The sequence below is a fragment of the Methylocystis suflitae genome, assembly GCF_024448135.1.
In the GTDB taxonomy this organism is placed as follows: Bacteria; Pseudomonadota; Alphaproteobacteria; order Rhizobiales; family Beijerinckiaceae; genus Methylocystis; species Methylocystis suflitae.
The window spans coordinates 1-55,258 of sequence record NZ_JAMRYX010000080.1; the positions used below are offsets into that span (position 1 = coordinate 1).

General features: G+C 62.9%; 55 protein-coding genes, 1 pseudogene and 1 riboswitch (1 of these 57 cut by a window edge). Of the genes and pseudogenes, 35 read left to right on the forward strand and 21 right to left on the reverse strand.

The window, feature by feature from the left end; genetic code table 11:
* The coding region (gene tuf, locus NEI07_RS06370) for an elongation factor Tu (protein WP_256033463.1) at positions 1–1,166 on the forward strand (1,166 nt) is incomplete at its 5' end.
* Positions 1,167–1,274: 108 nt separating this feature from the next.
* Positions 1,275–1,844 (forward strand): NUDIX domain-containing protein, encoded by a 570-nt coding sequence (locus NEI07_RS06375; protein ID WP_256033464.1) that lies wholly within the window; start codon positions 1,275–1,277, stop codon positions 1,842–1,844.
* Between the two features lie 55 nt (positions 1,845–1,899).
* Here the strand turns inward: NEI07_RS06375 and NEI07_RS06380 are convergent, their stop codons facing one another.
* Positions 1,900–2,208 (reverse strand): TonB-dependent receptor plug domain-containing protein, encoded by a 309-nt coding sequence (locus tag NEI07_RS06380; protein WP_256033467.1) that lies wholly within the window; start codon positions 2,206–2,208, stop codon positions 1,900–1,902.
* A gap of 108 nt (positions 2,209–2,316) precedes the next feature.
* Positions 2,317–2,529, reverse strand: coding sequence for a hypothetical protein (locus tag NEI07_RS06385; RefSeq protein WP_256033469.1), 213 nt, complete (start codon positions 2,527–2,529; stop codon positions 2,317–2,319).
* Positions 2,530–2,736: 207 nt separating this feature from the next.
* Here NEI07_RS06385 and NEI07_RS06390 point away from each other — a divergent pair, with 207 nt between their 5' ends.
* From NEI07_RS06390 to NEI07_RS06400, 3 genes are all read left to right on the forward strand, one after another.
* Positions 2,737–3,513, forward strand: a complete 777-nt coding sequence (locus NEI07_RS06390) for a DUF1499 domain-containing protein (RefSeq protein WP_256033471.1) — start codon at positions 2,737–2,739, stop codon at positions 3,511–3,513.
* A gap of 94 nt (positions 3,514–3,607) precedes the next feature.
* The gene (gene pdhA / locus NEI07_RS06395; RefSeq protein WP_256033473.1) at positions 3,608–4,612 is read left to right on the forward strand and encodes a pyruvate dehydrogenase (acetyl-transferring) E1 component subunit alpha; all 1,005 of its coding nucleotides are present in this window, start codon (positions 3,608–3,610) and stop codon (positions 4,610–4,612) included.
* Positions 4,613–4,624: 12 nt separating this feature from the next.
* Positions 4,625–6,094: a pyruvate dehydrogenase complex E1 component subunit beta gene (locus NEI07_RS06400; RefSeq protein WP_256033474.1), complete on the forward strand. Its 1,470-nt coding sequence runs from the start codon at positions 4,625–4,627 to the stop codon at positions 6,092–6,094.
* Between the two features lie 356 nt (positions 6,095–6,450).
* Here the strand turns inward: NEI07_RS06400 and NEI07_RS06405 are convergent, their stop codons facing one another.
* Positions 6,451–7,431 (reverse strand): toll/interleukin-1 receptor domain-containing protein, encoded by a 981-nt coding sequence (locus NEI07_RS06405; RefSeq protein WP_256033476.1) that lies wholly within the window; start codon positions 7,429–7,431, stop codon positions 6,451–6,453.
* Between the two features lie 369 nt (positions 7,432–7,800).
* Positions 7,801–8,283, reverse strand: coding sequence for a DUF29 domain-containing protein (locus NEI07_RS06410; RefSeq protein ID WP_256033478.1), 483 nt, complete (start codon positions 8,281–8,283; stop codon positions 7,801–7,803).
* 65 nt (positions 8,284–8,348) lie between these two features.
* Here NEI07_RS06410 and NEI07_RS06415 point away from each other — a divergent pair, with 65 nt between their 5' ends.
* From NEI07_RS06415 to NEI07_RS06435, 5 genes are all read left to right on the forward strand, one after another.
* Positions 8,349–9,284 (forward strand): 2-oxo acid dehydrogenase subunit E2, encoded by a 936-nt coding sequence (locus NEI07_RS06415; protein WP_256033479.1) that lies wholly within the window; start codon positions 8,349–8,351, stop codon positions 9,282–9,284.
* 46 nt (positions 9,285–9,330) lie between these two features.
* Entirely contained in the window at positions 9,331–9,711 is a 381-nt protein-coding gene (locus NEI07_RS06420; protein WP_256033480.1) for a VOC family protein, read from the forward strand.
* Between the two features lie 33 nt (positions 9,712–9,744).
* Positions 9,745–9,960: a DUF3141 domain-containing protein gene (locus NEI07_RS06425; protein WP_256033481.1), complete on the forward strand. Its 216-nt coding sequence runs from the start codon at positions 9,745–9,747 to the stop codon at positions 9,958–9,960.
* Complete coding sequence (locus tag NEI07_RS06430; protein ID WP_256033482.1) at positions 9,957–10,670, forward strand: hypothetical protein; 714 nt, start codon at positions 9,957–9,959, stop codon at positions 10,668–10,670. The genes NEI07_RS06425 and NEI07_RS06430 overlap by 4 nt, the downstream gene beginning before the upstream one ends.
* Positions 10,671–10,749: 79 nt before the next feature.
* On the forward strand, positions 10,750–11,880 hold the full coding sequence (locus tag NEI07_RS06435; protein WP_256033483.1) for an Mrp/NBP35 family ATP-binding protein: 1,131 nt from the start codon (positions 10,750–10,752) through the stop codon (positions 11,878–11,880).
* A gap of 85 nt (positions 11,881–11,965) precedes the next feature.
* Here the strand turns inward: NEI07_RS06435 and NEI07_RS06440 are convergent, their stop codons facing one another.
* Together NEI07_RS06440 and NEI07_RS06445 are read right to left on the reverse strand one after the other, a co-directional pair.
* Complete coding sequence (locus NEI07_RS06440; protein ID WP_256033484.1) at positions 11,966–13,357, reverse strand: OmpP1/FadL family transporter; 1,392 nt, start codon at positions 13,355–13,357, stop codon at positions 11,966–11,968.
* 205 nt (positions 13,358–13,562) lie between these two features.
* Positions 13,563–16,100, reverse strand: a complete 2,538-nt coding sequence (locus tag NEI07_RS06445; protein WP_256033485.1) for a cation-translocating P-type ATPase — start codon at positions 16,098–16,100, stop codon at positions 13,563–13,565.
* Between the two features lie 85 nt (positions 16,101–16,185).
* Positions 16,186–16,279: riboswitch (TPP riboswitch) on the forward strand.
* Positions 16,280–16,377: 98 nt separating this feature from the next.
* On the opposite strand from NEI07_RS06445, the gene thiC reads away from it, so the two are divergent.
* Entirely contained in the window at positions 16,378–18,201 is a 1,824-nt protein-coding gene (thiC, locus tag NEI07_RS06450) for a phosphomethylpyrimidine synthase ThiC (RefSeq protein WP_256033486.1), read from the forward strand.
* 6 nt (positions 18,202–18,207) lie between these two features.
* On the opposite strand, the pseudogene NEI07_RS06455 reads toward thiC, so the two are convergent.
* Both NEI07_RS06455 and NEI07_RS06460 read right to left on the reverse strand, forming a co-directional pair.
* Positions 18,208–18,558: pseudogene (locus NEI07_RS06455) on the reverse strand (TA system VapC family ribonuclease toxin); the annotation flags it as partial.
* Positions 18,559–18,595: 37 nt separating this feature from the next.
* A complete protein-coding gene (locus tag NEI07_RS06460; RefSeq protein WP_256033487.1) occupies positions 18,596–19,021 on the reverse strand; it encodes a septal ring lytic transglycosylase RlpA family protein in 426 nt (141 codons plus the stop codon).
* 341 nt (positions 19,022–19,362) lie between these two features.
* Between NEI07_RS06460 and mog the strand changes: the two genes are divergently transcribed.
* From mog to NEI07_RS06500, 8 genes are all read left to right on the forward strand, one after another.
* A complete protein-coding gene (gene mog, locus NEI07_RS06465) occupies positions 19,363–19,908 on the forward strand; it encodes a molybdopterin adenylyltransferase (RefSeq protein WP_256033488.1) in 546 nt (181 codons plus the stop codon).
* A 137-nt stretch (positions 19,909–20,045) separates the two neighbouring features.
* Positions 20,046–20,852, forward strand: coding sequence for a 4-hydroxy-tetrahydrodipicolinate reductase (dapB, locus tag NEI07_RS06470; RefSeq protein ID WP_256033489.1), 807 nt, complete (start codon positions 20,046–20,048; stop codon positions 20,850–20,852).
* 15 nt (positions 20,853–20,867) lie between these two features.
* The gene (locus NEI07_RS06475; protein ID WP_154450582.1) at positions 20,868–21,491 is read left to right on the forward strand and encodes a 2,3-bisphosphoglycerate-dependent phosphoglycerate mutase; all 624 of its coding nucleotides are present in this window, start codon (positions 20,868–20,870) and stop codon (positions 21,489–21,491) included.
* 96 nt (positions 21,492–21,587) lie between these two features.
* Complete coding sequence (locus NEI07_RS06480) at positions 21,588–22,211, forward strand: alpha-ketoglutarate-dependent dioxygenase AlkB (protein ID WP_256033490.1); 624 nt, start codon at positions 21,588–21,590, stop codon at positions 22,209–22,211.
* A 190-nt stretch (positions 22,212–22,401) separates the two neighbouring features.
* Positions 22,402–22,800: a cytochrome c-554 gene (locus tag NEI07_RS06485; RefSeq protein ID WP_256033491.1), complete on the forward strand. Its 399-nt coding sequence runs from the start codon at positions 22,402–22,404 to the stop codon at positions 22,798–22,800.
* A 328-nt stretch (positions 22,801–23,128) separates the two neighbouring features.
* Positions 23,129–25,657, forward strand: a complete 2,529-nt coding sequence (locus NEI07_RS06490; RefSeq protein WP_256033492.1) for a TonB-dependent receptor — start codon at positions 23,129–23,131, stop codon at positions 25,655–25,657.
* Between the two features lie 144 nt (positions 25,658–25,801).
* Positions 25,802–27,211, forward strand: coding sequence for a siroheme synthase CysG (cysG, locus tag NEI07_RS06495; protein WP_256033493.1), 1,410 nt, complete (start codon positions 25,802–25,804; stop codon positions 27,209–27,211).
* A gap of 43 nt (positions 27,212–27,254) precedes the next feature.
* Complete coding sequence (locus NEI07_RS06500) at positions 27,255–28,805, forward strand: serine hydrolase (RefSeq protein ID WP_256033494.1); 1,551 nt, start codon at positions 27,255–27,257, stop codon at positions 28,803–28,805.
* On the opposite strand, the gene NEI07_RS06505 is transcribed toward NEI07_RS06500, so the two are convergent.
* The 3 genes from NEI07_RS06505 to NEI07_RS06515 all read right to left on the reverse strand — a co-directional run bounded on the left by NEI07_RS06505 (position 28,781) and on the right by NEI07_RS06515 (position 30,963).
* A complete protein-coding gene (locus tag NEI07_RS06505; RefSeq protein ID WP_256033495.1) occupies positions 28,781–29,497 on the reverse strand; it encodes a uroporphyrinogen-III synthase in 717 nt (238 codons plus the stop codon). The genes NEI07_RS06500 and NEI07_RS06505 overlap by 25 nt on opposite strands.
* Complete coding sequence (gene hemC / locus NEI07_RS06510) at positions 29,494–30,423, reverse strand: hydroxymethylbilane synthase (protein ID WP_256033498.1); 930 nt, start codon at positions 30,421–30,423, stop codon at positions 29,494–29,496. The genes NEI07_RS06505 and hemC overlap by 4 nt, the downstream gene beginning before the upstream one ends.
* A gap of 165 nt (positions 30,424–30,588) precedes the next feature.
* Positions 30,589–30,963: a hypothetical protein gene (locus tag NEI07_RS06515; protein WP_256033500.1), complete on the reverse strand. Its 375-nt coding sequence runs from the start codon at positions 30,961–30,963 to the stop codon at positions 30,589–30,591.
* Positions 30,964–31,321: 358 nt separating this feature from the next.
* On the opposite strand from NEI07_RS06515, the gene tsaD reads away from it, so the two are divergent.
* The 3 genes from tsaD to NEI07_RS06530 are packed head-to-tail and all read left to right on the forward strand — an operon-like array spanning position 31,322 to position 33,933.
* A complete protein-coding gene (gene tsaD / locus NEI07_RS06520) occupies positions 31,322–32,386 on the forward strand; it encodes a tRNA (adenosine(37)-N6)-threonylcarbamoyltransferase complex transferase subunit TsaD (protein ID WP_256033501.1) in 1,065 nt (354 codons plus the stop codon).
* A 42-nt stretch (positions 32,387–32,428) separates the two neighbouring features.
* The gene (locus NEI07_RS06525; protein ID WP_256033503.1) at positions 32,429–32,947 is read left to right on the forward strand and encodes a phospholipase D-like domain-containing protein; all 519 of its coding nucleotides are present in this window, start codon (positions 32,429–32,431) and stop codon (positions 32,945–32,947) included.
* The gene (locus tag NEI07_RS06530; RefSeq protein WP_256033505.1) at positions 32,944–33,933 is read left to right on the forward strand and encodes an NAD(P)H-dependent glycerol-3-phosphate dehydrogenase; all 990 of its coding nucleotides are present in this window, start codon (positions 32,944–32,946) and stop codon (positions 33,931–33,933) included. Before NEI07_RS06525 ends, NEI07_RS06530 begins: the two co-directional genes overlap by 4 nt.
* Positions 33,934–33,940: 7 nt before the next feature.
* Here the strand turns inward: NEI07_RS06530 and NEI07_RS06535 are convergent, their stop codons facing one another.
* The 3 genes from NEI07_RS06535 to NEI07_RS06545 form a co-directional block, all read right to left on the reverse strand.
* Positions 33,941–35,815, reverse strand: a complete 1,875-nt coding sequence (locus tag NEI07_RS06535; protein WP_256033507.1) for a CHASE3 domain-containing protein — start codon at positions 35,813–35,815, stop codon at positions 33,941–33,943.
* A 61-nt stretch (positions 35,816–35,876) separates the two neighbouring features.
* The gene (gene ilvD / locus NEI07_RS06540; RefSeq protein WP_256033509.1) at positions 35,877–37,709 is read right to left on the reverse strand and encodes a dihydroxy-acid dehydratase; all 1,833 of its coding nucleotides are present in this window, start codon (positions 37,707–37,709) and stop codon (positions 35,877–35,879) included.
* Between the two features lie 197 nt (positions 37,710–37,906).
* Positions 37,907–38,164, reverse strand: a complete 258-nt coding sequence (locus NEI07_RS06545) for an acyl carrier protein (RefSeq protein WP_256033511.1) — start codon at positions 38,162–38,164, stop codon at positions 37,907–37,909.
* Between the two features lie 211 nt (positions 38,165–38,375).
* Between NEI07_RS06545 and NEI07_RS06550 the strand changes: the two genes are divergently transcribed.
* From NEI07_RS06550 to NEI07_RS06575, 6 genes are all read left to right on the forward strand, one after another.
* Positions 38,376–39,146 (forward strand): tetratricopeptide repeat protein, encoded by a 771-nt coding sequence (locus NEI07_RS06550; RefSeq protein WP_256033512.1) that lies wholly within the window; start codon positions 38,376–38,378, stop codon positions 39,144–39,146.
* 17 nt (positions 39,147–39,163) lie between these two features.
* On the forward strand, positions 39,164–39,775 hold the full coding sequence (locus NEI07_RS06555; protein WP_256033514.1) for a malonic semialdehyde reductase: 612 nt from the start codon (positions 39,164–39,166) through the stop codon (positions 39,773–39,775).
* Between the two features lie 12 nt (positions 39,776–39,787).
* On the forward strand, positions 39,788–40,177 hold the full coding sequence (locus NEI07_RS06560; RefSeq protein ID WP_256033516.1) for a DoxX family protein: 390 nt from the start codon (positions 39,788–39,790) through the stop codon (positions 40,175–40,177).
* A gap of 79 nt (positions 40,178–40,256) precedes the next feature.
* Positions 40,257–40,865, forward strand: coding sequence for a CDP-diacylglycerol--glycerol-3-phosphate 3-phosphatidyltransferase (gene pgsA, locus NEI07_RS06565; RefSeq protein ID WP_256033518.1), 609 nt, complete (start codon positions 40,257–40,259; stop codon positions 40,863–40,865).
* Positions 40,862–41,113 carry a molybdopterin converting factor subunit 1 gene (gene moaD / locus NEI07_RS06570; RefSeq protein WP_256033519.1) on the forward strand — a complete coding sequence of 84 codons (252 nt, stop codon included), beginning with the start codon at positions 40,862–40,864 and terminating at the stop codon, positions 41,111–41,113. The genes pgsA and moaD overlap by 4 nt, the downstream gene beginning before the upstream one ends.
* Before the next feature lies 1 nt (position 41,114).
* Positions 41,115–41,582, forward strand: a complete 468-nt coding sequence (locus NEI07_RS06575; RefSeq protein ID WP_256033521.1) for a molybdenum cofactor biosynthesis protein MoaE — start codon at positions 41,115–41,117, stop codon at positions 41,580–41,582.
* Here NEI07_RS06575 and NEI07_RS06580 read toward each other — a convergent pair.
* Positions 41,579–42,157, reverse strand: a complete 579-nt coding sequence (locus NEI07_RS06580; protein ID WP_256033522.1) for a Yip1 family protein — start codon at positions 42,155–42,157, stop codon at positions 41,579–41,581. The genes NEI07_RS06575 and NEI07_RS06580 overlap by 4 nt on opposite strands.
* Before the next feature lie 147 nt (positions 42,158–42,304).
* Between NEI07_RS06580 and NEI07_RS06585 the strand changes: the two genes are divergently transcribed.
* Positions 42,305–43,288, forward strand: coding sequence for a putative bifunctional lysylphosphatidylglycerol flippase/synthetase (locus tag NEI07_RS06585; protein WP_256033524.1), 984 nt, complete (start codon positions 42,305–42,307; stop codon positions 43,286–43,288).
* 54 nt (positions 43,289–43,342) lie between these two features.
* Here NEI07_RS06585 and sciP read toward each other — a convergent pair whose 3' ends face one another.
* Positions 43,343–43,618 carry a CtrA inhibitor SciP gene (sciP, locus tag NEI07_RS06590; protein WP_123176124.1) on the reverse strand — a complete coding sequence of 92 codons (276 nt, stop codon included), beginning with the start codon at positions 43,616–43,618 and terminating at the stop codon, positions 43,343–43,345.
* 510 nt (positions 43,619–44,128) lie between these two features.
* On the opposite strand from sciP, the gene mobA reads away from it, so the two are divergent.
* Both mobA and NEI07_RS06600 read left to right on the forward strand, forming a co-directional pair.
* On the forward strand, positions 44,129–44,743 hold the full coding sequence (mobA, locus tag NEI07_RS06595) for a molybdenum cofactor guanylyltransferase MobA (RefSeq protein WP_256033527.1): 615 nt from the start codon (positions 44,129–44,131) through the stop codon (positions 44,741–44,743).
* A gap of 41 nt (positions 44,744–44,784) precedes the next feature.
* On the forward strand, positions 44,785–45,354 hold the full coding sequence (locus NEI07_RS06600; RefSeq protein ID WP_256033529.1) for a hypothetical protein: 570 nt from the start codon (positions 44,785–44,787) through the stop codon (positions 45,352–45,354).
* On the opposite strand, the gene NEI07_RS06605 is transcribed toward NEI07_RS06600, so the two are convergent.
* Both NEI07_RS06605 and NEI07_RS06610 read right to left on the reverse strand, forming a co-directional pair.
* The gene (locus NEI07_RS06605) at positions 45,351–46,382 is read right to left on the reverse strand and encodes a cysteine synthase A (protein WP_256033530.1); all 1,032 of its coding nucleotides are present in this window, start codon (positions 46,380–46,382) and stop codon (positions 45,351–45,353) included. The genes NEI07_RS06600 and NEI07_RS06605 overlap by 4 nt on opposite strands.
* A 30-nt stretch (positions 46,383–46,412) precedes the next feature.
* Positions 46,413–47,297 (reverse strand): aldose epimerase family protein, encoded by an 885-nt coding sequence (locus NEI07_RS06610; RefSeq protein WP_256033533.1) that lies wholly within the window; start codon positions 47,295–47,297, stop codon positions 46,413–46,415.
* Between the two features lie 165 nt (positions 47,298–47,462).
* Here NEI07_RS06610 and NEI07_RS06615 point away from each other — a divergent pair, with 165 nt between their 5' ends.
* Positions 47,463–48,152 carry a MarC family protein gene (locus NEI07_RS06615; RefSeq protein ID WP_256033534.1) on the forward strand — a complete coding sequence of 230 codons (690 nt, stop codon included), beginning with the start codon at positions 47,463–47,465 and terminating at the stop codon, positions 48,150–48,152.
* A 17-nt stretch (positions 48,153–48,169) separates the two neighbouring features.
* On the opposite strand, the gene NEI07_RS06620 is transcribed toward NEI07_RS06615, so the two are convergent.
* From NEI07_RS06620 to NEI07_RS06630, 3 genes are read right to left on the reverse strand one after another with little or no spacing between them, the layout of a single operon-like run.
* Positions 48,170–49,360, reverse strand: a complete 1,191-nt coding sequence (locus NEI07_RS06620) for a lipase-like domain-containing protein (RefSeq protein WP_256033535.1) — start codon at positions 49,358–49,360, stop codon at positions 48,170–48,172.
* Between the two features lie 41 nt (positions 49,361–49,401).
* Positions 49,402–50,367, reverse strand: coding sequence for a tyrosinase family protein (locus NEI07_RS06625; protein ID WP_256033537.1), 966 nt, complete (start codon positions 50,365–50,367; stop codon positions 49,402–49,404).
* An 18-nt stretch (positions 50,368–50,385) separates the two neighbouring features.
* A complete protein-coding gene (locus NEI07_RS06630; RefSeq protein WP_256033538.1) occupies positions 50,386–50,814 on the reverse strand; it encodes a hypothetical protein in 429 nt (142 codons plus the stop codon).
* Positions 50,815–51,106: 292 nt separating this feature from the next.
* On the opposite strand from NEI07_RS06630, the gene recJ reads away from it, so the two are divergent.
* From recJ to NEI07_RS06645, 3 genes are all read left to right on the forward strand, one after another.
* On the forward strand, positions 51,107–52,903 hold the full coding sequence (gene recJ, locus NEI07_RS06635) for a single-stranded-DNA-specific exonuclease RecJ (protein ID WP_256033539.1): 1,797 nt from the start codon (positions 51,107–51,109) through the stop codon (positions 52,901–52,903).
* 277 nt (positions 52,904–53,180) lie between these two features.
* Positions 53,181–54,191: a septal ring lytic transglycosylase RlpA family protein gene (locus NEI07_RS06640; protein WP_256033540.1), complete on the forward strand. Its 1,011-nt coding sequence runs from the start codon at positions 53,181–53,183 to the stop codon at positions 54,189–54,191.
* Positions 54,192–54,279: 88 nt separating this feature from the next.
* On the forward strand, positions 54,280–55,258 hold the 5' portion of the coding sequence (locus NEI07_RS06645; RefSeq protein WP_256033541.1) for a D-alanyl-D-alanine carboxypeptidase family protein. It continues 209 nt past the right edge of the window; only the first 979 of its 1,188 coding nucleotides appear in the window; the start codon lies at positions 54,280–54,282; its stop codon lies beyond the right edge, outside the window.

The following is a 55,258-nucleotide window of genomic DNA, read 5'->3' on the forward strand; positions in this document are numbered from 1 at the left end:
CGAAGCCGCACTGCAACATTGGGACGATTGGGCACGTCGACCATGGCAAGACGTCTTTGACGGCGGCGATCACCAAGGTTCTGGCGGAGACGGGCGGCGCGACCTTTACGGCCTATGATCAGATCGACAAGGCGCCGGAAGAGAAGGCGCGCGGCATCACCATTTCGACGGCGCATGTCGAATATGAGACGCAGAACCGCCATTACGCGCATGTCGACTGCCCCGGCCACGCCGACTATGTGAAGAACATGATCACCGGCGCGGCGCAGATGGACGGCGCGATCCTGGTGGTCTCGGCCGCCGACGGCCCGATGCCGCAGACCCGCGAGCACATTCTCTTGGCTCGCCAGGTCGGCGTGCCGGCGCTCGTCGTGTTCTTGAACAAGGTCGACATGGTCGACGACCCGGAGCTCTTGGAGCTCGTCGAGCTCGAAGTGCGCGAGCTGCTCAGCAAATATGAGTTCCCCGGCGACGACATTCCGATCGTCAAGGGTTCGGCGCTCTGCGCGCTCGAGGGCAAGAACCCCGAGATCGGCCATGACGCGATCCTGAAGCTGATGGCCGAGGTCGACAAATATATTCCGCAGCCTGAGCGGCCGAAGGATCAGCCGTTCCTGATGCCGGTCGAGGACGTGTTCTCGATTTCGGGCCGCGGCACGGTGGTGACGGGGCGCATCGAGCGCGGCGTGGTGAAGGTTGGCGAGGAAGTCGAGATCGTCGGCATCCGCCCGACGACCAAGACGACGGTGACCGGCGTCGAAATGTTCCGCAAACTGCTCGATCAGGGCGAGGCGGGCGACAATGTCGGCTGCCTGCTGCGCGGCACGAAGCGCGAGGACGTCGAGCGCGGCCAGGTGCTGTGCAAGCCGGGTTCGGTGAAGCCGCATACGAAGTTCAAGGCCGAGGCGTATATCCTCACCAAGGAAGAGGGCGGCCGCCATACGCCGTTCTTCACCAATTATCGTCCGCAATTCTACTTCCGCACGACGGACGTGACCGGCATCGTCACGCTTCCCGACGGCGTCGAGATGGTGATGCCGGGCGACAATGTGACGATGGACGTGGTGCTGATCGTGCCGATCGCCATGGAGGAGAAGCTGCGCTTCGCCATCCGCGAAGGCGGCCGCACCGTCGGCGCCGGCGTCGTCGCCAGCATTATCGAATGACCGCTGACGCGCGCTGAGAACATCAGTAGAGGGGCAGGAGCCGCGCTCCTGCCCCTTTGCTTTTGGGGTGACCCGATTTCAGATCGCGGCAAGAGATTAAGTTCCGCCATGATGCCTTCGATCGTCAAACTCGAACAAACGCACAAGCGCTGGGCGACGATGTCGATCGCGACCGTCCGCATGCCGGACGGAAAACTGATCCTGCGCGACGTGGAGGATCACGGCTGCGCGGCCGCCGTGCTGCCCTACGATCCCGAGCGCAAGACGGCGCTGCTCGTCGAGCAGCTGCGCGCGCCGCTACTTGTGGTGGTCGGCGCGGCGCATTCGCTCGAAGCAATCGCCGGCCTCGTCGAGGGCGAGGATGACGCGGTCGCCACGGCGAAGCGCGAGGCGCTCGAAGAAGGCGGATTGCGGCTCGGCGCGCTTGAGCATGTCGCGACCGCCTGGTCCATGCCAGGCGTTTCGACCGAGCGCATGACGCTTTATCTCGCCGAATACCGGGCCGAGGATCGCGTCGGCGACGGCGGCGGGGTCGCGCATGAAGACGAAGAGGTTCGCGTCGTCGAATTAGGCTTGAAGGAACTCGCCGCATTGATGTCGGCGGACGGCTTCGTCGACATGAAAACGCTCGCGCTGATTCAGGCGTTGCGTCTTCGCCGCCCTGAACTCTTCGACTGACGTATGTCGACTGAATGGCTGACGTAAGCCCACAAATGCGAAGTGGCGGTGGACTCTAGCAGCTTCCGCCGCTGACCCCCGGTGCGAGCCGCAGCGCGTCGCAGAGATTGCGCGCCTGGAAGTCGTCCATCATCTTTCGAGTGATGACGCTCGTTGAGCCCGGCACTTGCATGACGGGCGTTGGCGCGCCCGTCGGTCCGGTCACATAGTCGGCGAAATAGCCGTCGTTAGCATATGGCGGCGGCGGCGCGACGCGATGAACCCGGGCGTGTGCGCCGCGCACGCGCGGGTCAGCCGCCGCGGCGGTTGTCAGACCAACCGTGGCGAGGACGATGAGCAGAAATAGGGCGACAGCCTTGCGCATGGCCTTGTCCTCCTGCCCGAAACATATAGGGATCCGGTGTCACAAGGAAGCAGGCCGGCGAACGCCGGTAAAAGGCCGTGTAAGGCGGCCGCCTTGCCTGGCGTCAGCTCAGGCGGCGAGTTCCTCGCCCAGAAGCACCGCGGGCAGGCGGCGCTCGTCGAGGCGCTCGACCGTGGCCGTCGGCTGCTGAGCGAACTGCTCGACTTCCAGCGCCGCGGCGACGGCGGAAATGCCGATCTCGCGGTAAAGCCGCGCGAGAAGGTCATGGGGATGGCCGCCGGATTGGGGCTCGTTAAACTCGACGGAATACTTGTCGGACATGGGTGCGCTCGACGACAGGAGGGGAACACAAGGGACGTTTTCCTAGGATTGTCCTCGGCAAGTTAACGAGCCGCTAAGGAACCGGCGCGGAGGCGGCGTCCGCCCGACTTTTTTTCAAATGCGCGAGAGCCGTTGCATTCGCCGTGAAATTGCGAAAAATGCGGCTGAGCCGCCCCGTGGCGGCGGTCACGCGAGTCTCTTGAACTGATGCGACGTCATCTTCCGCCCGAACCCTGGTCGAAAGTCGCGCTTTGGAGCCGACGGTTCGCGATTTTCGCCGCGACTGTGGCGATTTTGGCCATCCTTCTGGGGCGACTTGGCGCCCTTGACCCGGCGTCGGCGCTCGCGTCGCTTGGCGGGGCCATGGCCTTGGCGCTGATCGCGCTGCTTTTGTTTTGCGCCGCTTGCAGCGTGATTTGGCGGACAGGACGGCGCGGGGCGGGCGCCGCGGCGACCGCGTTCGTCATCGCGGCGTTGACGCTGGGATACCCCGCATATCTCGCGTTCGAGGCGGTGCGTCTGCCGGTGCTTTCCGACATTTCGACGGACGTCGCCGATCCGCCCTTTTTCTCCTTCTCCAAAGCCGCCTTCGAGGCGCGCAGCGGCTTCCAGCCTCCTGGCCTCCCGTCCCGCGCGCGGGAGACGCAGCGGCCGGCCTATCCGGACGTCGAACCGATCGTCGTCGATCTGGACACGGACGAGGCCTTTGCTCTGGTGCTGAAAACGGCCAAAGCCCGCGGATGGACGCTTGTCGACAAGCGGCCGCCGGGCGGACGCAGCGGCGACGGTCATATCGACTTCATCGACAAAACGCTCGTCATGGGATTTGACGACGACATCACGGTCCGCTTCAAGCCGCTGCCCGGCCAGACGCGCATCGATCTACGCTCGGCGTCGCGTTACGGACGCCATGATTTTGGCGTGAACGCCAAAAGAATCACCGCTTTCGCCGAGGAACTACAGTCGCAACTCGACGCGCGCTAGCGCGCTCCCCAAATTGAAAGGCAGGCGAGACGCTCGTGTTCGGCGGCGTCTTGCATTACTCTGCACGGCAAAGCTTAGCGACGGGAGCGGTGAAATGGTCGAGGAAAGCGGCGGCGGCGCGGCAGCCGCGTCAACAGTCCCGCCTTTCACTCGCGAGCAAGAACTCACCGCCTTTCGCGACATGCTGCTCATCCGGCGGTTCGAGGAAAAAGCCGGACAGCTGTACGGCATGGGCGTCATCGGCGGATTCTGCCACCTCTACATCGGCCAGGAAGCCGTGGTCGTCGGCGTCAAGATGGCGGCCCGCAACGGCGACCAGTTCACCACGAGCTACCGCGACCACGGACATATGCTCGCCTCAGGAATGGAGCCCAGGCGCGTCATGGCGGAGCTCGCCGGAAAGCGCGGCGGCTATTCCAAGGGCAAGGGCGGCTCGATGCACATGTTTTCGCGCGAAGCGAATTTCTACGGCGGGCACGGCATCGTCGGCGCGCCGGCGCCGATCGGCGCGGGGGTGGCCTTCGCCAACGCCTATCGCGGCGACGGGCGCGTGTCCCTGACGTTTTTCGGCGAAGGCGCCTCCAACCAGGGCCAGGTCTATGAGGCCTTCAACATGGCGGCGCTCTGGAAGCTGCCGGTGGTCTTCATCGTCGAGAACAACCGCTATGCGATGGGCACGGAGATCTCCCGCGCCTCCGCGCAGATCGACTTTTCGAAGCGCGGCGCGGCGTTCGCAATCCCCGGCAAGCAGATCGATGGCATGGACGTGCGCATCGTCAAGGCGACAGCGGACGAAGCGATCGAATGGTGCCGCGCCGGCAAGGGCCCCTATCTCATAGAGGCGCAGACTTATCGCTATCGCGGCCACTCGATGTCCGATCCCGCGAAATATCGCTCCAAGGAAGAAGTCCAGAAGATGCGCGAGGAGCATGATCCGATCGAGCAAGTCCGCGCGCGGCTGATCGCCGACGGCGTCAGCGAGGACGAACTCAAGAAGATCGACGCCAATGCGCGCAAGATCGTCGCCGAAGCCGCCGATTTCGCCACTGCGGACAAGGAGCCGGATCCGAGCGAGTTGTGGACGGACGTTCTGGCGTGAGGGATTGAATCAATGACCGTCAATGTCCTCATGCCCGCGCTGTCTCCCACGATGGAGCAGGGCAAGCTCGCCAAATGGCTCAAAAGCGAAGGCGACTCGGTGAAAGCCGGCGACGTCATCGCCGAGATCGAGACCGACAAGGCCACGATGGAGGTCGAGGCGGTCGACGAGGGCGTGCTGGCGCGCATCCTCGTGCCCGGCGGCACCGAGAATGTCGCCGTCAACACGCCGATCGCGGTGATCGCCGAGGAGGGCGAGGAGGTCGCCGACACGGCTGACCACGCGCCGGCCGATCGCGTCGGCGAAGAGGACAAGGCGCAAAAGCAGGCTGAAGCCGCCCCACCGGTTCCAGGCCAGACCGCGCCGCAGGACGAACCCGGCGAAGCCAACAAGGCCGCGACCAAAGCCGCGGTCGAGGCTGCGACTCCCGCGCCCAAGGCGACGAGCGTCGCCGAGCAGCCGTCTCCGCGCGTCGCGCCGGAGGTGCCCGAAGGCACGACGATGGTGTCGATGACCATGCGCGAAGCCTTGCGCGACGCCATGGCCGAAGAGATGCGGCGCGATCCGAGCGTCTTCGTGATCGGCGAGGAGGTCGCCGAATATCAGGGCGCCTATAAGGTCACGCAAGGCCTTCTGCAGGAATTCGGCGCGAGGCGCGTCGTCGATACGCCCATCACCGAATATGGTTTCGCGGGCGTTGGCGTCGGCGCGGCCTTCGCCGGGCTGCGGCCGATCGTCGAATTCATGACCTTCAATTTTTCGATGCAGGCCATCGACCACATCGTCAATTCGGCCGCGAAGACGCTTTACATGTCCGGCGGACAGATCAACTGTCCGATCGTGTTCCGCGGACCGAACGGCGCCGCGGCGCGCGTCGCCGCGCAGCACAGCCAGGACTATTCCGCCTGGTATTCGCAGGTGCCGGGACTGATCGTGATTGCGCCGTCAAACGCCAGCGACGCGAAAGGCCTGCTGAAGGCCGCGATCCGCAACGACAATCCGGTCGTGTTTCTTGAAAATGAGATTCTCTACGGCAAGACGTCGGAAGTGCCGGCGCTCGAGGATTTCGTCCTGCCGATCGGCAAGGCGCGCATCGCCCGGCCCGGCAAGGACGTGACGCTCGTCTCCTTCTCGATCGGCATGACCTATGCGCTGCAGGCCGCCGAGCAACTCGCCAAAGAGGGGATCGACGCCGAGGTGATCGATTTGCGCACGCTGCGGCCGATGGATGCGGCGACGATCATCGAGTCGGTGAAGAAGACGGGCCGCTGCGTCGCGGTCGAGGAAGGCTGGCCGCAGTGTGGAATATCGGCCGAGATCGCGATGCGCGTGCAGCAGGAAGCCTTCGACTATCTCGACGCGCCGGTGCTGCGCGTCACCGGCAAGGACACGCCGATGCCTTACGCCGCTAATCTGGAAAAACTGGCTTTGCCGAGCGTGGCGGATGTCGTCGCGGCGGCGAAGGCGGTTATGTATCGGTGATTGATTGCGCAAAGACCGACGCATAGCAGACTGTCATTCCCGACGCGCGCAAAGCGCGCGATCGGGAATCCAGAGCAGAGCCAGTGTTTGTTGATTGGCTCTGGATTCCCGGTCGGACCTTCGGTCCGCCGGGAATGACAGGCCCAAGCGAACGGATCAGCCGGATGCCGTATTATTCTCTTGAAGGCGCGCCGGGGCTGCGCGGCGTCGCAAGTCAATTGTGCGTGATGACGCGACTGCCTCGGACTCCGCTCACCGTCATTCATTTCCTGCCTCGATCCGAGAAGGGATGGTAGCCCTTTAAGATTGTGCTTTTGCCATCCGCTCTGGCAGTATGCGTCGTCGGTGTCATTGCCCTATTTTTCGGGAGACTTCGGAGGACGCTGCTTCAAATGGAGCCGTGGTTCTCTGGGTTTTGAAGTAGGCGCCTCTTGTAATACGTGGACCATGTGCATCATTTCTTCGATTGCGTAATAGCTCTCTTTGTCGCCGACCATCTCCATGAATGGGCCACGTCGCACCATCTCCAATGCCGAGAGAAAGCGCCGTTGCGCCTCTTTCGCCTTTGCGGTGTTCGCTCCCGTTGACGCTCGATACGCATCAACGCCAAGTTCGTAAAGCCATGGAAGATCATCTCGCAGAATACTTGCGAGCAACAGGAAACGCGTCGGGTCTTGTTCTCCTAGGTCCATCCTGTGAAGCATTTCATTCATCATCATCGGATGGAAACGAGGCCTCCGGCGACGCACGCGGGACGCGTCTTCGACAGTTTCTCGAAATCGCACATCAAGTCCGCGTATGCTCGCAACAAGCTCTTCGAGGACTTCATGCTGAGGCCTGTTTTGCTTTGCTGGAGTCGGATTTTTTGGAATATCTCCAACTTTCTTTTCCAAAACGGGCCACAGGGTTTCGAACAGATTTGGCAGCCGAGTTTCTGGCACTTTAATTTCTGAAAATTGATTGATCGAGTTGATCACATCACATAGTCCGTCCCGTTCGACCTTTTTAGCTTGAAACTGAGCGAGCGGGCCGGTGATATCTTTGAATTCGACGTCAAGAAGGAGCGGTATGACCCGGCCCTCCTGCATGAATTTTGCGAGCGCACCGGCTTCAAAAAGAATCCAAGGCGAGGCAATGTTCTCGCGTGTTATGCAGATGACGCCGAACTTGCTGGCTTCGAGTTCTTTTGCGACTTCGTTGGCCCACCGGTCACCAGCTGCGATGTCGGAGTTTGAAAGCCATGGATCAACGTAGTGCAGCACCATCGGTAACCACTGGTGCACAGCCTGTGCGAATGCTTGGCTACGCTCGCCGCTCCAGCTAATAAACAGCTTCATTGACCTTCCTTAAAATATTAGCGCTGCCCGAATGAATCTTGCTTCATACGTTGATGCTGTTGCTTAGCAGCGGCCTGATCGCTATCCGAAGGCTCAATGATACAGGAGTAGAGAGTCGACTCAAAATGACCTCGCGATAATTAGAATTCGATTCCCCTGCTGAGACGTGGGAGGCGACATTCGCCCCAAGCCGACATGCTCTTGCGTGGGCGCTGACGGCGCTCGGTTAAGGCCGCCCACAAAGCGGGTCGCCTTGACGGAAGCGCCCCGGCCAGCGCCATAATCGGTCGGTCAGGTTGCCGGCTCGATGGATGAATGTGAGGAAGCGTCTCCGGCGGGCACCCCAATTGCGACCCTTCCGCCCCCGCGCTACCCCTCCGGCCAGAAATCCTCGGCCATCATCTCATCGAAGGTCCAGGGGCACTGGGCGGGGAAAACCGAGGCGTCGAGGTCTGTTTCGCGCTGCGCGCCGATCCGCGCCTGACGATAGGCGAGCGCCGTCGCTTCAGTGACGACAGTTTTGAGGCTGGGATTGTCCGCAAGATGCGCGTCAATCGCGATTCGCTGCTCGTCGACGCTCAGCTTCCAGCTGCGCCCGCGCAGGCTGGGCTGAAAGCGCCATTTCAGCAAATGCACCATCAGGACGATGAGGCGGCTGACGAGCTCGCGTTTTTCGGTCTTGCCCAAGCTCTCCACCTCTTCGGCGATATGCTCAATATCCGCCTCGCTGAGCTTTCCGGCGCGCAGCAGCGCCGCCTGCTCATTGGCCCAGGCGTAAAAATCTTGGTCGTAAAGCTGGCTCGCGGCCATTTTTCCCTTGGGGGATTTATTCGCTCGGCGCGGCGCGTTCATGGACTGCTCTCGGCAAGGCCTCTAATATATAGCGAACTTTCCGCCGCCAAAGGCGATTCCGCACGATGAACGCTCCCGCTCGCTTCGCCCCCGGCGACCGTATCTTCGCTTCGCCTCTCGCGCGCCGTCTGGCGAAGGAGGGCGGACTCGATCTTTCCGCGCTCCAGGGCTCTGGCCCGCACGGCCGGATCATCGAGCGCGACGTGAAAACGGCGCTCGCGCGCGGAGAGACGTCGAAGGCGGCGCCGCTCGCCGCAGCGCCCTCGGCCGACGCGACTCGCAAATTCTTCGAGGCCGGGACTTTCGAGGAAATCCCGCACGACAATGTGCGCAAGGCGATCGCGCGGCGGCTGACGGAATCGATCCAGACCATTCCGCATTTCTATCTCAACGTCGACTGCGAGATCGACGCGCTGCTGCGCCTGCGCGAGGATTATAACGCCGCCGCGCCGCTCGGGTCGGACGGCAAACCGACATGGAAAACGTCGGTCAATGATTACGTCGTGAAGGCGCTCGCCATCGCGCTTCAACGCAAGCCCGAGGCGAATGTCACCTATACGCCGGACGCGCTGCTGCGCCACAAATCCTCCGATATCGGCGTCGCCGTGTCGATTCCCGGCGGACTTGTGACGCCCATCATCCGTAGCGCTGAGACGAAATCGGTTCGCGAGATTTCCGAGGAGATCAAGGAACTCGCCGGGCGCGCCCGCACGCGCAAGCTGAAGCCGCATGAATATGAAGGCGGCGTTTCGGCGGTGTCGAATCTTGGCATGTATGGCGTGCAGAGCTTCACCGCGGTGATCAATCCGCCGCAGTCGACGATCCTGGCGGTCGGGCAGGGCGAGCAGCGCATGATCGTGAAGAATGGCGCGCCCGTTGTGGCGACAATGATGAGCGTGACGCTGTCCTGCGATCATCGCGCCGTCGACGGCGCGCTCGGCGCCGAGCTATTGGCCGAATTCAAACATGTCATCGGACATCCGGCGATGATGTTCGCGTGAGAGCACGATTTGAGATCGCAGAGCGTCGGGCTGACCGGGCATGAGCATGAACTACTCAGTTTCGATCGACGTCCCGCGGCTTGAAGACGGACTGCGATTTTATCGGGACGCCTTGGGACTGCCCGAGATCGCTCGACCTGTTCCCACATATGTCCTGCTCAAATGTGGAAATTCGCAAATCGGACTGATCGAGAAATCGGCTGGAAGCAACCCGGCCCAGGGAAGCGACGAGGTTCGTCGATATGAGCGACACTGGACGCCCGTTCATATCGACTTTCACGTCGACGATTTTGAAGCCTTTTTGACAAATGCAGTGAACGCTGGCGCGAAATGTGAGCAGAAATTCGAAGGCGGCTCCCGCCCGCCCATCGCATTTTGCGCCGACCCGTTCGGCAATGGATTCTGCGTGATAGGAACAGCCGCCTGACCAAATTCGGATCAGGCGCACAAAGAGGCGGATTTGCAGCTCCAGTCGACCCTCACCTGTCCGCACTGCGCGCGCGCGGAAACGCTCGACATGCCACTGGACGCCTGCGTCGTCGTGCATGTCTGCGCCGGATGCGGCGCGCGGCTGACGGCAAAGACGGGAGACTGCTGCGTGTTCTGCTCCTATGGCGACGTTCCATGCCCGCCCGTGCAGGCGGAAGGTCATTGCCCTGACTTGCGCGCGCGATGAACGAAAGCGCGACCAAATCCACGCAGGGCACTCTATCAGAGGGCAAAACAGGATTCCTCGAACTACCGGGCTTGCCCGTCAAGAATCGGTGGGGGTCTTGGGATCCAACGATTGTTTTGCCGAAGCGATGCGTCGCTCTGCCGATCGAACGTCGACTACAAGAAAACTGGTGGGCGTCGATAATCTTTTTCCTGTTCCTGTCCGCAATCTTTCTCGCGTTCGCAGTGTTGGACTACACAACATATCAATCCCACGGCTGGTGCGCCGCTAAATATGGCCGCCTCTACGGGTCCGAGTGCATCTATCACGCCGGGATTATGAGCTGCTTGGCAGCTTGGGCCTTGATGTGCTGTCTCATGGACTGGCGTAAAACAGCGTTGCTCAGATTAGCCGCCAGCGTGCGCGGGGCGCATTTGATCATTTCACACGACGCCTTCTGGCATATCCAGCTCGAAGAACCCATCAGGTTCTCCGATATGGCGGAAGTTCGCCGGAGTAACGGAGAGTTCATTGTCGACTGTCACTCGCCGCCGAAGATGAACGCGCGATTCATTCCAAGACGTCTACTTTGGCGCGACTCGCCGACGGGATTTCGCTTCTACACCGATCAGTTCGTTGAGATCGCACAGCAAAAAGGCGACGAACTCGAATGGGTTGAGGTCTTGTTGTGCCTCGCGGAGCAACACGGGGCATCTACCAGGCTGAGCTGAACGATCCGGATGGACGGGGAGCGCTAATCGCGGCATATGGCTTGCCTGGAACAGCTCTAAACAGGCAAGGAGCGGGCGCGTGGCGACGGAAGCTGACATTTTGAAGGCTCTGGAAGGGCTTTACGGGCCAGGCGGAGCGCCGCTCGTCGGCGCGGTAAGCGGCGTCAATGTGTCGGGCGCCAAAGCCTTCGTTTCTCTGGCCGGCGATCCGAGCCAGGCGCAGGCCTGGGAGGCGGCGCGAGTCGCGGCCGAGCGCGCGATCAAGGCGGCGCCCGGCATCGAGCAGGCTGTGGTGACGTTGACGGCCGAGCGCGCCTCGCGCCCCGAGGCGCCGCCGACTCGGGCTCAAGCCCATGCCCATGCCCATTCGCATGGGCCGGGCGCGCCGCCGCCGCAGCAAAAAGGCGGAATCCCGGCGCTGGAGAAAATCCGTTTCATTGTCGCCGTCGCCTCGGGCAAAGGCGGCGTCGGCAAGTCGACCACCTCGGCCAATCTTGCGCTCGGCCTCGCCGCTCAGGGGTGGCGCGTCGGCCTGCTCGACGCCGACGTCTATGGCCCCTCGATGCCGCGGCTTTTCGGCTTGACTGACAAACCCAAGGTCGAAGGCGGCAAGCTCGCGCCGCTCGAAGCCTATGGCGTGAAGATCATGTCGATGGGTTTTCTTGTCGACGAGAACGTGCCGATGGTCTGGCGCGGTCCGATGGTGTCGCAGGCGATTTCGCAAATGCTCGGCGAAGTCGCCTGGGGAGAGCTCGACGCGCTCGTCATCGACATGCCGCCCGGCACCGGCGACGTTCAGCTCACCATCGCGCAACAGGTCCCGCTCGCCGGCGCGGTGATCGTCTCGACGCCGCAGGATTTGGCGCTCATCGACGCGCGGCGCGCCGTGTCGATGTTCCAGAAAGTCGAGGCGCCGATCCTCGGCGTCATTGAAAATATGAGCTACTTCCTGTGCCCCCACTGCGGCGGGCGCTCGGAGATCTTCGCGCATGGCGGCGCGCGCCACGACGCCGAACAGATGGGCGTGCCTTTTCTTGGCGAGGCGCCGCTCGACATCAAGATCCGCCAAACCTCGGACGCCGGGAGGCCCGTCGTGGGCGCCGAGCCCGACAGCCCGCAGGCCGCGGTCTATCTCAATCTGGCGGCGAAGGTGAAAACGCTGCTCGAAACGCAGAAAACACGCACGGCGCCAAAGATCGTCGTCGGCTGAGGGAAGACTCATAAAAAGACGCGCCTCCTTTTCGGAGGCGCGCCAGGCGGGCCGATCGACGCCGGCCGTCAGGGAGCGCTAGTTTTCAGAAATGACTGGGGATCCAGGACGTATCGCCTGCATCCCATTTGTAGTTGTAGCCGACCGTGAACTGGGTGGCGCGTCCCCAGGCGGTGATGACGGCGTTGGTATTATAATGCGGAAAAACATTGAGCGGAACTGCAGGAAAGAAGGCGCGCCCGACGAAGGGTGCGTTCTCGAAGTAGCTGACCGAATTCTTGAAGTCATAAATGGCCGCGAAATCAATCGATGAGTTTTTCGTCAGTTGATAGCCGAAGCCGCCGGTGACCGAGTGAGCGCCGACAAGAGGCGCCAACGCCGCGAGCGTCGCGGAGCGTTCTCTCATCAGCAAGGTTGAGTAGTGGTAGCCCGCGCGCAAGCGCAGCTCGGGCGTGGCGCGCCATTCGGCGCCGAAGGAGGCGGAATCGGTATCGCGCCAATCAAAGCCGCTGCCGCCAGACGAGCCGAACGATCCGTACCAGATGGGAAAACTCGCGTTACCAGCGGTGGTCGCCGAATAGAAGATGTGCCTCCAGTCGGCCATCAGCGTAAGGTTGGGCAGCAGGTCATAGGCGACGCCGGCGATCAGCGTCGCCGGAATGTCGAAACTACCCTGGTCCGCGATAAGTCCCCGATACTTTTGCAGCTTCGACATGAACATGGGTGTCGCGCCGGCGAGTCCAAAGCGCAGTTCATTTGTCGCGCGCCACTCTAAACCCACCCGCAGACCGCCTCCGACTGACCAATCGTAGGCCATGTCGGTAAAGTTGAACATGTTGGAGGAATAGGGAGAGAGAATTTTCAGTCCTTGCGCGTTGAACATCTGGATCGCCAAAGTCGGTGAGACGCCCACGCTGAGCGAACCGAATTTTCTGGCGTAGGTGGCGCTAATAAACGACTGCTGGAGGTCGAGCCCCGCCGCGCCGCCGCCGAGGACGCCGCCAAGCGACGGAGAGACGGTGATCACGCCCCCCGGGCCAGCTTTGACCGGCGGCTTGAAATGCTGGATGTCGTAGGAAGTATTGAGGCCGCCGTTGCCGTAAGTGGCGACGCCCCATGCGGACACCGCGTCGATCGGCTGGACATAGGCGCCGTTTGGCACCGGAAAGATGGGTCGGCCGCTCCTTACATCGCCTGGCGCCAGGACCACCGGCTGCCCAACGGTCGAATACCCCCGCTCGGGCAGGCTCACGCCGAGTCCGACTTGAAACATCCGATCGAGTCCGACAATGCCCGCCGGATTGATCGACATGGCCATTGCGTCTCGCGAGTCCGCGACGCCAGCGCCGCCTAGGGCTCTCTGACGCGGACCAAAGCCTGTAAGGAAATAGCCGTCGGCGCCGAAGGAGAGGGACGGCGCAAGCGCTGCGATTGCGGTCAGCGAGAAGAGCAAGCTGCGCGAATTCGATTTTTTCATTGTCGGCGAGTCCCGAGGCGAACCGTCTCTTGAGCCTCGCCACCGGCGGGCATTCGCGTGTCGCGCCGAAGTTCGGCGCGTTTTTACAGCGTGTTAAACATTACAAGACCCACTGGACTTTAGGCGCAAATTCGCCGTCACAAGCAAAGATTTCTTGTCTCTGTAACGTCTTTGCAACACCTATGCGGCTTGCGCATTGCGCGCCTCAGCGCAAATCGACAGTAAGGGCCGCGTCTTCTCGCGGCGCGCGCGGGGCCGGATAGAGCAACCGGCGCCAAACGCCGTACCAGCTTCCCGCAATCACTGCGAGCGTCAGCGCCAAAACCAGTTTTGGCCAAGTCGGCGGCTCAAAGCGCAGTAGCTCCGGGATGACGGGCGCGTAAAGGCTGGCCGTCAACATCGCACTGGCCGCGAAGGCGACGCCCCAGAACGCCAGATTGTCGCGCGAAAACAGCGAGGCTCCGCGCGGAAGCGCATCCGAGAGCGCGAGCACGAGATTGCTGACGACAAGGGTTGCGAAGGCGAGCCCCCGCGCCTGCGGCTCCGGCGCGCCAAATCCATCGTCGATGATGTAGACCGACATGACGGTTAGGAAGACGACGAAGCCCTGCACGAAACCGAGCCAGAGTTCGCGCGAACCAAAAAGCGGCTCATCGCGTCGGTGGGGCGGTTTGAGCATGGCGTCGGGTTCATTCGGCTGCGACTCGAAAACGAGCGCGCAGGTCGGGTCGATAATCAACTCCATCAGCACGACATGCGCCGGCAGCAGCAGCGGCGGCAGCCCCATCAGGATTGGCGCCAGGGCGCCGCCGGCGATCGGAATGTGAATTGCCGTCACATAGGTGAGCGCGCGGCGGAGATTGGCGAAGATACGCCGCCCCAGCGCCACGCCGGCGACGATCGAGGTGAAGCTGTCGTCAAGCAGCACGATATGCGCGGCTTCGCGCGCGACATCCGAGCCGCGCTGTCCCATGGCGATGCCAATATGCGCGGCGGCGAGCGCTGGCCCGTCATTGACGCCGTCTCCGGTCATGGCGACGATATGGCCGTCGGCTTTGAACGCCTCGACCAGCGCCAGCTTGCTGGTCGGCGTCACGCGGGCGAAGACGCGCGTGTTGCGGATTTTTTCAGGACGAAGTTCGATCGGCGTCGCCGCGATCTCAGCGCCGGTGAGCACGCCGGCTTCAGAATTGATGCCCGCTTGCCGAGCGATGGCCAGCGCCGTCGCAGGATAGTCGCCCGTGATCATCGCCACCGCGACTCCCGCGCGCCGCGCGGCCGCGACGGCTGCGGGAACGTCTTCGCGAAGCGGATCCTCAAAGGCCAGCAGACCAATGAAAGTGAATGACGCCACTTCCGGCGGAGGCGCTTGCGGCAGCGGCGCCGTCGTCGCGACGCCAAGCACGCGGAGGCCGCGATGCGCCAGATCGTCGATTTTAGCCTGAAGGCGTGCGCGTTCTTCGTCCGAGACGCGCGCGAGTTTGAAGATCGCTTCCGGCGCGCCTTTCGCGGCATAGCTCTCACCCGACTCATCGCGCCAGCACTGAATGAAGGCGAGCAGGTCGGGGCGGATCGGGAAGCTGGAAAGGGGCACGGCTTCCGATGCGACGCCCGCTTCCGCTGCGAAGACGTGCACGGCGCGATCCATCGGATCGACGGGATTTGCCGAAGAGGCGCGCAAGGCCGTGCGGATGAGCATGCGTTGCCCCGCATCCGCGCGCGGCGCATCGATTGCCTTGTCACTGTCGTAAATAGCGAACGCGACGCGCATTCGATTCTGCGTCAGCGTTCCGGTCTTGTCGACACAGAGAATCGACGTCGAGCCCAGCGTCTCGGTCACCGAAGAACGACGCACGAGCACGTTGCGCCGCGCCAGCCGAAAAGCGCCGAGCGCGAGGAAGATCGCGAGCACCATCGGAAATTCTTCCGGCAAAAGGCCGATGGCGAGGGTGATGCCGGCGATGGCGCCCTCAAACCAGTCGCCATGCACGCGCCAATAGGCAAGGAACACCAAGACGCAAAAAATGAGAGCGAAGGCGCCGAGCGTGGCGACCAGCCTGCCGGTCCTTTGCTGCAGAGGACTGGGTTCGGCCTCAATCGCGGCCAGCGAAGCGCCAAGACGACCCATCGCCGTGCGCGCGCCGGTGCGCACGACCTCGGCCAATCCCGATCCCCGCGCGATCATGGTTCCCGCGAAAAGAAAGGGCGTATATTCGCCGCCAGGATCGGGAAACTCCGCCGAGCGGTCTTCGCTTGCGAGAGTCTTCGTCACCGGGGCTGACTCGCCCGTGAGGAGGGACTCGTCGATGACGAGCGCGTCGCCGCCGATCAGCAGCGCGTCCGCCGGCGCGCGCTCCCCCTCGCCGACGAGGATCACATCGCCCGGGACGAGGTCGCGCGCAGGGATGCGCCGCTCGACGCCGTCGCGCAGACAAGTCGCAGTGGGTTCGGCCAGTCGGTTGAGCGCTTGAAGCGCGCGCTCGGTTCGCAGCTCCTGCAGAACAACAAGAGTGATCGACGCGCCTGCGCCGGCGACCATGAACAGGCCTTCGCCCAGATCGCCGACGAAAAGGTAGAGCAGCGCGGCGGACGCAAGCAGAAAGAACATGGGTTCTTTCAGGGTGCGCAGCGCGATCGCGAATATGCCGGGCGGGGGAGCTTTTGGCTGCTCATTCGGGCCGTATTCGGCAAGACGCCTCTCGGCTTCCGCTGACGTCAGGCCCTGGAAATTGAAATTCCTCATATGTCTGGGCTCGTCGGGGCTATACGCTGTTTTGCCGGTATCGCCACGCGAGCTTGCGACAAGAGTGTGAACGCGGTAATTTTTCCATAATGGCGAGGGGCGCCGCAAGCGCGGCTGAGAAGCACCCGTCGAACCTGATCCGGGTCATGCCGGCGTAGGGAAGGCCAGCGAAGAAGCGAACGGCGCCTCGCGTCGACGCTCTGATAGCGCATCCCTCCTTCGTCTTCCTGACTCAGCGTCCGCTTCCCTTGACGAAGCGCGATGAAGGAGCGCGATCATGAACATCCACGACAAGCGTATGCCGGCGAACGTCACCACCGGGCCGATCGGAAAATCGCGCAAGGTCTATTCCTCGCCGAAGGAACGCGACGACATTCGCGTTCCCTATCGCGAGATCGTGCTCGACCCATCCTCGGGCGAGGCGCCGCTTCGGGTCTACGACCCGTCAGGACCCTATACCTGCGCATCCTACACGCCCGACCTTGCGGCGGGATTGCCCGCGGCGCGTCCCTGGCTCGCGACGCGCGCCGGTCTGGAGGCCTACCAGGGCCGCGGCATCAAGCCTGAAGACAACGGCTTCGCCGAAGGCGAGCGCCTCGTGCCGCCATGTCCAGCCGAACGCAGGCTTTATCGGGCAGCCGACGCGCAGCCCGTCACTCAGCTCGAGTTCGCCCGTGCCGGGATCGTGACGGAGGAGATGATCTATGTCGCGCATCGCGAGAACCTCTGCCGCGAGCGCGCCCTCGACGTCGCCAAGGAGCGCCTCGCCGACGGCGAGAGCTTTGGCGCCGCTATCCCAGAATTCGTCACGCCCGAATTCGTGCGCGAGGAGATCGCGCGCGGCCGCGCCATCATTCCGGCGAATGTCAATCACCCGGAGCTCGAGCCGGTCATCATCGGCCGCAACTTCCTGGTGAAGGTCAATGCCAATATCGGCAACTCGGCCGTCACCTCTTCCGTTGCGGACGAGGTGGAAAAGATGGTGTGGGCGGTGCGCTGGGGCGCCGACACGGTGATGGACCTCTCCACCGGCCGCAACATTCACAACATCCGCGACTGGATCATCCGCAACGCTTCCGCGCCAATCGGCACCGTGCCGATCTATCAGGCTCTGGAAAAGGTGGGCGGCGATGCGCTCAAGCTCGACTGGGAAGTTTTTAAAGACACGCTGATCGAGCAAGCGGAGCAGGGCGTCGACTACTTCACGATCCATGCCGGCGTGCGCCTCGCCTATGTGCCGCTGACCGCCAATCGCGTCACCGGCATTGTCTCACGCGGCGGCTCGATCATGGCGCGCTGGTGCCTGTCGAAGCACAAGGAGAGCTTCCTCTACGAACGCTTCGACGAGATTTGCGACATCATGCGCAAATATGACGTGTCCTTCTCGCTCGGCGACGGTCTGCGCCCCGGCTGCAACGCCGACGCCAATGACGCCGCGCAATTCGCCGAGCTGGAGACGCTTGGCGAATTGACGAAGATCGCCTGGGACAAGGGCTGTCAGACGATGATCGAAGGCCCCGGCCATGTGCCGATGCACAAGATCAAAGCCAATATGGACAAGCAGCTCAAGGTCTGCGGCGAGGCGCCCTTCTATACGCTCGGCCCGCTCGTCACCGACATCGCGCCGGGCTATGACCATATCACCTCGGGCATCGGCGCCGCGATGATCGGCTGGTTCGGCACGTCGATGCTGTGTTACGTAACGCCTAAAGAGCACCTCGGCCTGCCGGATCGCGACGACGTCAAGACCGGCGTCATCACCTATCGCATCGCGGCGCACGCCGCCGATCTCGCCAAAGGCCATCCGGCCGCGCGCGAACGCGACGACGCGATGAGCCGAGCGCGTTTCGACTTCCGCTGGGAGGATCAGTTCGAGATCGGACTCGATCCCGACACGGCGCGCGAATTCCACGACGAGACGCTACCGAAAGAGGCGCATAAGGTCGCGCATTTCTGCTCGATGTGCGGACCGAAATTTTGCTCGATGCAGATCACCCGCGACCTGCGCGAGGAGGCGAAAGAGATCGAACGCCAGAAGGGCATGGCCGAAAAGAGCGCGGAGTTCCTGGAGAAAGGCGCTGAGATTTATGTGCGGGAGTAGGGCGCTTTAGGGCATCCGCCATCGCAGACCCGGAAAGCGCGCAAAGTCGCGATCAAGTGTGATCCACTCGCAATCCCACTCGATGGCGAGCGATGCGAACCAGGCGTCCGTCACCATGGGTCCGCGCGTCTGCGTCTCGAGACAGAGGCGCTCAAAAATTCGCCAATGGCCGTCGCCTGGCTCGACGAGACGACAATTGTGCTGCGCGAGAATGTCCGCGCAAAAGCCGAATGCCTCGTCGAAGGAACTCGGCGATTGATAGAACCTCGTGCTGGTCGCAATCCACACGACGGCGCTCAAAACGAGGCGTGATACAGCAAACGGCGCGCGGCGGTCGAAGGCGTGGTCAAGCCATGTTGAAAACGCCCGGCCGAAGCCGGGCGTTTTGAATTGCTTAGCTCTTTCCGATCACCTCGACGCGGACCTGTCCGGTGCCGCGTTCGATGAGGCCGAGCTGGGTCGCCGCGCCGCGCGACACGTCGAGGCTGCGCCCGGTCCAGACCGCCGGTCCGCGGTCATTGATACGCACGACCACCGAACGCCCGGCGTAGGTCAGGCGCAGACGCGTGCCCATCGGCAGGGTGCGGTGGGCAGCCGTCATGTCCCACATGTTGAAGAGTTCGCCGTTGGCGGTGTGGCTGTTGGGTTCATAGCGGCGCGGGCCGCCGCCGTAGAATGACGCGTTGGCGGTGAAGCCCTGCGAAGCCTCCGCGTGGCGCGAGACATCGCGCGAGGAATGGCGGGAGGCGTGATGGTGATGCGCCAGAGCCGGCGCGGTCGTCAGGGCAAGGATCGTCAGTACGCCACAGATACGATTCATTCAGGATTGCTCCGTTTACGCACAATGCGTGAAGGATGCCGACGAGCGCATTCGCTTCGTCAAGCGCACAGTTTCCATCCGTCTGAATGGAGGCGAAGATGAATTAGTTAATTGTGAAATGTGGCAAAATATGTGCTGCCAATATCATGGCGTATATGTTCGTCGCAGCGCACAATGTTCTCGATATTGAGTCGCTTTATTCAATTTGTTGTCGCTATATGTCTTTGTTGAGTTGCATTCTGCGCGATATCTGTGCAAGCTATACTAGCTTAAGCGCTGCGGCCTGGGGGAGTGACAAGGGCGAGCGGAGGCGGCAAACATGCGCGCCGGGAGACTCGCCAATGACAGACGAAAAGCGCGCCGCGATCATCGGCGTTGTCACCGCCTCCGATCGCGCGAGCGCTGGCGTCTATGAAGATGAGAGCGGTCCGGCGATCGAGGCCTATCTACGCGCAGCGCTGACGACGCCCTTCCGCATCGAGCGGCGGATCATCCCGGATGGGCTTGAAAGCGTGCGCGATACGCTTATCGACCTGGCCGACGCTGTCGGTTGCGACCTCATCGTCACGACCGGCGGCACAGGCCCGAGCCCCCGCGATCTGACGCCCGAAGCGACGCTCGCAGCCTGCCCGCGCGAGCTGCCCGGCTTTGGCGAACTCATGCGACAGGTCTCGCTGTCGCAGACGCCGACGGCGATCCTGTCTCGGCAATTGGCCGCCCATCGCGGCAAATGTCTCGTGATCAATCTGCCGGGCAAGCCAAGGGCGATCGAACTTTGTCTCGACGCCGTCATGCCGGCGGTGCCTTACTGCCTCGATCTCATCGGCGCGGCCTACATTGAGACCGATCCGGCCCGTGTTAAAAGCTTTCGCCCGAAAGCAAAATGACCGCCCGTTCGGGTAGCCTGCGACGGCGGGCTCAAGCTGCGCGCTTCTCATCGCGACGCCTCGCCTGTATAGGAAAACGGCGCGTCACGAAAAGCGAATCGAAGCCGCTAAGCTGCGGGAGGCGAGGGCGACTGAACATGAACGAATTGCGTTTGGTGGTAGTCGGCGCGGCGGGCCGCATGGGCCGGATGCTGACACAGATCATCCCCGATACTTTGGGCGTCCGATTGACTGCCGCTCTGGAGCGTCCCGGCTCTGCGGCGCTCGGCGCTGACAGCGGCGGCGCCGCGCCGAACGGCGTGCCGATAACGAGCGACGTCGTGGCCGCCCTCGGCGACGCTGACGCGATCGTCGACTTTTCGTCTCCGAGCACCAGCGTGGATTTGGCTCGGGCGTCCGCGCGGGCCCGGGTGGCGCATATTATCGGCACGACCGGACTGTCTCAGGACGATCTGGCCGCCATTGCCGAATGCGCGCGGGAAACGGCGATCGTGCGTTCCGGCAATATGAGCCTCGGCGTCAATCTCCTCGCCGTGCTTATCGAACGTGCGGCGCGCGCGCTTGGACCGGCTTGGGACGCCGAGATCGTCGAGATGCATCACCGCCTCAAAGTCGATGCGCCCTCAGGAACGGCGCTGCTGCTCGGCGAGGCGGTCGCGCATGGTCGCGGAATCGCTCTCGGCGAGAATAGCGCGCGCGGGCGCGATGGTTTGACAGGTCCGCGGCGGATCGGCGAGATCGGATTTGCGAGCCTGCGCGGCGGCACGGTCGTCGGCGATCACACGGTCGTCTTCGCCGGGGCCGGCGAGCGCATCGAATTCTCGCACCGCGCCGAGGATCGCGGCGTGTTCGCCCGCGGCGCCCTGGCAGCGGCGCTGTGGACGCGCGGGAAGCCCCCTGGGCTCTACTCCATGGCTGACGTGCTTGGCCTTACCGGCGCCTGATATCGACGAGAGTTTATGAGCATGAATCGCACTCTCGTTCTGGTTCGCCACGGTCAAAGCGAGTGGAACGCCAAAAACCTTTTCACCGGTTGGAAAAACCCCGATTTGACGCCGCTCGGCATCGAAGAGGCGCGCCGCGCCGGCCGCGAGTTGAAGAAGCGGGACATTCTCTTCAGCGTCGGCTTCACCTCCGCTTTGCTCCGCGCGCAACACACGATCGATCTCATTTTCGAGGAGCTCGGCCAGACGAGTGTCCCGACCATCAAGGACCGCGCGTTGAACGAGCGCCATTACGGCGATCTTTCCGGGCTCAACAAGGACGAGGCGCGCGACAAATGGGGCGAAGAGCAGGTGCACCTTTGGCGACGCTCCTATGACGTGCCGCCCCCAGGCGGCGAGAGCCTGAAGGACACGGTCGCGCGGGTCGTGCCCTTCTATGTCCAGCGCATTCTGCCGCCGGTGATGCGTGGCGAACGGGCGCTGGTCGCGGCGCATGGCAATTCGCTGCGCGCGCTCTGCATGGTGTTGGAGCAGATGACGCCCGAGTCTGTGACCACGCTGGAGCTTACGACGGGCGTTCCGATCATTTACCAGCTCAACGCGGATTCGACGGTGGCGTCGAAGACTGTATTGGCTTAGCGCAGTTCTGCTCAGCCGCTCTGTTTTCGCTGGCCTTCGCAGGCGGCGTCCCCACATTGATGGACGAAACGCCCGTTCGGCGCCACATGTCGCTGCATGGCTGAACTCGCGCCCGGCGCATTCCATTTTCCGAGCTTTCTCGACGCAGCGGCGCAGAGGGCTCTGGCTGAAGAGATCGCCGAGGTCATCGCGGCCGCGCCGCTCTATGTCTCGACCATGCCGAAGACCGGCGCCCCGATGTCGGTGCGTATGACCAATTGCGGCGCGCTCGGCTGGATCAGCGATAAGGAACGGGGCTACCGCTACGAGCCGCGCCATCCCAAAACCGGGCAACCTTGGCCTTCGATCCCACGCCGCCTCTTGGACATTTGGAACGAACTTGCGCGGTATCCCAAGCCTCCCGAGGCTTGCCTCGTAAACGTCTATGATGAAACAGCGCGCATGGGCCTCCATCAGGACAAGGACGAAGCCGATTTCGAAGCGCCGATTCTTTCATTGTCGCTTGGCGCCGACTGCCGCTTTAAGCTTGGCGGAACGCGGCGCGGCGATTGCGCGAAGGCGTTCGCGCTATCTTCCGGAGACGCGCTCGTGCTCTCTGGACCTGCAAGGATGCGCTATCACGGCGTCGACAGGATTCTACCGACGATCAACACGCCATTGCCGCCGACGCTTGCGACGCTTGGCGTGCGCGTCAATCTCACGCTTCGACGCGTGACCTGAGTCTTGGGTTCAGCGCTCGTTCAGACCTTTGAGTATAGAAGAACGTAAACTCTGGCGTATTGTGTTGGATAGCGGCTTGGTTGTAGTTTCAAAACGGTCTAAAGAGCGCCGGCTAGGCGTCAGATGTGGCCAGGCGCAATTTCATAAGGGCGGGCGCGAAGCGAACGCCGGGAAGAGGAAAGGAACAAGGATGAGGACGATTTCCCTGCTGACGTTCGCCGCGAGCGTCGCTTTCGCCGCTTCGGCCGGCCAGGCCTCCGCCGCGGGCGATGCCGCCGCGGGCGAAAAGGTCTTCGCGAAGTGCAAGGCCTGCCACCAGGTCGGAGAGACCGCGAAGAACGCCGTCGCGCCTCATCTCAACGGCATCGAAGGCCGCAAGGCGGGCTCGGTCGAGGGCTACAACTATTCCGAGGCTGACAAGAATTCCGGCATCGTTTGGGACGAGGCCAGCTTCAAGGAGTTCATCAAGAATCCGAAGGCGAAGATCCCCGGCACCAAGATGATCTTCCAGGGCCTGCCCAATGACGCGGACCAGGAGAATGTGTGGGCCTATCTCGTTCAGTTCGGCCCCGACGGCAAGAAGAAGTAAGCGCGCTTCATTCTGACGTGACGTTTCCGGCGGTCCTGTTCTCAGGGCCGCCTTTTTTGTTGCGCTCTTGCATGAGGCGAAGAATCAGGCGCGAGGCTCGAGGTCAGGGGTGTGCGGAAAATACAACAGTCAACAAAAAGTGATGATCTCGTCATTGAAAGACTTCCAGTCAAAAATTGTTTTTGTGTCGTAATTCAGCAACACTCAGTTACAATCGGAAACAATAGTTGGAACCCTTCCATGCTAGCCCTTTGTCCTAATTGACAGTTTTCAAAGACCAACCTTAACCATTGCCTAATCGCGATGATGAACCGCGCAGAGGGCAGATATGATTAAAAAACAATTCCCGTCAGTGCAGACGCTCTCCTCCCTTACTGCGGCGTTTGACCGACTGACCGGCGCGGCTTCGGTCGCCGCCCTTACTCTTGCCGCGGCGCTGACGCCCACGCTTCCCGCTCTCGCGCAATCTCAATCCGGGCCCCTGCCGCCGATACGAGTCGAGGCGCCGCCGGAGAAACCCCGCACAGCCCCCCAGGCGAAGCCGAAGCCTGTCGCGTCGGAGGCGCGCTCCGCGAGCGGCGCGCAAAAGTTGCCCCCCATCGATGTCGGAGGGGCCCGGCGCAGCGCCAGGGTCGTTCCGACGACGCGCGCGCCCGTCGGGGTCGCAGCTCCAGCCGTTCAGGGGGTTCCCGGCGACCATCCGCTTTTCCCCGCCACGGCGCTCGGCCGTGGCCCTACGGACGTCGTTGGCTATTTCGCGGGCAGAACATCGACCGCGACCAAAACCAATACGCCGATCATCGACATCCCTCAGTCGATCACGATTCTCACGAAGCAGCAGCTTCAGGACCGCAACAGCATCGATATAAGCCGGGCGCTGCAGTATGTGCCCGGCGTGACTGTCGCCCAAGGCGAAGGCAATCGCGACCAGATCACGATCCGCGGACAGGACACGACCGCGGATTTCTACACGGACGGCATTCGCGACGACGCGCAATATTATCGCGATCTCTACAACATCGAGGCCGTCGAAGTTCTCAAAGGACCCAATGCGCTGATCTTCGGCCGCGGCGGCGGCGGCGGTATCGTCAACCGCGTCACCAAAAAGGCGGACGGCGAACGGCTGCGGTCCATCACCGTCAGCTCAGGCAGCTTCGGGCGCAAGCGCCTCACGGTCGACGTCGGCGACGCAATCAACGATACGCTCGCCGTCAGGCTCAATGGACTCTACGAGCAATCATACAGCTACCGCGACTTCTTCAAGCTCGAGCGCTATGGCGTCAATCCGACGATTACCTGGCATCCGCTCGAGAAAACCTTCATCACGCTGAGCTACGAACATTTCCGCGATCGCCGCACCGCCGATCGCGGCATTCCGTCAGTGGGCGGCTTCGTTTTCGGAGGCTCATCGATCTATCCGGGATATCCGTCGCCGGCGCCGATCGACGCCTTCTTCGGCGTCGGCAATCCTTCGGTCGAAGCGGTGAATTACTCCAAGGTAGACCTCAACCGCGCAGCGCTCGCGCTGGACCATACGACGGATTTCGGCCTCAACATCCGCAATCAGTTCGTCTACGCGGACTATGAGAAACGCTATCAGAACACATTTCCTGATCAGGGGCTGGGCTTCGTCACGACGCTCCTTAACCCTGTCGCGAGGACCGTTACGCCAGCCGGGATCGTGCGTCTCGACGGCTATGTCAACTCCAGCCCACGGCAGAATATCTTCAATCAGACGGACCTCGTCTATAAGTGGCAGATGACGCCTGACATCCGTCACACCGTGATGTTTGGCGCCGAAGTCGGCAACCAGATATCCGACGACAATCGCGATCTCTCCTGTTTCAACGTGTCCTGCAGAACGCAGCGTGTGACGACGCCGTTCTGGACGCCGACTGCGTATTTTCCGGTCGTGTTCGCCAATCCAAACCGTCGTCGTCACACCAATCTGGACCTTGCGGCAGGCTATGTTCAGGATCAGATCGAAGTCACGCGATATTTCGACGTCATCGCAGGCGTGCGCTTCGACAGATTCGACCTGAAATATACTGGCTTTGATACGGGCCCCACTGATTTCAGGGGCCAGCTTCGCCGCGTCGACAATGTATGGTCGCCGCGCTTCGGCCTCGTGTTCAAGCCGATCGAGATACTTTCGGTCTATGGCTCCTATTCGCGAAGCTTCCTGCCCGTGGCAGGCGATCAATTCAACGTGCTGTTTCCAACCGTCGCCAATCTCGCGCCGCAGAGCTTCCAGAACGTCGAGGTGGGTTTCAAAGCGCAGCTCTTGCCGGCCCTGCTTTTGACGGGCGCGCTGTATCAGCTCAATCGTTCGAATCAACAGCTCACGGTCAATGCGACGACAGCCATCCTCGCAGATACAAGGACGCAGGGCGGAGAACTCGGGCTCGTCGGCAACGTTACGGATCGCTGGGAGGTTTCGCTAGGGTACGGCTATCAGGACGCCCGTGTCGTCAGGACAGACAGAACGCCGACCTTGCGGACGCCGTTCTTCACCGACGTCGGCAAGACCAATCCCTCGGTGCCCCGCAACACCTTCTCCTTCTGGAACAAATACGACATTTCCTCCTTCTTTGACGCAGGGCCCGGCGTTCTGGGCGTCGGCGCCGGCGTGGTCTACAATTCGAAGTTCTATCCGGCAATCGACAATGTCGTCGTCGTGCCCGGTTACGCGCGCGTGGACGGCGCCGTGTTCGTCAGGTTGAGCGAGAATGTCTCGGGACAACTTAACGTCGAGAATCTGGCTGGCGCGCGGTACTACGCCTCGGCGCACAACAACAACAACATCATGCCCGGCGCTCCGCGTTCGGCCTATGTCACTGTCAATGCGAGGTTCTAGCCGGCGAAACATCGCCGGACCGCAAATTGGCTTGCATGGCCGGTCGTGGCGCCTGTGAAAGTCCGTCATCTCGAAGCCGCGCAAGCGTGCGGCGCCGGGTTAAAGCTCTTGCGTCGCGCCCGCTGGTCCTGCACCTAGGACGCCGTGACCCGCAAACCCGACGAAGTATCCGCCGATCTGATGCAGCCGCTGGCGACTCTGCCCGTGTTCTACGCGCTTGCCGGGCGGCGGGTGCTCGTCATCGGCGGTAGCGAAGCGGCCGCCTGGAAAGTCGACTTGGCGGCCGCGACGGGCGCGCGGGTCGACGTTTTTGCGCCTGCGCCCTGCGACAAGCTTCGCGAGATCGGAGCGGCGCGCGACAACGTCTCCATTCATAAGCGCGCCGTCGAGCCCAACGATTTCGCCGGCGCATCGATGGCGCTCGGCGCGGTCGAGGACGACTCGCTCGCGCGTCAGGCCCATCAGTGGGCGCGCGCGGCTGGCGTGCCGATCAATCTCGCCGATCGGCCTGCGCTCAGCGATTTCATTATGGGCGCCATCGTCAATCGCTCGCCGCTCGTGATCGGCGTTTCGACCGGCGGCGCATCGCCGGTTTTCGCCCAGGCGGTGCGCGGCCGGATCGAGACGCTGGTGCCCGCGACATTCCAGGCCTGGACGCGCGCGGCGCAGGCCTGGCGGCCGTTCGTGCGCGCGTCCGGACTCGACTTTCTGGCGCGCCGCGATTTCTGGCGCCGCTTCACGCGGCTCGCCTTCCGCGAAATCGAGCGCGCGCCGCATGAGGACGACCGCGCGGCGCTGATCGAAGAGGCGCGCGCCGGCGCCGAGGTTACGGCGCGCGGACGCGTCACGCTCGTCGGGGCAGGGCCCGGCGATCCGGAGCTGCTGACGCTGAAGGGCATGCGCGCGCTCGCCGGCGCCGATGTCGTGCTCTTCGACGATCTCGTTCCTGCGAGCATTCTCGATCTCGCTCGCCGCGAAGCGACACGCATCAACGTCGGCAAGCGCGGCTACGCGCCCTCGGTTCGCCAGGAAGAAATCAGCGCGCTGCTTGTCCAACTCGCGCGCGAAGGCAAGAACGTCGTGCGGCTGAAAGGCGGAGACCCGCTCATTTTCGGGCGCGCCAATGAGGAAATCGCCGCGTTGCGCGAAGCTGGCTTTTCGATCGAGATCGTGCCCGGCGTGACCGCCGCCTGCGCCGGCGGCGCTGCGATCGGCAAGTCGCTGACGAGCCGGGAGACAGCCCGGCGTTTGCAATTCATTACCGCGCACACGAAGGACGGCGAATTTCCCGAGGACTTCGATTGGGGCGCGCTCGCCGACGAACGCGCTACGACGGCTGTCTATATGGGCAACCGCACGCTGCCGGAATTGTCGCATCGTCTGCTGCAGGAGGGCATGTCTCACGATACGCCCGCCTTCCTCATTGAACGCGCTTCCACGTCGCATGAGCGGGTGGTCAAGGGCACCATCGCGGATTTGCCGGGTAAGGCGGCGGAACAGACCATCGTCGGGCCGGTGATGGTGCTGATCGGCTGGGCGCTAGCGGAGAAGTGATTCAGCGCTATTGTTTTCAATGAAGCGCGAGCGGAGAGCCAATATGCCTTTCACGAGACGATCCGCGCTGCTTGCGTCTGGGTTCGGCTTGCTGTCTCCCAAAGCGCTCGCCAAGGAGAATTCCAAACCGTCGCCCGTTCGCGAGCCGACCCAAAAACATCTGAACGAACTCAACGGGCTCGTCGTCGACGTCATGAGAAAAACCGGCGTGCCGGGAATGTCGGTCGCCGTCGTCTCGCCCGATCACGTGCTCTATTTGAAAGGTTTCGGCGTGCGCCGCGCCGGCGCGGCCGAACGCGTCGACCCCGACACGGTCTTCCAGCTCGCTTCGCTTTCCAAACCGCTCTCCACGACGGCTGTCGCGAGCCTCGTCGGTGACGGCGTCGTCTCTTGGGATCATCCGATCGCGCGGAGCCTGCCGGAGTTCGCGATGAGCGATCCTTGGGTCACGCGCGAGATCACGCTGCGCGACATGTTCTGCCATCGCAGCGGACTTCCCGACCATGCCGGCGATCTTGTCGAAGACATTGGCTACGACCGCAACGAAATCATTCGCCGGCTGCGCTACATCAAACCGGACACGAGCTTTCGCACGCATTACGCATACAACAATATGGGGTTTTCAGCGGCAGGTTTCGCGGCGGCGAAAGCGGCGGGCAAATCCTGGGAAGATATTTGCGACGAACATCTCTACAGGCCGCTTGGAATGGCGAACGCCAGCTCGCGCCACGCCGATTTCGTTGCGCGAAACAACCGCGCCTTCGGCCATGTGCGTCGTGGCGACAGATGGGTGGTCGGGGAACAGCGAAATCCCGACGCGCAGGCGCCGGCGGGCGGCGCGTCGGCGTCGGCGCGCGACATGGCGACATGGGTGCGGATGCAGCTCGGACGCGGCGCCCTCGACGGCCGCGAGATCGTCAAGCCGGAGGCGCTTGGCGAAACGCATTTCCCGCAGATCGCCACGGGACCCGCCCATGACCCGATGCGCGGGCCGACCTTTTACGGGCTCGGCTGGGATATCGACTATGGCGGTCCGGCGCGGGTGCGCTGGAGCCATTCGGGCGCATTCTCTCTCGGCGCCTCGACCTGCGTCTATGTCATGCCGGCGGAGCGGTTCGGCATCGTCGTGCTCAGCAATTCAGCGCCGGTCGGCGCGCCAGAAACGATTTGCCGCAGCTTCCTCGATATCGTTCTGACCGGGAAGATCGAACGGGACTGGTTCGCGCTCTTTAGCGAGGCTTTCGCGAAGATGGCGGTCCCGACGTATGGTCGGGACGCCGATTACGCAAAACCGCTCGCCAGCGCGCCGGCGCGCGCGTCGCGCGCGACATATGTCGGCGCCTACCGCAATGAGCTTTACGGACCCATCGGCGTCGTCGAAACGTCCGACGGACTCTCGCTGACGCTCGGCCCGACGCCCACGCCCTATCCGCTGCGTCACTATTCAGGCGACATTTTCACCTTTCAGCCTCCAGGAGAAAACGCCAGCGGGGTCAGTCCGGCAAGGTTTTCTCGAAGCGGCGGCGAGAAGGCGAGCGCCGTCGCCATCGACTATTTCAACGCGAACGGTCAGGGCGTTTTCGTGCGCAGCTGATTCCATAGAAGCGACAGCAGATGTTCTTCGTCCGGCTTTGTCGCGACGAGCGCCTCCAAGCCGCGGCGTCGAAGCGGCGCCGCGACATGTTCCGACAGCGCGACATGCGTCATGTCGCGCAACGCATCGGCGACGCCGGCGGCCTGCGCGTGCTGCAGGAAGATTTCGGCGCTGCGCCGGGAATAGTGCAGGGCGGCGGTGACGCGCCGCGCGCCGATGGCGGCTAAGGCCTCGGCGGTTAGCGATTGAGCCGCCCGCGCTTGGTATACTTCGACCGTTTGGATCTCATGGCCGGCGGCGCGCAGGCCCGCCTCCAGAATGTTCTGTCGGTCGCGCCCGGCCAGATAAAGGAAACGCGCCGGACGCTGATAGCGTTCGAGAAGAAGCGGAAGTATCGCTTCCGCGTTCCCGGCGACAATATCTGGTTGGAAGCCACGCGCGCGCGCCGCTTCGGCGGTTTTCTCGCCGACGGCGTGCAGCGGCGCCGCTCTGAGCGGGCGCGCATCGCCGGCGAATTCGACGCCTTTCGCGCTCGTCACGATGACGGCGTCATATTCACCGCAAGGAATGATCGCATCCGTGGCGACGAATTCCAGCACAGGAGAAATTACGGCGACGCACTCCAGCGCCTGCAGCTTTCGCGCCGTGCGCGCGGCGTCCTCAGCCGCGCGCAGCACCAGAACAGGCTTCACATAAGCCCCGCGACGCCATGCGGCAGGCGCAGCAGGATTTCCTTGCCGGCGTCCGCGCCGATCAGCGCGGCGTCAATCGCGAGGCCGTGGCGGCGCACGACATAGGCTTCCGCGCCGTCGGCCCTGAGCACTTCACCGACGAAGGAGAGTTCGGCGCCGTGAACCTGCGCATGGCCGGCGATCGGCGTGCGGCAGGAGCCATCGAGCGCCGCAAGGAAGGCGCGTTCGGCGGCGAGCGCGAAGCCGGTCGCTTCGTCGAAGAGCGGCGCGAGCAGATCGCGCGTGGCGTCGTCGCCGGCGCGCCGCGTGAGGCCAATCGCGCCCTGTCCGCAAGCGGGCGGAAACTCGTCCAAGGAAAGCAGCGCCGTCGCGCGATCGGCGAGACCCAACCGCTTCAATCCCGCGAGCGCGAGGAGGGTCGCGTCGATCTCTCCGTTCTCAACTTTCTTCAGACGTGTCTCGACATTGCCGCGAAGCAGCGTCGTCACAAGGTCGGGTCGCCGGCGCTTCACCTGCGCGGCGCGGCGCAGCGAGGCGGTTCCGACGACGGCGCCTGCGGGAAGCGCATCGAGCGCGAGACCGCCGCGCGATATCCAGGCGTCGCGCGCATCCTCTCGCGGCAGATAGCCGGCGATAACGATCTCGCTGGGTAAATGCGTCGGCAGGTCCTTCGAGGAATGCACGGCGAGATCGATCGCGCTGGCGATGAGCGCTGAATCGAGTTCCTTGGTGAAAAGCCCTTTCCCCCCTGATTCAGAGAGAGGCCGATCCTGGATCTGGTCGCCCGTCGTGCGGATGATCTCGATCGGGAAATCCGCTTCGCTTCCGCCATGCGCGTGCATCAACGCCGCGCGGACCATATGGGTCTGGGCGAGGGCGAGCGGACTGCCGCGCGTTCCAATGCGAAGGGGAGGGAAAGAAGTCATTATCCGCCAGCCGTTACCCGCGCGACTATAGGCGGGAGCGCGCGAAGGGCAAGCGGAAGCAGCGTGGCGATGGCATTCCTCGAAAAGCGAACGTCCGCTCGTGCGAGCGGACGTTCTGTTTAGCTCCACGAGCGTACTCTACGCGCCTCGCGGAATGCTAATTGATCACCACCAACCGCCAAACAGGCCGGCTCCGAGACCTGCGCCGAGGCCCAGACCAGCGCCGAGTCCTGCGCCAAGCAGGCCGCCGCCGCCATATCCGTAATAGCCGGGGGTTCCGCCCCAACCATAATAGCCCGGCCAAGCGGCGCCGTAATAGCCCGGCCGATAGCAGCGGGATCCCCAATAGGCGGGCCGCGCCGCATAACCCCAATAGGTGCGCACCGGACGCGCGTAACCCCAGTAGGTTCCGCCGCAGTGCCGATGCCAGCCATAATGAGCCCGGCAGTAGCGCGCTTCGGCCAGACTCGTGGAGCCGATCACGGCGGCCATTGCAATCGTGGACGTTAACGCCAAAGCCTTAATTTTGTTCGACGCCATTTTCACCTCCATACAGTTTAGACCGAGAGCAACCTCAACCGGGACGCTAATTACCTCTTCGCCTTAGCCATAATTCTACTCAGCTCAAGATATGTGCGTCGTTGGGGGAGCAACGATCTGCTGACCCAACTTGTATTAATCGAGATCGTGTCAAGAGGGACCCCAACGAATTCTAAGAAATTTAATGAAGCTATCTTTAGCGCTGCATTAGTATACGTCGATATTCACGACAGCTAAGAATTCTTGGCGTAAACCCTTTGCCAACCACAATTTTCCAACTTCCCGCCGTACGGCGGTATAAGCTTCGTTCCGCCGGTGAGGCGTTCAGCGGCGCGGCTTTCTTGCGCAGGGAGTTCGCATGCGCGTTTTGGGCATTGAAACCACTTGCGATGAGACCGCGGTCGCGGTCGTGTCCGAGCGGCTTGGCGGCGAAGGCGGAGAGATCCTCTCCAATGAGGTGTTGAGCCAGATCGCCCGCCACGCCGCCTATGGCGGCGTCGTTCCGGAAATCGCGGCAAGAGCCCATATCGATGTGCTCGACCGGCTGATCAGACGCGCGCTGGAGCGGGCCAAGACCGAGGCGAAGGACCTCGATGGCATCGCCGCCGCGGCTGGCCCGGGATTGATCGGCGGCGTTCTTGTCGGGCTCACGGCGGGGAAGGCTTTGGCGCTTGCCTTGGGCAAGCCCTTCATCGCCGTTAATCATCTGGAGGCCCACGCGCTGACCGCACGGCTCACAGACCGCCTGGACTTTCCCTTTCTGGCGCTCCTCATCTCCGGCGGGCACACGCAGATCGTCGCGGTGAAGGCCATCGGCGACTATCGCCGGCTTGGATCCACCGTCGACGACGCCGCCGGCGAGGCCTTCGACAAAGTCGCCAAAATGCTGGAGCTGCCATATCCTGGCGGGCCGCAAATCGAGAAGCTCGCGCTTGAAGGCGACGCGCGACGATTCGACTTTCCGCGGCCGATGCTTGGCCGCGAAGGGGCCGACTTTTCCTTGTCTGGCCTCAAGACCGCGGTGCGGCAGGAAATCCTTAGATTGCAGACGCTGAGCGAAACGGACGTCAGGGATCTTGCAGCCTCTTTCCAGGCTGCGATCGTCGACGTGATCGTGGATCGGGTGCGCTCCGGCGTGCGCCTCTTTACGGCAGGCGAGGGGCGAGCCCCGCAAGGCCTTGTGATCGGCGGCGGGGTCGCGGCCAACGGCGCCATTCGCCGCGCGCTCATGCGGCTTTGCGCCGAAAGCGGACTGCGGTTCATTTCGCCGCCAGCGGCGCTCTGCTCTGACAATGGCGCGATCATCGCCTGGACCGGTCTCGAGCGCTTAAAACGCGGATTGACCGATGACCTCGACTTTGCGCCGCGGCCGCGATGGCCGCTCGACGCCGCGCCGAGCCGTTCACACCACGGCAAGGCCTAGGGCGGTTCGATGCGGCTCCTTTTTTCAGCGGCGCTTGCGGCCATGACGCTTGCGCCAACGCCGCAGCCGGCCGGACTGCTCGCAGAAGAGCCGACCTTCGCGGGCGTGCGCGTGTTCTATGGACCCGGCGACGGTTTCGGCGCGGTCGACGGGCGGCTGATCAACGAGGCGCGCCGCTCGATCGACATGGCCGCCTATGTTCTGACCGACCGCTCTCTGACGGCGGCGCTCGGCCGCGCGGCCATGCGCGGCGTCAAGGTGCGGATCTATCTCGACGGCGAGGAAATGGGGCGCGGCGCGTCCGTGATCGAGGAAATCGCCGACGCCCCGAACGTCGAAGTGCGCCGCAAAGGCCGCTCGCGTGATCTGATGCATCTGAAATCGTATCAGGTGGACGGTCGCGTCTTGCGTAGCGGCTCCGCGAATTTCAGTGTCTCCGGCGAAGTTTATCAGGACAATGACTTGATCGTGATCGAGAGCCCACAGGCCGCAGCGCGGTTTCATCAGACTTTTGAAAGGCTGTGGTCGCGTTCGGACAATCAGCGGATCGGCATGCGATGACGCGCGCGACTGTCGCTGTTCTCGGCGCCGGCGCTTGGGGCGTCGCCCTCGCCAATGTCGCTGCGCAAGGCCGCGCGCGCGTGCCCTTATGGGCGCACGATCCTCAGGCCGCCGAAGCCCTGGCGCGCGACCGCGAGAACACGCGCCGGTTGCCGGGTCTGCCGCTTGCCGCCGCCGTCGCCCCGACAAGCGACATTTCCGTCATACGTGAGGCGGAAATCGTACTCGCCGTCACGCCGGCACAGGCGATCCGCATGACCGCGCGCGCCGCGCGGCCGCATATGCGCGAGCGCGCCGCCTTTGTGATTTGCGCCAAGGGGATCGAACGCGACCGGCGCAAGTTCCTGAGCGAAGTCGCGAAGGAAGAATTGCCCCAAGCCGATGTCGCCGTGCTCTCAGGACCAAGCTTTGCGGTGGACGTATGCAAAGGATTGCCGACGGCGGTGACTCTCGCGGCACATGATGAAGCGCTGGCCCGACGCTTGAGTGAAGAGCTTTCGACGAAGACGTTTCGGCTTTATCGCTCTACCGACGTGCGCGGCGTCGAGATCGGCGGCGCAGCGAAAAACGTTCTCGCCATCGCCGCAGGAATGAGCCACGGCCGCGGGCTCGGCGCGAGCGCGCAGGCGGCGCTCATCGCACGCGGATTTGCCGAGCTGATGCGTCTCGGGCGCGCGTTGGGCGCGCGTCAAGAGACGTTGATGGGTCTTTCAGGATTGGGCGATCTGGTGCTCACCTGCGGATCGGCGCAATCGCGCAACTTTGCGCTTGGCGAAGCGCTGGGGCAGGGAAAGTCGGTGGCAGACGCCACGCATGGCAAGCTGGCGGAGGGCGCCTTTACAGCGCGCGTCATGGTGGAAATGGCGCGCGCGCATGACGTCGAGCTGCCGATCGCCGAGGCCGTCGACGCTATTCTCTCCGCACGGCTGAGCGTCGACGGCGCCATCGAAGCGCTGCTGATGCGTCCACTCAAAGCCGAAGACTGACCGCCGGCTATCTGGAATCCAGAATCTCCCGCATCTTGACCGCAAGCTGCTCCAAGGTGAACGGCTTTGTGAGCAGCTTGACGTCTTGGTCGAGAACGCCATTGTGCACGATGGCGTTGCGCGTATAGCCGGTGATGAACAGAACGCGCAGGCTGTGTCTGCGAAACACCGCCTCGCGCGCGAGCCGGGCGCCGTCCATATCGGGCATAACCACATCCGTGACCATCAGCGCGATGTCGGCGCGACGGCGAATAATGTCGATCGCCTCGCGTCCGTTCTCGGCCTCCAGAACGGAGTAACCCAATTCCCGCACGCCCTGCGCGGTCACCCGGCGCGCCGTGTCGTCATCTTCGACGATGAGCACCAGTTCTTCCGGCCTTCCAAGCGGAAGTTCGAGAGGTCGGGGCGGCGGAAGCGGCAGTTCGGCGGGCGCTTCGACGTTATTGAAGCGCGGTAGATAGAGCTTGATGCAGGTTCCGCGTCCGGGTTCGGAATAGATTTTGACCTGGCCGCCAGATTGTTTGACGAATCCATGGACCTGCGAAAGGCCGAGTCCCGTACCCTTTCCTGCGGGCTTTGTGGTGAAGAACGGATCGAACGCCCGCGACAAGACCTCGGGCGGCATGCCTTGACCCGTGTCGGTCACGGCGATCATCACATATTGGCCTGGGTTCACTTCCATGTTTTCACTGGCGTAGGCGTCATCGAGATAGCAGTTGGCCGTCTCGATCGTCAGCTTGCCGCCATCCGGCATGGCGTCACGCGCATTGACCGCGAGATTGACGATGGCGCTTTCCAGTTCGTGCTGATCAATTTTTGTCGCCCACAGGCCGCCGGCGAGCACAGTTTCGAGTTCGATCTTCTCGCCGAGAGCTCGGCGCACCATGTCCGAAACGCTGGCGACGAATTTGTTGGGGTCGAGCGGGCGCGGCGACAAAGGCTGGCGGCGCGAGAATGCGAGGAGCCGGCGAACCATGGCGGTGGCGCGATCGGCGCCGTCCATCGCTGAATCGATCAGTTGAACGCAATCTTCCTTCGAGGTCGCAAGCTTTCGACGCAACAGATGCAGACTCGCGACGATGACGCCGAGCATATTGTTGAAGTCATGCGCGATGCCGCCGGTGAGATGGCCGAGCGCTTCTAGCTTTTGCGACTGCCGCAACTGCGACTCGAGCGCTTCGCGGCGCGTCGTTTCCCCGATCAGCTGGTCGTAGGCGGTCTTCAGCGAGTCGCGTGACATTTGCAGCGCGTGCATCTGCTTTTGCGCGTTGAGAAATGAGAATGCGCCAAGCGCGAAGATTATGCCGCCGATCGCCCAAACGGCCGCGTCGAATTCGCCGCCGGCCGCGCTGACTTCGCGCTCGCGCTTCTCGATCAGATTTTGCTCATTTTCAATCATCGTGTCGATGATGGCGTGGAGCCGGTCCATCAGCGCCTTTCCGCGCCCGGACTTGACGAGCTGCACGGCCTTGTCGATCTGGAGCGCGCGCATATCGGCGATCGCCTCATCGATGATCTGGACCCTTGCGCCAAGCAGCGGCCGCAATTCCGCGACAGCCGCGAGCTGCTGGGGATTGTCTCTTAGGCTCTCGGAAAGGCGATCGACGACGTGGGGCAGTTTGCGCACCGCTTCGGAGCTGGCGTCGAGATAGCGTTCGTCCTGGGTGATGATAAAACCGCGTTGACCGCTCTCGGCGGCCTGCAGCAGTCCATAAAGCTGATAAAGATCACTTTGCACTTGAACGGTGTGGCGCAGCCATGCGCCGGCTTCCCGCCGCTGCATTTCAGCGCGCACGGCCAAAAAGCTGGCGAGCGCAAGCACCGCGAATCCCAGCGCGATGCCAAACAGTCCAGAAGCGACGAATTTACGTGTCGGAGACATTTTGTTCCGGCGACTAAATGGACGCGCGCCACTCTACGACGCACGTCCTAAATGCGAAAGTTCAGGGGACTTGTCGCACTGCGCCTTTGGCCGCGCTCGTCGTCATTGAGGCGTAGGCGCGCAGCGCCGTCGTGATTTTTCGAGGCCGCGCCTTGGCCGGAGCGAAGCCTTTCGCGGACTGTTCGGCACGCCGCGTCGCCAGTTCGTCTTCGCTAACAGCCAGCGAAATCCGGCGCGCCGGAATGTCGATTTCAATCCTGTCGCCGTCCCGAACCAGGGCGATCGCGCCGCCCTCGGCCGCTTCCGGAGAGACGTGGCCGATCGAAAGCCCGGCCGTGCCGCCGGAAAATCTTCCGTCCGTCACCAGCGCGCATGCTTTGCCGAGTCCCTTCGATTTCAAATAGCTCGTCGGATAGAGCATTTCCTGCATGCCGGGTCCGCCGCGCGGGCCTTCGTAGCGGATGACGACCACCTCGCCAGCCTTTACGTCGCCCGTCAGAATGCCCGACACCGCCGCGTCCTGACTCTCATAGACCTTGGCGGGGCCGGCGAATTTCAAGATCGAATCGTCAACGCCGGCCGTTTTCACGATGCAGCCGTCAATGGCGAGATTGCCAGTGAGGACGGCGAGGCCGCCATCCTTGGAGAAGGCGTGGGCCGCATCGCGTATCGCGCCTTTTTCGCGGTCGACGTCGAGCTCCTTATATCGGCGCTCCTGACTGAACGCGACTTGCGTCGCAACTCCGCCCGGAGCGGCGCGAAAGAACGTGCGCGCGGTTTCGCTCTGCGTGACGGCGATGTCCCAGCGCGCCACCGCGTCGCTGACCGAAGGACTGTGGACGGTCGGAAGCTTGCCGTGCAGCAGACCGGCGCGCAGCAATTCTCCGAGGATGGCGATGACGCCGCCGGCGCGATGCACGTCCTCAAGATGAACGTCAGGAGCGGAGGGCGCGACCTTGCACAGCACCGGCACGCGCCGCGACAGCCGGTCGATGTCGGCCATCGTGAAATCGACCTGCGCCTCGTGCGCCGCCGCGAGAAGATGCAGCACGGTGTTGGTCGAGCCGCCCATGGCGATGTCGAGCGTGATGGCGTTCTCGAAAGCCTCAAAGGTCGCGATCGAACGCGGCAGCACGCTTTCGTCGTCCTGCTCATAGTAGCGGCGCGCGAGATCGACGATGAGATGGCCGGCTTCGACGAACAGGCGCCGGCGATCAACGTGAGTGGCGAGGGTCGAACCATTGCCCGGAAGCGACAGCCCCAGCGCCTCGGTCAGGCAGTTCATGCTGTTCGCCGTGAACATGCCCGAGCATGATCCGCAGGTCGGGCAGGCCGAGCGCTCGATCGTGGCGACGTCCGCTTCGCTGACCGTGTCGTCCACGCCGGCGACGATCGCATCGACAAGATCGAGCGCGTGCTCCTTGCCAGCGAGCACGACCTTGCCGGCCTCCATCGGACCGCCGGATACGAACACTGTCGGAATGTTGAGACGCAGCGCCGCCATCAGCATGCCCGGCGTGATCTTGTCGCAATTCGAGATGCAGACCAGCGCGTCGGCGCAATGCGCGTTGACCATGAATTCGACGCTATCGGCGATGAGATCGCGCGAGGGCAGGGAATAGAGCATCCCGTCGTGGCCCATAGCGATTCCGTCATCGATCGCGATGGTGTTGAATTCCTTCGCGACGCCGCCGGCCTTTTCGATTTCGGCGGCGACGAGCTGGCCGAGATCCTTCAAATGCACATGGCCTGGCACGAATTGGGTGAAGGAATTGGCGACCGCGATGATCGGCTTGCCGAAGTCCTCCTCCTTCATGCCTGTCGCGCGCCAGAGGCCGCGCGCGCCAGCCATGTTGCGGCCGTGGGTCGTCGTGCGTGAATGATAAGGAGGCATTGAACTCTCGCCGTCGCGAGGCTCGTCATTCGAGCCTTTCTAAAGACGACTATCGCAGCCAACGAACCGCCGCAACTGCGGTTAGAGCAGCCGAAGCCGCGGCTTTCGCGGCGTTTAGCCCTGCGCGTGCGCCGAGCAGGACACGGTCAGCGTGGGCGCGAGCTGTCGCGCCTGGCGTGACCTAAATCGCGCGCTGCTTAAGCGGCGCGGCGCTCCGCCGACGGCGCCAATTTGCTGACGCAATCTTGAATGGCGGCGATCGAAGCGAAGCTTTGCCGCCGGAGCATGGAGACTGGGAATTCGACGTCGAAGGCTTCTTCCAGCGCGAGCATCGTGCGGATGGCGGCGAAAGGCGTTAGCCCTGCGCTGTAGAGATCGTCCGAATCAGACAGATGTTCCACCGGGGTATGCAGACGGCCGTGCTCTTGCAGCAAACCGCGTATCTTATCAATCATCGATCCAACTCCAAGAGCGCCGTGGTTGAAGCGGGCTGCAGCGTTGTTGTCGCGATAAGCGCGAGGGTTTCCTAACAACCTTAACTAGCGCGCCAAGGATTCGGGCGCCTCGCCTGAACGCAGGATGAATTCGCCGTGCGTGGGTCGAGTCGTGGCTTACAAATGGTTAATCTAATTCTCGGCTCTGTGGCCGTTTCTGTTGAGCTGCGCTATGTTAGCCCCAATGCGAACGCCGCTGCTTCTTCCGTTAACGATCGTGATCTTTCTTGCGGCCCTGCCGGCCGGCTTCGCGCTGGCGCAGGCATCGGAGACGCCATCGATCGAATCATTTGGCGAGGAGGAGGGCAATTTCCTCTTCATCCCCGGAATTGGAAGGATTCCGCTGCCCCCTGGAACCCGCGCGCTCGGCCCTGGACAAGGCGGGCGCGATTTTGATCCAGAGCGGCGCGCGCCGGCCGCCGTAGCGCCGCCCCCGCCGCCAAAAGACCCCGACCAGCAGCGGGCCGAAGAGATGGCGCGGTTTTATCTTCGCCTGGAGCAGGCCCAAGACGAGCGGGAGGCGAAGGGCGTTTCGGCGGCGATCGTCAGCCGCTGGTCGCGTTCGGAATCGGACACGATCAACCTGCTTGCAGCGCGCGCCCTTGCGGCGGACGCGGCCGGCGCCCCGCCTCTCGCCCTGAAGCTTCTCGACTATGTGGTCGCGCTCTCGCCGCAATGGCCGGAGGGCTATGTTCAGCGCGCTAAGGTGCGGGCGGAGCAGGGGGACGACAGCGGCGCGATCGCGGACCTCGAGACTGCTGCGACGCTTGAGCCGAAACGTTTTGACGCGTTCGCCGCTCTTGGCGCGCTCAAGGAGAAGGCCGGCGACAAGAGAGGGGCGCTAGCGGCCTATCGGAAGTCGCTTGCGATCTCGCCCCAGCAGGAGTCGCTTCGCAAAGTCGAGGAGCGCCTGCATATTGACGTCGAGGGGCGCGACATCTGAACGCAGCGGGGAATGCGATGACGACGACCGAAAGGCACGCGGTGGGTCCGGTTGCGCCCGAAGCGCTGGAGCAGCTCTTTACGGGAGCGCGGACCCACAATGGCTGGCTTCCCAAAGAGGTGCCAGACAGCCTGCTCGAACTCGCCGTTGATTACGCGAAATGGGGCCCGACAAGCGCCAATTGCTCACCGATGCGCATCATCTTCGTGCGCTCGCCGGAGGCGAAGGCCCGGCTCGCGCCGGCGATGTCGGACGCCAATCGTCCGAAGACCATGGCCGCGCCCGCCACGGCGATCGTCGGCTATGATCTCGATTTCCCGGACAGTCTCCCACACCTTTATCCGGCGACGGACGCGCGCTCCTGGTTCGTCGGCAATGAGAAATTGATCGAAGAGACGGCCTTTCGCAATGGCTCGCTGCAGGGCGCCTATCTCCTTCTCGCGTTGCGCGCGGTGGGACTCGATTGCGGACCGATGAGCGGTTTCGACAGGGCGAAGGTCGATGCGGAATTCTTCCAAGGAACGCGGATAAAGTCGAATTTTCTGATCAACATCGGATACGGTGATCACGCAAAGCTCTATCCTCGCGGCCCGCGGCTCGCTTTTGAGGAAATCGCGAGGATTCTTTAGGAGGCCAATTCCATGACTCTGCGGATTATTCCCCAACGATTCGCCCCGCACGCGCAGGGACTGCTGCGCATCGCCGCCGCTTTGCTGTTCATGCAGCACGGCGCGGCCAAGCTCTTTGGCGTCCCACATGTCGCGATGTTCGACAATTTGAAGCTGTTCTCGCTTTTGGGCGCGGCCGGGATCCTTGAGCTCGTCGGCGGAATGCTGCTGCTGCTCGGCTTCTTCACCCGGCCTGTCGCCTTTATTCTCTCGGGCCAGATGGCGGTCGCTTATTTCTTTTTCCACGCCGGCCAGGATTTGTGGCCGCTCCTCAACAAGGGCGAGCTCGCCGCGCTCTACTGCTTCGTATTTCTGTTCTTTGCAGCGGCAGGACCCGGCGCCTTCGCGCTCGACCGCGAATAACGCCGCATTTCGCAAGCGATTCCCGGCGGCGACGCCCTTTCTATTGACATTGGGGACGGGGGACATATTCCCTTGCGGTATGTCCCAGACGGCCCTCACCGCCAAGCGTCGGTCTCAAGCTTTGGCGCTGCCTAATCTGCTGACCTATGGCCGAATGGCCGCCGTCCCGGTGGTGGCGGGGCTGCTTCTGGGCTTTACGGAGCACTGGGCGCGGTGGGCCGCGCTTGGCATTTTCATCGCCGCCGGGGTGACGGACTTTCTCGACGGCTATTTCGCGAGAATCTGGCAGCAGCAGTCGCCGCTCGGGCGGATGCTGGACCCCATCGCGGACAAGTTGCTCGTCGCGACGACCCTGATGGCGCTTGTCGCCGATCGAACGGTCGCCGGCTGGACGATTTGGGCGGCGATCATCATCCTGTGTCGCGAAATCCTGGTGTCCGGTTTGCGGGAACACTTGGCCGAACTCAAGGTGCGCTTGCCCGTCTCCGCGATCGCCAAATGGAAAACCGCGGCGCAGCTCGTGGCGCTCGGCTTCCTGATCGCCGGACCGGCCGGCGAAGTCGTTCTCTCCGGCACGGTAAAGATCGGCGCGGCGCTCTTATGGGCCGCGGCGATTCTGACGCTTTATACCGGGTTCGACTACCTGCAGTCGGCGTGGAACCATTTCGGAGAAGACGAGGGGACATGAAGGCGCTGTATTTCGCTTGGGTGCGCGAGCGCATCGGTCTGGCGGAAGAGGAGATCGCGCCGCCGGGTGACGTGGTCACGGTCCGTGAGCTGATCGAATGGCTGTCCGCGCGGGACGAGGGATATGCGGCCGCTTTCGCCAACCCGGCGACGATTCGCGCGGCCCTCGACAAGACGCATGCGGCGCCTGACGCGCCAATCGGCGCCGCAAGGGAGATTGCATTCTTCCCGCCGATGACGGGCGGCTGAGATGGCGCCGCAGCCGAGTCCGGCGGTGCGCGTGCAGGCGGAAGATTTCGACCTTGGGCGGGAACAGGCGCTGCTGACGCGCGGGCGGCGAGACATCGGCGCGCTCGTCAGCTTCGTGGGCCTGTGCAGGGACGAGGACGGCGCGCTCGAGGCTTTGGAGCTCGAACATTATCCCGGAATGGCCGAGGCCGAGATCCGTCGCGTCGCCGACGAAGCGCTCGAACGATGGCCTTTGCAGGGATTGACCGTCATTCACCGCTTCGGCCGCATCCAACCAGGCGAGCAGATCGTCCTGGTGCTCGCGGCGGCGCGCCACCGCGCTGACGCTTTCGCCGCCGCGGCGTTTCTGATGGATTTTCTTAAAACCCGCGCGCCCTTCTGGAAAAAGGAGCGCCGCGCGGATGGCGCGCCCGGCGACTGGGTCAGCGCGAAATCCGAGGACGATGCGGCTGCGGACCGTTGGCGCTAGATCAACTGCTGCGGCGCGATGAGATGCGTCAGCCAGCCGTGCAGCGCGACGGTCGCGACGACGAGAAACAGCGTCGCGAGGGTGAAGACGTCGAGATTTTCCTTTGGCACGCGTATCATCGTCGGCAGGCCGACGGAAAAGACATAGATTCCATAGAAGCCGAGCACGTCCAGCCATCGAAGGCCGGGTATCAGGCCAAATAGAGAGGCGAGCCCGACCGGCGTGTAGGAATAGGCGGTCAGCATCAGGGCGCGGCGGTCGTCGGTCTTCCCTTCGAAATGCGGCGCAATGGCCGATATGACGAAGGCGACGATAAAAAACGCCGGCAGGCTCAATAGATATTGAACGAAGGCGCGGTAAAGCCCGCCCGCGAACGTCGGGTGCATGATTCCTTGCGAGCCATAGGAAAAGCCGAAAAGCCACGAACCGAAGAAGCTCGCGAACGGCGGAAGAAGCGCCAATATCGCAATATAATTGCGGTAAAAATCGAAGACGGACGTCTCCTCTTCCGAGATCTTTGCCCATTCGGCCTGCGGGGCCAGGATTAAGCCTTTGATCCGAGGTAGCAACTGCATGTCGGCCTCCATTGATTCGCCGCAAGCGCTCATTACCGAGGCGGCATGGAGCGGGGCTTGCGGGCGCCGGGTCCTCCATGCGAGGGAGAGTGCGGCCTGCTGCGGCCGGTTCGATGATCGACGGTGAAATCTAACGCGACGGGCCGCATGAGAAAACTGCTGGAATATTTTTGGCCGGTCGTCGGCCTTGTCGCGGTCGTCGCCTCGTTTTTTCTTCTCTATCACGAATTCAAAGGAGAGTCGGTCGGCGCCGAGGTTTGGGCCAATCTCCGGGCCATTCCGACAAGCCGCTATCTGCTTGCTGGGGTATCGACGCTTGTCGCTTATGCGGCGCTCGCCTGGTACGATCGCATCGCGCTGCTGCACTTAGGCGTCAAACACATCAATTGGCTGTTTATCTCGGTCTGTTCGTTCACGACCTACGCCTTGTCGCACAACATCGGCGCAAGCGTTTTCTCGGGCGCCATGGTGCGTTATCGCGCCTATTCCACCAAGGGGCTGACAGCGACGCAGGTCGCCACGCTGGTGGTGTTGTGCTCGTACACGTTCGGCTTCGGCAATGTGCTGCTCGCCGGCCTTTTGCTGACCTACGACCCGGCGATCATGCAAAGGCTGTCGGGCTTCCTTCCCGACATACTTACAAACCCGAACACAGCGCTCGTCGTCGGTTTGTCCTGCCTGGCCTTCGTCGTTCTCTACATTCTCGGATCGCTCATGCATTTCCGGGCGATCCGGCTGTTCGGGCGTTTCGAAATTCTCTATCCGCGCCCCGGCATCATGCTGCGCCAGCTCTTCGCGGCTCCCCTGGAGCTCATCGGCGCCGCCGGCATCATCTATTTCGCGCTGCCGGAGCAGGGCAATCCTGGCTTTCTCGTCGTGCTCGGCGCGTTTCTCTTGTCCTTTTCGGCGGCTTTGGTGTCCCATGCGCCCGGCGGGCTCGGCGTCTTCGAGCTGCTGTTCATCAACGTCATGCCAGATGTGCCGCGGCTGAAGGTCCTCGCAGCGCTGCTCGTCTGGCGACTCTTCTATCTCATCTTCCCGCTGCTGATCGCGCTCGTCGTCGTCGCCCTCTTCGAGCGCAAGAAACTCGTCGAGCGCTGGCGCGGGATAGAGAAACAAACCGCAAAATAAGAACGCCGGCCATCTCTGACCGGCGCGGCGATGCTGTTGCGTCTGTCGCGGCGCTTACATGCGATATTGCTGGAGTCGCGTGGTCCGAAGTCCGGCGAGTCCGTGCTGGTCGATCGACATCTGCCAGCTCAGGAATTCGTCCACCGTCAGCGTATAGCGCGTGCAGGCTTCGTCGAGAGAGAGCAGGCCGCCGCGCACCGCCGCCACCACTTCCGCCTTACGCCGTATCACCCAGCGTTTGGTCGAAGCGGGGGGTAAATCCGCAATGGTCAGCGGACTGCCATCGGGACCGATGACATATTTGACACGGGGACGGTGCGTCTCGGTCATCTCACTCACTCGCTACTCAAACAGCCACGTTGTAGCGTCTTTATAGAGGCGTCGCTTTAAGAATTGCCTAAACGGGTAGCCTCTATAAGCAATGGAAAATAAACTAAATTTTAGGAATATGCGGCGTTCAGAGACTTGGCGCGCCGACCGGGCAACCGCCAATACCAGAGCGGCGTTCCGCTTTTGCCTGGGTTTGCTTGCATCGAGCGTCTTGCGCTGACCCGGCAAGGTTAGCGTCTCCAGCATCGACCGTATTGAATTGGCGAAGCGCTAAAAACGCGTCGTTAACTGCGTCAACCATTCTGGCGAAGCCGTGACGGGCGCCGTCTCGTCCGGATCGGTGCCCCCGACAGAGCGCCCAACTTCTTTATCGCCTTTGAAGACGATGATCGTGCTTTGCCGGTTGGCCTTCAGCGTGCGGAGAGCGTTCTTCTGCCCCTTGCGCGAGCGGCGCTCGGGATTATGAAGAAACACAATGGCGCCCCTCTTTGAAGCCAAACCGGACAGCGCATGAACGACTGCATGGGCGTCATCCTCGCCGGCGGGTTGGCGCGGCGCATGGGCGGGGGCGACAAGCCGCTCGTCGCGATCGCCGGCCGGCCGATCCTTCAGCATGTGATCGACCGCCTGAAGCCGCAGTGCGGGCTTCTCGCGATCAACGCCAACGGCGACCCCGCACGTTTTTCCGCTTTCGGACTGCCCGTCATCTGCGACAGCGTTGAAGGTTTCGCCGGCCCGCTCGCCGGCGTTCTCGCCGGGATGGAGTTTGGCGCGGCGAAAGGCGCGGCGGATGTGCTGAGCGCGCCGGGCGACACGCCGTTCCTGCCCGCCGATCTCCTGGCGCGTCTGAAGGATGCTCGAACGCGCGCCGGCGCCGAGATCGCCGTCGCGGCATCAGATGCGCGAACCCATCATGCCGTGGCGCTGTGGCCTGTCGCGCTGCGAGAAGACTTGCGGCGCGCGCTCGTGGCGGAAGACGAGCGCAAGGTGTCGGCCTTTATCGCGCGCTATGCAAATGTGATCGTCGAATGGCCGGCACAGCCTTACGACCCCTTCTTCAACGTCAACCGACCTGAGGATCTGGCGCGCGCCGAGGCGATAGCCAGGGAGGAATCGCGCAGCTAAATTGACGCGATGCCTCGAGAGCAGCCGGCGCGGGATAGGACATGAGCGAGCAAGCAAAAAAGGGGTTCAGGGACAAGGTTCATGAGGAAGCCAGGGCGTTTTTTCCGGTGTTCCTTTATGTGTGGTTCCTGCTCGCCGTGCTTGGGGTGCACAAGTCGATCGTGCTGTCGCAGGCGCATATCGTGCAGCATCAGGGCTTCGCCGCCGCCAAGGCGCTTGCTTTCGCCAAGGTGCTATTTGTCGCCAACAAATTCGGCGTCTGGCGCGTCTTCGACACGATGCCGCTGATCGTTCCTATCCTGGTAAAGTCGTTTCTTTTCGGCGTGCTGCTCATCGACATGGACATTATTGAGCAGGCGCTGCTGGAGCACTTCTGGCCCGCCCATGCGGACCATAACCCCGTGAATCTCGACAATCTGCGCACGCTACTGTCGGTTGGACTAGTCACCTTCGCCGCACTGATCCCGTTCTTTGGCTTCCGCGAATTCGCCAAGCTCGTCGGGGAGGCGGAGCTACGAAAGGTGCTCTTCGTGCGTCGCGAGAATTTCGTTCCGCAGCGCGAAGCCGAGCCGGCGGCGTCGCCCGCGCCCGCGGAACTGATAGAGGGCTAAACGAAGCCCGGATCCATCTCGACGGCGCCTTCGAGCCAGGGCGGCGTCGGCAGGTTCTGGCTGCGCAGGAAGTCGGCGTTGAAGAGCTTCGAAGCGTATCTTGCGCCGCCGTCGCACAGCACGGTCACAATCGTATTGCCGGGCCCCATATCGCGCGCCAGTCTGATGGCGCCCGCGACGTTGATTCCCGAAGAGCCGCCCAGCAACAGGCCTTCTTGCTCGGCGAGATCGAAGACGATGCGCAGCGCCTCGTCATCGGGGATGCGATAGGCGACGTCGACCGGCGCGCCTTCGAGATTGGCGGTGATCCGACCCTGGCCAATCCCTTCCGTGATGGATGAGCCCTCGGCCTTCAACTCGCCGGTCGTATAATAGGAATAGAGCGCCGCCCCGTACGGATCGGCCAGCCCGATCTTCACATCCGGATTTCTCTCCTTGAGCGCCATGCCGACGCCGGCAAGCGTGCCGCCGGTGCCGCAGGCGCAAATAAAGGCGTCCACCGCGCCCTCCAGCGCTTCGTAAATCTCGGGCCCCGTGGTGGTGAGATGGGCGACGCGGTTGGCCACATTGTCGAATTGATTGGCCCAGACGGCGCCGTTCGGCTCTTCCCTCGCGAGGCGCTCGGCGAGACGCCCGGAAAGTTTCACATAATTATTGGGGTTGGCGTAGGGAACCACCGGCACTTCCACGAGCCGCGCGCCTTGCAGGCGCAACATGTCTTTCTTTTCTTGGCTCTGGGTGTCGGGAATCACGATCACCGTGCGAAAGCCCAGCGCGTTCGCGACGAGCGCGAGCCCGATGCCGGTGTTGCCGGCGGTGCCTTCAACGATGACCCCTCCCGGCTTCAGCAATCCTTTCGCGCGCGCATCTTCGACGATAGACAGCGCCGCGCGGTCCTTGACTGAACCGCCCGGGTTCATGAATTCGGCCTTGCCGAGAATGCGGCAGCCGGTCGCCTTCGAGGCGCCGCGCAATTCAATGAGCGGCGTGCGCCCGATGGCTTCGATGACGCTGGAGGCGACGGTCATTTATGATTCCTGGCGAATGGCGGTTCGTTCCTAGCCGACCGGCGGCTCCCGCTCAAAGGCGAAAATCGCGCCATGGCGCGCCTGCGCGCCCGGCGCCAGAATTCGCATCGAGGGCTTTTCATAGAGATCGCCGTAAAAGTCGTCAGGATCGCCGTGACCTGTCCAGGGCTCGATGCACAGATATGGGGCAGGCGGCAGCGTCCAAAATCCGACATGGGGGAAATCGTCGAGCGTGACCGAAAGACGCGCGCCCTCGCCATTGTCGAAAACGAGGCTGTGGCTTGCAAGATTGAGAAAGCAAAGCGCGTCGCGCGTGAACATTTCTGTTTCGAGCGGCAGTCGCCGGCCGACAAGCGGCGTTTTGCGGATGGGTTTCGAGAAAAGCCCGCCTGGTCCGATGATGGGAACTTCGGCGCGCTCGGCCTTCTCGAATATGATCGCATGCGGCGAGGAAGAGTCGGCAAGCGGCCAGCGAAAGGCGGGATGCAAGCCGCAGGCGTAGGGCAGGGGCCGCGAGTCGGCGTTTGTGACGATGAGATTATTTTCGAGCGCGCCGGCGCGAAGCTGGAACTCCACGTCGAACCGGAAAGCGAAGGGATAGAGCGCGCGGGTCTCGGCATCGTCGACGAGCGCGAGGCGCAAATAGTCGTCGCGCCGCTCGGCGACGTCGAAGCGCTTTTTCCAAGCGAAGCCATGGAGCGCAAGCGGATAGGTCTCGCCGTCGACGCGCACGCGGCCGTCGCGCGTCCAGCCGACGACGGGAAACAGCACGGGCGCGGTCTGGTCCCAGACCTTAGGGTTCTTCGCCCAGATCATGTCGACTCCGCGCGCGCGCCAGCTCGAAAGCTCCGCGCCGAAAGCTAGGATCTCCGCGCTGTCGCCAGAGGAATGGGTGAGCTGAATCGCGTCGGTCATGGTCAATTCCATCGTAAGACACAAGTCCAAGCGAATGCTGACAAAATCAGCGCGTCCCTCCAGTGCGGCGCTTGAGCGGCGGCATCCGCCGCAATAAGGTCGCGCCGCCACGCCGCCATACCCGCCAAGCATGTTGGCGCAGCGCAACGCCAATGAGAAGGCCTTATGAACAGCAGTCTCGTCTCGGACATCGGCGCCGGAGTTTTCAGAACCGAGCTGACGCTCTTTTTCTCGACGTTCACGACGCTGCTCGCGGTCATCAATCCTTTTGAGGTGCTGCCGGTCTTCCTGTTGCTCCTGCGCGATAAAAGCAACCAGGAGCGCGGTCGCGTGGCCTTCATGTCTTGTCTCTATGCGCTGCTGCTGATCCTCTTCTTCTTGTTCTTTGGCGCGGTGATCTTAAAAATCTTCGGCGTCTCGCTCAGCATGGTGCGCATCGCCGGCGGGATCGTGCTGATGAAGATTGGCTTTGAACTTTTTTTGCCCTCGTCGGACGGCGACGGAACGCCGGCGTTTGCGCGATCGACAGGCAATATCGCCTTCATGCCGCTTGCGATGCCGCTCATGATCGGCCCGGGCCCGATCGCCACCGTGCTCGGGATGATGGCCACCGTGGAGCACTCGTCCCACGAGGCGTTGGCGTTCGGCGTCATCCTCGGCGCAATCTTTCTCGCCGTGGGCGTCACTTACGCGTGCCTCGCCTTCGCGACGCGGTTGACCACAACGCTGGGGCCGCTGGGGATTGACGCGGCGACCAGGATCGTCGGCTTCTTCGTCTCGGCGATGGGCGTGTCGTTGATCTTCAACGGCGTCATGGACGCGCTTCGGTCGGCAGGCTTTGGCGGACTGCATTAGCCGCCGGTCAGAAACGGCTAAAGGCTGCGCAAGGTTTCGCCGAGTCTCACATAGATCTGCCGATGTGCGTCGCGCAGCCCCGGAACCCATGGTTTGAGCCGCGCGCCAACGATCGTGTCGAAGTGGTCGAACCTCTGGCCGATGGCCTTGTCGAGATATTCGTAATACCAGCGCCCCGGTTTGAGTCTTTGGCGTTTGAAGACGCCTTCGCCTCCTACCGGCTCTTCCCGCGCCGTAAAGGGATATCTCTGCGAGATGACGCTCACCGCGCCATCATTGGGCCGCCACTGCGGCAGCGAAAGGTCGCCGCCGCCCCAACCGACGATCGGCGCCTTGGCGAAGTTGGCCTCGCGCGCCTGGTAGAGCGCCGGCTGCCAGAGAATGGGATGGATCGTCGGGTCGGGCCGCCAGGTCTTGCTGAAAAAGCCAGATGCGCGAACATGCGTGGCGTTGGTCACCAGCGACAGATAATAGGTGCCCGGATGCGATCTGAACCGGGCGTTGGCCTTGCGGCAGCCCTGCAGGGTCATGTCGAAAGCGAGATTGTCCTCGCCTTCAACGAAGGCGCCAGCGTCCAGACGCGCCATCGCCGTTTTCGCGTCGGCTTCGCCATTGGTCCATTGATCGAGATGGAGATCGAAGGGCTTGCGCATGGCGCTTGGCACGCCGGCGGCCATTCCAAGAAAATTGAATGATTCCGCAATGAACCGGCTCGGCCTGCGCTTGAGCCGTCCGTCCTCACGGTCGCAGCCGAAGCCGTAGGGCAGCAATGAGCCGTTGATGGCGCCGGCGACGCTGATCACCCCTTCCACCCAGCCGGCATTGGTTCCGCGCTCCCAGAAATCACCGGCGAGGAGCGCCTGCAACTGCATGGCGGTCTGGGCGCCGGCGCCATGGCCGACGAGGATCACCGGGTTCTCCGCCGACCAACCGGGCGCAAAAGGGTCCGCATATTCGCGCGAATAGCGGGCGTGGCGGGCCTCATCGCTATGCCGGGCGCCATAGTCCACGCGTCCGCCACCAATCTGAGCGAAAAGCTCGCAGGCGCGATCGTGGAAGGAGCTGACCGGACCTACCTTGGCTTCGTGAACCGCGAAGGGTTCGCCGACCTCATCGAGCGCGTCGCCCCAATAGGGAAGTCCGAACTCTTGAGGCCCCCAGCCGAAGAAATCATGCACGAAAACAATATGAGTGGATTTGAGCGCCATCGCCGATCCAAATTCAATTGAAAATCAATAAACTTTGGCGCTCAGAGGAGCGCGTCATATTCATAAATTTCGCTCACGTCGAGAGTCTCGCGCGGAGTGGCGCCGCGACCGAGCGGCGAGCTGATCGGATCGTCTATGCGGTGACCCTTGAGATCCGCGCCGGCCTCCATATCGGGAACGTAGACGCGCCCATTTCGGGACATCCAGCTCTCCCAGAGGCGATCGATGTTGCAATGATTGAGAAAAAAAACCGGATCGTTGGGCGAGGATCCGAGCAGCATCTCGCCGCCGACCCAGACGTGGACGAGATTGTGCAGCCAGGTCGCGGAAACGCCGTCGTCGTTCATCCACCCTTCGATGCGATTACGGAAGCTGTTCGCGTCAGCGTCCCAATCGGGCGAATCATAGCTCGACAGCGCCAGCGCATTCGCCACATGCGCCGTTCTCGGCAGCGCGTCGGCGCTCACGCCAAAGGCCCGCCGGAGGCCGCGGTTCACCGAACGCAGCTCGCCAGAAATATTGGTGGAGATGCGCACTCTGAAGGCGGAAGGATCGCTTTGGCTAAAGGCGAAGGGGCCAGTGGTCACCGGATTGCCCTGTCCGCCCATGCAGTCATCGCCCCAAATCGCCGCATCGCCCTGCTGCTGCGGCGGCAGGTCGCCGTCTTCGGCCCAGTCCCAATAGGGAAGGCCGAAGTTTGCATCGTTCAGGACGCGCTGCAGGTTCTGTTCGAAGAGCATCAGCATCACGCGATGCCATGGCGCGAAGACGGGTCCTCGATGCGCCGAGTTTCGGCCCGCCGGATTGCCCGGCGGCGTCTCGAGCATCATGGCGGTGACGTGCCAGATGACGAAAAGGTCGTAAGTGCTGACTGAGCGCACCGCGCCTGGAATGCCGAATTCATTGGTTTTTCGGCCCGACGCCTCATTTTTTAGTAATTGGACGCCTTGAATGTATTGATCCCGCACATCTGCGTTTTGCAAAATATTTTTTCGGACGACGGCCATCGTCTCTCTCCTGAAAAATCAATGCTCGTGTTTTGAACCTTTCTTGGCGGCGGGCCTGCTTTTGCGAACGGGAGCGGGCCGATGCTTATGGCTCGCTGCGGGCCGGCTCTGTGCCCGGACCGGCTTTCGCTCGAACTCCTCGGGAAAGCCGTCGATCAGCGCCCGCACCATGTCGACCGCCGACGCGGTCTGATAGTTCGGCAATGAATGACAATGAACCTGGCCGGAGTCATCGACGCCGAGCGGCGCGCGGATTTTCCTTCCGTCGACCAGGATCTTGTAGGTCGTGACGATTTCGATCGCGTGGCCGCGATAATTGTCCTCGCGCACCGACTGCGCGCCGCCCGCGCCATGACCGTCGTGCGCAGGCGCTTTGTCGCGGGCTCGCGTGAGATAGTCGCTAAGTTTGCGCGGGGCGGCGCCCGTCGCGAGCTTCTTGGTCTCCATAAGCCCTCCGCTCAATTCCTTTTATGCAATCCGACGAAGCTGTAGGCGCGAAGGCTTCGAGTGCTCGAAAAATCTACAAACCTCAGTCGAATGTCGCCTCATCAAAATGGATCGGATTGAAAATTTTTCACCAGCATTATGACGCAGCCAATGGACAGTGATGTCAAGTGAATTCCCAAGGCGTTGGAATCGATGAATGATTTGCGCCGCACGGAGATTCCCGCGCTCCATCGCGATCGTAAGAACTTGCGTCGCTTGCCGGCGAGGCTTAGCGATTTGATTTGAGGCCTCAATGTCCGATTCGATGGTTCCCGCCTTTCTTGGGGTCGAGCGTTCCGTGCTCGGTCGACGTTGGCGCGGGCGGCTCGACGCTAGAGGCGAGGCTCAGGCGCTCGCGCTGACCCAGGCGCACGGCATCGACGATTTCCTTGCGCGGGTGATCGCCGGGCGCGGCGTGACGGTCGCCGACGCCGCCGGCTATCTCGATCCCAAGCTGCGCGACCTCCTGCCGGACCCGTCGTCGCTGCGCGACTTGGACGCCGTGACGAACCGGCTCGCGGAGGCGATCGAACGCGGCGAGCAGATGGCCGTCTTTGGCGACTATGACGTCGACGGCGCCTGCTCCTCCGCATTGCTCATCGACTTTTGGCGCGCGGCCGGCGCGCCGGAACCCTTGCTCCATATTCCCGACCGGATCATCGAGGGCTATGGGCCGAATGTCGAGGCGATCCGCGATCTCGCCGCGCGAGGCGCGACTCTGCTGGCGACCGTCGACTGCGGGACCTCAAGTCACGAGGCGTTCGCCGTCGCGCGCGCGCTTGGCCTCGATGTAATCGTCCTCGACCATCATCAGGCGCCCGAAGTCCTGCCGGACGCGCTGGTCGTCAACCCCAACAGGCTCGATGACCTTTCGGGGCAGGGGTCGCTCTGCGCCGCAGGGGTCGTTTTTCTTGTCCTCATCGGATTGTCGCGGACGCTGCGCGCGCGCGGCTGGTGGAGCGACGATCGACCGGAGCCGGATCTTCTCGCCGCGCTCGATCTCGTCGCGCTGGCGACAGTCGCCGACGTCTCGCCGCTGGCGCGGCTCAACAGGGCGCTCGTCGCCAAGGGTCTGATGGTGATGGCGGGGCGATCCCGTCCGGGGCTCGCCGCGCTGATGGACGCCGCCCGTTTGGATGGGCCGCCGCGCGCCCATCATCTTGGCTTCGCGCTCGGGCCGCGGATTAACGCCGGGGGTCGGATCGGCGACGCTGGCCTCGGCGCAAGGCTTCTCACCCTCGCCGACGACGCGGAAGCGCGTCGCATCGCCCTCGAGCTGGACCGGCTGAATGGCGAACGGCAGGTCGTCGAAAGGACGATTTTGGAACAGGCGGTGGCCGCGGCGGAAGCGCAAGTGGCGGGATCCAATCGCCTGTCATGTCTCGTCGTGCACGGCCAGGATTGGCATCCGGGCGTTGTCGGGCTGATCGCATCCCGCTTAAAGGAGCACTTTAATACGCCAGCATTTGTTATTGCTTTTAATGGAGAAATTGGAACAGGTTCGGGTAGGAGTTTAAGTGGCGTCGACCTCGGCGCGGCGGTGCGGCGCGCCGTCGATTTGGGCTTGGCGGTCAAGGGTGGCGGCCATGCGATGGCCGCCGGCGTGACTTTGGCCCGGGGCAAAATCGACGACTTTCGGGCCTTTCTCGATGAGACGCTGGCGGCGTCCGTCGAGGCTGCGCGACTCGACGATGCGCTGGTTGTCGATGCGGCGGTCGCCGGACGAGGAGTCTGTCTCGAACTGCTGCGACGGGTGGAGCAGGCCGGTCCATTCGGGCAGGGCAACCCCGAACCCCTGTTTGCGCTGCCTGAGCAGCAGGTCACATTCGCTCAGACGGTTGGGACCGATCATGTGCGCGCCCGTTTGCGGTCGCGGGACGGGGCGACGGTCGACGCCATCGCCTTTCGCGCCCTGCATTCGCCGCTGGGCGAAGCGCTCTTGAGGGGGGATGGGGCGCAGCTTCACGTCGCCGCGAAATTGTCGCGCAATGTCTTTCGCGGCATCGAGCGCGTCGAGACGCGAATCGTCGACCTCGCGCGCGTTCAATGACGCCGAGAAGACTGTGGCGCCAGGGCCACATCTGTTTTCAATCTCAGTGCGCGCACGCCTTTAGAGGGCGGGTGTCGCATTTTGGTCTCATTCGCGACGCCTGCTGACGCGAGCGTATCTGCGTTTAACGACAACTTCACATATCAACGAGACACTCCGCAGGTTGTACCGCGCGGCGGTTCCGCGTCGCGCGAAAAATGATGGAAGCGTCGCCGCTTGCGGGGCGTGATTCAGTGCAGTCGGCGGCAGATCGAAGTTGGTGGCAAGGACCGTCTGGATGCGATTTGTCGTCTTTAAGAACGCTGCTCATGCGCCACGTCCGCTGGTTCGCTCCTCAATCATCCTTTCCAAACTGCTGCCTCTCGTCTGTCTCGGCGCACTCGCCGGATGCTCTTCGACCACGGGATCGCATAGAAGCGCCGGCCTCGGCGGATTGGGTCAGATCGACCCGCGTTATGGGGTGCGTCCGAGCCCGCGAGTCATTGCCGAGGGCGAAGAGGTGCCGAAGGGCGGCGGCGCCTATATGGTCGGCAAGCCCTACAAGATCGCCGGCAGAACCTATTACCCGAGCGAGAGGCCCTATACGGCCACGGGAACGGCTTCCTGGTATGGCTCGGACTTCCATGGGCGACGCACCGCCAATGGCGAAATATTCGACAGGGCGTCGATTTCCGCCGCGCACCCGACGATGCCGCTGCCGAGCTATGCGCGGGTCACCAATTTGCGCAATGACCGTTCCATGGTCGTACGCGTCAACGACCGTGGCCCCTATCACGGCGGACGCGTGATGGACGTCTCCCAGCGCGTGGCGCATGCGCTTGATTTCCACGGCGTTGGCACCACGCGCGTAAAGGTCGAATGGATCGGGCGGGCCGATCTTGAGGGAGACGACGACGAAAAATTGCTTGCGACCCTGCGCGACGATGGCCAACCCGCGCAGCTCGACGCCCAGGCGCCGGTGATGACGGCGACGAATGAGGATCCGGCGCGTGCGGTGCGCTATGATGAAAGGGCGGAAGTCGCCGAACTCGCGGCGCGCGTCGCCTATGAGAATGGGCAGGCGTCAGATGACCAGATGCGGGCCTATGCCAGGCAGGAGAGCGACGCGCCCCTGCCTCCCTCGCGAGAGCAAGCCAGCATCGACAATGAACCCGTCGCTTCGACCCAGAAGGCCCGGAAAGTTGTGGCGCCGCTGCCGCCCGTGCGGCCCGCGCAATTCGGGGCCCGTCAAGCTTCCGCTCGCAACGCCATCCGACAGGCGCTGAACTCTTCGGTTCGAACGAACTGAGCGGGCCACGCCGTGATTGCAATTTTCGGCGTCGCGCGCCATCTTCTCCCGGCTTGCCGCGCTGCGGCGTAAATAGCGGGAGCGCGCCTTGCCGAAATTTCCCGGGCTGCACCTTATTCTGATCGTTTTCGCATTGTGGGCGCTTGGCGCAGCGCCGGCGCGCGCCCAGAATTTTCAAACGAGCGTTCCGAGTGCGATTCTGATCGACGCTGGCACCAACACCGTTCTGTTCGAGAAAGGCGCGGACGACTACGCCAAACCCGCGTCGACCGTTAAAATTCTGACGGCGGAGCTGATCTTTCAGGCTTTGGCCGAAGGAAAACTGAAGCTCGACGACGAATTCACGGTTTCCGAGCACGCCTGGCGCACCGGCGGCGCGCCGGCTGGCGGGTCGGCGATGTTCCTCGCGCTCAATAGTCGCGTGCCGGTCGAGGATCTCATTCGAGGTTTGGTGATCCAGTCCGGCAACGACGCCGCGATTACGCTCGCCGAAGGCCTGGCGGGCGCCGAAGAATCCTTCGTGACGCGGATGAACAAGCGCGCCGCCGAGCTTGGCCTGGTCAAATCGCGCTTCGGCAATCCTTGGGGCATGGATGGTCCTGACCAAAAGGTGACGGCGCGCGAAATGGCGAAGCTCGCGGCGCATGTGATCAAGACCTACCCCGAGTATTACCGCTATTTTGGCGAGAAGGAGTACACCTGGAATAAGATTCGCCAACAGAACCGCAATCCGCTGCTGACGATGAGCATCGGCGCCGACGGGTTAAAGACCGGCAACATCGATAAGGACAGCGGCTACGGCTTAGTGGGCTCCGCCACGCAGGACGGCCGACGCCTGATCGTCGCCGTTTACGGCGCGAAGAGTTCGAAGGAGCGGGCCGAAGAAGCGCGCAAATTGCTGCAATGGGGATTCCGCAACTTCGAAGAGAAGGAACTTTTCAAGGCCGGCGAAACCATTGGGCCTGCGCAGGTCTATGGCGGCACGAAGGGTTCTGTCGAGCTGACGGCGAAAGAAGACATCAAGGTGCTTCTGCCGCGCGGCGCGAACGAGAGGCTGATGGGCAAGA

Excerpts from the sequence above, each read along its gene's own strand:
- tsaD (WP_256033501.1), top strand. The coding sequence starts at position 31,322 with ATGCGCGTTTTGGGCATTGAAACCACTTGCGATGAGACCGCGGTCGCG.
- pgsA (WP_256033518.1), top strand. The coding sequence starts at position 40,257 with ATGTCCCAGACGGCCCTCACCGCCAAGCGTCGGTCTCAAGCTTTGGCG.
- NEI07_RS06580 (WP_256033522.1), bottom strand. The coding sequence starts at position 42,157 with ATGCAGTTGCTACCTCGGATCAAAGGCTTAATCCTGGCCCCGCAGGCC.
- NEI07_RS06615 (WP_256033534.1), top strand. The coding sequence starts at position 47,463 with ATGAACAGCAGTCTCGTCTCGGACATCGGCGCCGGAGTTTTCAGAACC.
- NEI07_RS06440 (WP_256033484.1), bottom strand. The coding sequence starts at position 13,357 with ATGAAAAAATCGAATTCGCGCAGCTTGCTCTTCTCGCTGACCGCAATC.
- NEI07_RS06575 (WP_256033521.1), top strand. The coding sequence starts at position 41,115 with ATGGCGCCGCAGCCGAGTCCGGCGGTGCGCGTGCAGGCGGAAGATTTC.
- ilvD (WP_256033509.1), bottom strand. The coding sequence starts at position 37,709 with ATGCCTCCTTATCATTCACGCACGACGACCCACGGCCGCAACATGGCT.
- NEI07_RS06380 (WP_256033467.1), bottom strand. The coding sequence starts at position 2,208 with ATGCGCAAGGCTGTCGCCCTATTTCTGCTCATCGTCCTCGCCACGGTT.
- NEI07_RS06610 (WP_256033533.1), bottom strand. The coding sequence starts at position 47,297 with ATGACCGACGCGATTCAGCTCACCCATTCCTCTGGCGACAGCGCGGAG.
- NEI07_RS06605 (WP_256033530.1), bottom strand. The coding sequence starts at position 46,382 with ATGACCGTCGCCTCCAGCGTCATCGAAGCCATCGGGCGCACGCCGCTC.
- NEI07_RS06415 (WP_256033479.1), top strand. The coding sequence starts at position 8,349 with ATGAACGCTCCCGCTCGCTTCGCCCCCGGCGACCGTATCTTCGCTTCG.
- NEI07_RS06560 (WP_256033516.1), top strand. The coding sequence starts at position 39,788 with ATGACTCTGCGGATTATTCCCCAACGATTCGCCCCGCACGCGCAGGGA.
- pdhA (WP_256033473.1), top strand. The coding sequence starts at position 3,608 with ATGGTCGAGGAAAGCGGCGGCGGCGCGGCAGCCGCGTCAACAGTCCCG.
- hemC (WP_256033498.1), bottom strand. The coding sequence starts at position 30,423 with ATGACTTCTTTCCCTCCCCTTCGCATTGGAACGCGCGGCAGTCCGCTC.
- NEI07_RS06625 (WP_256033537.1), bottom strand. The coding sequence starts at position 50,367 with ATGGCCGTCGTCCGAAAAAATATTTTGCAAAACGCAGATGTGCGGGAT.
- mog (WP_256033488.1), top strand. The coding sequence starts at position 19,363 with ATGACAGACGAAAAGCGCGCCGCGATCATCGGCGTTGTCACCGCCTCC.
- dapB (WP_256033489.1), top strand. The coding sequence starts at position 20,046 with ATGAACGAATTGCGTTTGGTGGTAGTCGGCGCGGCGGGCCGCATGGGC.
- mobA (WP_256033527.1), top strand. The coding sequence starts at position 44,129 with ATGAACGACTGCATGGGCGTCATCCTCGCCGGCGGGTTGGCGCGGCGC.
- NEI07_RS06410 (WP_256033478.1), bottom strand. The coding sequence starts at position 8,283 with ATGAACGCGCCGCGCCGAGCGAATAAATCCCCCAAGGGAAAAATGGCC.
- NEI07_RS06445 (WP_256033485.1), bottom strand. The coding sequence starts at position 16,100 with ATGAGGAATTTCAATTTCCAGGGCCTGACGTCAGCGGAAGCCGAGAGG.
- NEI07_RS06480 (WP_256033490.1), top strand. The coding sequence starts at position 21,588 with ATGGCTGAACTCGCGCCCGGCGCATTCCATTTTCCGAGCTTTCTCGAC.
- moaD (WP_256033519.1), top strand. The coding sequence starts at position 40,862 with ATGAAGGCGCTGTATTTCGCTTGGGTGCGCGAGCGCATCGGTCTGGCG.
- thiC (WP_256033486.1), top strand. The coding sequence starts at position 16,378 with ATGAACATCCACGACAAGCGTATGCCGGCGAACGTCACCACCGGGCCG.
- NEI07_RS06550 (WP_256033512.1), top strand. The coding sequence starts at position 38,376 with ATGTTAGCCCCAATGCGAACGCCGCTGCTTCTTCCGTTAACGATCGTG.
- NEI07_RS06400 (WP_256033474.1), top strand. The coding sequence starts at position 4,625 with ATGACCGTCAATGTCCTCATGCCCGCGCTGTCTCCCACGATGGAGCAG.
- NEI07_RS06530 (WP_256033505.1), top strand. The coding sequence starts at position 32,944 with ATGACGCGCGCGACTGTCGCTGTTCTCGGCGCCGGCGCTTGGGGCGTC.
- NEI07_RS06490 (WP_256033492.1), top strand. The coding sequence starts at position 23,129 with ATGATTAAAAAACAATTCCCGTCAGTGCAGACGCTCTCCTCCCTTACT.
- NEI07_RS06430 (WP_256033482.1), top strand. The coding sequence starts at position 9,957 with ATGAACGAAAGCGCGACCAAATCCACGCAGGGCACTCTATCAGAGGGC.
- NEI07_RS06460 (WP_256033487.1), bottom strand. The coding sequence starts at position 19,021 with ATGAATCGTATCTGTGGCGTACTGACGATCCTTGCCCTGACGACCGCG.
- NEI07_RS06515 (WP_256033500.1), bottom strand. The coding sequence starts at position 30,963 with ATGGCGTCGAACAAAATTAAGGCTTTGGCGTTAACGTCCACGATTGCA.
- NEI07_RS06585 (WP_256033524.1), top strand. The coding sequence starts at position 42,305 with ATGAGAAAACTGCTGGAATATTTTTGGCCGGTCGTCGGCCTTGTCGCG.
- NEI07_RS06485 (WP_256033491.1), top strand. The coding sequence starts at position 22,402 with ATGAGGACGATTTCCCTGCTGACGTTCGCCGCGAGCGTCGCTTTCGCC.
- NEI07_RS06375 (WP_256033464.1), top strand. The coding sequence starts at position 1,275 with ATGATGCCTTCGATCGTCAAACTCGAACAAACGCACAAGCGCTGGGCG.
- recJ (WP_256033539.1), top strand. The coding sequence starts at position 51,107 with ATGTCCGATTCGATGGTTCCCGCCTTTCTTGGGGTCGAGCGTTCCGTG.
- NEI07_RS06555 (WP_256033514.1), top strand. The coding sequence starts at position 39,164 with ATGACGACGACCGAAAGGCACGCGGTGGGTCCGGTTGCGCCCGAAGCG.
- NEI07_RS06600 (WP_256033529.1), top strand. The coding sequence starts at position 44,785 with ATGAGCGAGCAAGCAAAAAAGGGGTTCAGGGACAAGGTTCATGAGGAA.
- sciP (WP_123176124.1), bottom strand. The coding sequence starts at position 43,618 with ATGACCGAGACGCACCGTCCCCGTGTCAAATATGTCATCGGTCCCGAT.
- NEI07_RS06385 (WP_256033469.1), bottom strand. The coding sequence starts at position 2,529 with ATGTCCGACAAGTATTCCGTCGAGTTTAACGAGCCCCAATCCGGCGGC.
- NEI07_RS06535 (WP_256033507.1), bottom strand. The coding sequence starts at position 35,815 with ATGTCTCCGACACGTAAATTCGTCGCTTCTGGACTGTTTGGCATCGCG.
- NEI07_RS06420 (WP_256033480.1), top strand. The coding sequence starts at position 9,331 with ATGAACTACTCAGTTTCGATCGACGTCCCGCGGCTTGAAGACGGACTG.
- NEI07_RS06545 (WP_256033511.1), bottom strand. The coding sequence starts at position 38,164 with ATGATTGATAAGATACGCGGTTTGCTGCAAGAGCACGGCCGTCTGCAT.
- NEI07_RS06525 (WP_256033503.1), top strand. The coding sequence starts at position 32,429 with ATGACGCTTGCGCCAACGCCGCAGCCGGCCGGACTGCTCGCAGAAGAG.
- NEI07_RS06405 (WP_256033476.1), bottom strand. The coding sequence starts at position 7,431 with ATGAAGCTGTTTATTAGCTGGAGCGGCGAGCGTAGCCAAGCATTCGCA.
- NEI07_RS06620 (WP_256033535.1), bottom strand. The coding sequence starts at position 49,360 with ATGGCGCTCAAATCCACTCATATTGTTTTCGTGCATGATTTCTTCGGC.
- NEI07_RS06390 (WP_256033471.1), top strand. The coding sequence starts at position 2,737 with ATGCGACGTCATCTTCCGCCCGAACCCTGGTCGAAAGTCGCGCTTTGG.
- NEI07_RS06640 (WP_256033540.1), top strand. The coding sequence starts at position 53,181 with ATGCGATTTGTCGTCTTTAAGAACGCTGCTCATGCGCCACGTCCGCTG.
- NEI07_RS06475 (WP_154450582.1), top strand. The coding sequence starts at position 20,868 with ATGAGCATGAATCGCACTCTCGTTCTGGTTCGCCACGGTCAAAGCGAG.
- NEI07_RS06630 (WP_256033538.1), bottom strand. The coding sequence starts at position 50,814 with ATGGAGACCAAGAAGCTCGCGACGGGCGCCGCCCCGCGCAAACTTAGC.
- NEI07_RS06500 (WP_256033494.1), top strand. The coding sequence starts at position 27,255 with ATGCCTTTCACGAGACGATCCGCGCTGCTTGCGTCTGGGTTCGGCTTG.